General features: G+C 70.4%; 53 protein-coding genes and 1 pseudogene (2 of these 54 only partly in view). 32 read left to right on the top strand and 22 right to left on the bottom strand.

The genetic code is table 11. The features are described 5' to 3' along the window. On the bottom strand, positions 1–571 hold the start of the coding sequence (locus EZH22_RS07230) for a hypothetical protein (RefSeq protein WP_203195026.1). The gene continues 809 nt to the left of window position 1, outside the view; only the first 571 of its 1,380 coding nucleotides appear in the window; the start codon lies at positions 569–571; its stop codon lies beyond the left edge, outside the window. Between the two features lie 36 nt (positions 572–607). Beyond that, positions 608–1,903, bottom strand: a complete 1,296-nt coding sequence (locus EZH22_RS07225) for an adenylosuccinate synthase (RefSeq protein ID WP_203195025.1) — start codon at positions 1,901–1,903, stop codon at positions 608–610. 180 nt (positions 1,904–2,083) lie between these two features. On the opposite strand from EZH22_RS07225, the gene rsmB reads away from it, so the two are divergent. Together rsmB and EZH22_RS07215 are read left to right on the top strand one after the other, a co-directional pair. Further along, positions 2,084–3,448, top strand: coding sequence for a 16S rRNA (cytosine(967)-C(5))-methyltransferase RsmB (gene rsmB / locus EZH22_RS07220; protein ID WP_203195024.1), 1,365 nt, complete (start codon positions 2,084–2,086; stop codon positions 3,446–3,448). Positions 3,449–3,542: 94 nt separating this feature from the next. After that, positions 3,543–5,318 (top strand): heparinase II/III family protein, encoded by a 1,776-nt coding sequence (locus EZH22_RS07215; RefSeq protein WP_203196432.1) that lies wholly within the window; start codon positions 3,543–3,545, stop codon positions 5,316–5,318. 79 nt (positions 5,319–5,397) lie between these two features. Here the strand turns inward: EZH22_RS07215 and aceB are convergent, their stop codons facing one another. The 5 genes from aceB to EZH22_RS07190 all read right to left on the bottom strand — a co-directional run bounded on the left by aceB (position 5,398) and on the right by EZH22_RS07190 (position 12,031). Further along, positions 5,398–7,020: a malate synthase A gene (aceB, locus tag EZH22_RS07210; protein WP_203195023.1), complete on the bottom strand. Its 1,623-nt coding sequence runs from the start codon at positions 7,018–7,020 to the stop codon at positions 5,398–5,400. Positions 7,021–7,102: 82 nt separating this feature from the next. After that, positions 7,103–7,738 (bottom strand): thiamine phosphate synthase, encoded by a 636-nt coding sequence (thiE, locus tag EZH22_RS07205; protein WP_203195022.1) that lies wholly within the window; start codon positions 7,736–7,738, stop codon positions 7,103–7,105. 154 nt (positions 7,739–7,892) lie between these two features. After that, complete coding sequence (gene glcF, locus EZH22_RS07200; RefSeq protein ID WP_203195021.1) at positions 7,893–9,212, bottom strand: glycolate oxidase subunit GlcF; 1,320 nt, start codon at positions 9,210–9,212, stop codon at positions 7,893–7,895. Positions 9,213–9,285: 73 nt separating this feature from the next. Continuing rightward, complete coding sequence (gene glcE / locus EZH22_RS07195) at positions 9,286–10,497, bottom strand: glycolate oxidase subunit GlcE (RefSeq protein ID WP_203195020.1); 1,212 nt, start codon at positions 10,495–10,497, stop codon at positions 9,286–9,288. Positions 10,498–10,522: 25 nt separating this feature from the next. Further along, the gene (locus tag EZH22_RS07190; RefSeq protein WP_203195019.1) at positions 10,523–12,031 is read right to left on the bottom strand and encodes an FAD-linked oxidase C-terminal domain-containing protein; all 1,509 of its coding nucleotides are present in this window, start codon (positions 12,029–12,031) and stop codon (positions 10,523–10,525) included. Between the two features lie 148 nt (positions 12,032–12,179). On the opposite strand from EZH22_RS07190, the gene EZH22_RS07185 reads away from it, so the two are divergent. From EZH22_RS07185 to EZH22_RS07175, 3 genes are all read left to right on the top strand, one after another. Further along, a complete protein-coding gene (locus EZH22_RS07185) occupies positions 12,180–13,124 on the top strand; it encodes a LysR family transcriptional regulator (RefSeq protein WP_203195018.1) in 945 nt (314 codons plus the stop codon). Positions 13,125–13,272: 148 nt separating this feature from the next. Beyond that, on the top strand, positions 13,273–13,983 hold the full coding sequence (locus tag EZH22_RS07180; protein ID WP_203195017.1) for an AzlC family ABC transporter permease: 711 nt from the start codon (positions 13,273–13,275) through the stop codon (positions 13,981–13,983). Then, the gene (locus EZH22_RS07175) at positions 13,973–14,281 is read left to right on the top strand and encodes an AzlD family protein (RefSeq protein WP_203195016.1); all 309 of its coding nucleotides are present in this window, start codon (positions 13,973–13,975) and stop codon (positions 14,279–14,281) included. Before EZH22_RS07180 ends, EZH22_RS07175 begins: the two co-directional genes overlap by 11 nt. Before the next feature lie 76 nt (positions 14,282–14,357). Here EZH22_RS07175 and EZH22_RS07170 read toward each other — a convergent pair whose 3' ends face one another. From EZH22_RS07170 to EZH22_RS07150, 5 genes are all read right to left on the bottom strand, one after another. After that, positions 14,358–15,038, bottom strand: a complete 681-nt coding sequence (locus EZH22_RS07170) for a thioesterase domain-containing protein (protein ID WP_203195015.1) — start codon at positions 15,036–15,038, stop codon at positions 14,358–14,360. Positions 15,039–15,227: 189 nt separating this feature from the next. Next, positions 15,228–15,911, bottom strand: a complete 684-nt coding sequence (locus EZH22_RS07165) for a LutC/YkgG family protein (protein WP_203195014.1) — start codon at positions 15,909–15,911, stop codon at positions 15,228–15,230. Beyond that, positions 15,908–17,368 carry a LutB/LldF family L-lactate oxidation iron-sulfur protein gene (locus tag EZH22_RS07160; RefSeq protein WP_203195013.1) on the bottom strand — a complete coding sequence of 487 codons (1,461 nt, stop codon included), beginning with the start codon at positions 17,366–17,368 and terminating at the stop codon, positions 15,908–15,910. The genes EZH22_RS07165 and EZH22_RS07160 overlap by 4 nt, the downstream gene beginning before the upstream one ends. Continuing rightward, on the bottom strand, positions 17,365–18,189 hold the full coding sequence (locus tag EZH22_RS07155; protein WP_203195012.1) for a (Fe-S)-binding protein: 825 nt from the start codon (positions 18,187–18,189) through the stop codon (positions 17,365–17,367). The genes EZH22_RS07160 and EZH22_RS07155 overlap by 4 nt, the downstream gene beginning before the upstream one ends. A 172-nt stretch (positions 18,190–18,361) precedes the next feature. After that, complete coding sequence (locus EZH22_RS07150) at positions 18,362–18,661, bottom strand: hypothetical protein (protein WP_203195011.1); 300 nt, start codon at positions 18,659–18,661, stop codon at positions 18,362–18,364. Positions 18,662–18,881: 220 nt separating this feature from the next. Here EZH22_RS07150 and EZH22_RS07145 point away from each other — a divergent pair, with 220 nt between their 5' ends. From EZH22_RS07145 to EZH22_RS07110, 8 genes are all read left to right on the top strand, one after another. Further along, positions 18,882–19,325, top strand: a complete 444-nt coding sequence (locus tag EZH22_RS07145) for a host attachment protein (protein WP_203195010.1) — start codon at positions 18,882–18,884, stop codon at positions 19,323–19,325. Between the two features lie 100 nt (positions 19,326–19,425). Beyond that, positions 19,426–19,932 carry a TspO/MBR family protein gene (locus EZH22_RS07140; RefSeq protein ID WP_203196431.1) on the top strand — a complete coding sequence of 169 codons (507 nt, stop codon included), beginning with the start codon at positions 19,426–19,428 and terminating at the stop codon, positions 19,930–19,932. A 68-nt stretch (positions 19,933–20,000) separates the two neighbouring features. After that, complete coding sequence (locus tag EZH22_RS07135; RefSeq protein WP_203196430.1) at positions 20,001–20,201, top strand: twin transmembrane helix small protein; 201 nt, start codon at positions 20,001–20,003, stop codon at positions 20,199–20,201. Between the two features lie 24 nt (positions 20,202–20,225). Next, the gene (locus EZH22_RS07130) at positions 20,226–20,804 is read left to right on the top strand and encodes a cob(I)yrinic acid a,c-diamide adenosyltransferase (RefSeq protein WP_203195009.1); all 579 of its coding nucleotides are present in this window, start codon (positions 20,226–20,228) and stop codon (positions 20,802–20,804) included. Positions 20,805–20,960: 156 nt separating this feature from the next. Beyond that, entirely contained in the window at positions 20,961–21,692 is a 732-nt protein-coding gene (locus tag EZH22_RS07125) for a rhomboid family intramembrane serine protease (RefSeq protein WP_203195008.1), read from the top strand. A gap of 133 nt (positions 21,693–21,825) precedes the next feature. Next, positions 21,826–22,575 (top strand): electron transfer flavoprotein subunit beta/FixA family protein, encoded by a 750-nt coding sequence (locus EZH22_RS07120; RefSeq protein WP_203195007.1) that lies wholly within the window; start codon positions 21,826–21,828, stop codon positions 22,573–22,575. Then, complete coding sequence (locus EZH22_RS07115) at positions 22,575–23,519, top strand: electron transfer flavoprotein subunit alpha/FixB family protein (protein WP_203195006.1); 945 nt, start codon at positions 22,575–22,577, stop codon at positions 23,517–23,519. The genes EZH22_RS07120 and EZH22_RS07115 overlap by 1 nt, the downstream gene beginning before the upstream one ends. A gap of 89 nt (positions 23,520–23,608) precedes the next feature. Then, the gene (locus EZH22_RS07110) at positions 23,609–24,490 is read left to right on the top strand and encodes a 3-hydroxybutyryl-CoA dehydrogenase (RefSeq protein WP_203195005.1); all 882 of its coding nucleotides are present in this window, start codon (positions 23,609–23,611) and stop codon (positions 24,488–24,490) included. A 49-nt stretch (positions 24,491–24,539) separates the two neighbouring features. Here the strand turns inward: EZH22_RS07110 and EZH22_RS32360 are convergent, their stop codons facing one another. Genes EZH22_RS32360 through EZH22_RS07095 form a run of 3 tightly spaced genes read right to left on the bottom strand, consistent with a single transcriptional unit; the run spans position 24,540 to position 26,538 of the window. Then, positions 24,540–25,535 carry an ATP-binding protein gene (locus EZH22_RS32360; RefSeq protein WP_203195004.1) on the bottom strand — a complete coding sequence of 332 codons (996 nt, stop codon included), beginning with the start codon at positions 25,533–25,535 and terminating at the stop codon, positions 24,540–24,542. Then, positions 25,496–25,822: a hypothetical protein gene (locus EZH22_RS07100; RefSeq protein WP_203195003.1), complete on the bottom strand. Its 327-nt coding sequence runs from the start codon at positions 25,820–25,822 to the stop codon at positions 25,496–25,498. Before EZH22_RS07100 ends, EZH22_RS32360 begins: the two co-directional genes overlap by 40 nt. Then, entirely contained in the window at positions 25,819–26,538 is a 720-nt protein-coding gene (locus EZH22_RS07095; RefSeq protein ID WP_203195002.1) for a response regulator, read from the bottom strand. Before EZH22_RS07095 ends, EZH22_RS07100 begins: the two co-directional genes overlap by 4 nt. Before the next feature lie 323 nt (positions 26,539–26,861). Between EZH22_RS07095 and EZH22_RS07090 the strand changes: the two genes are divergently transcribed. From EZH22_RS07090 to EZH22_RS07060, 7 genes are all read left to right on the top strand, one after another. After that, positions 26,862–27,443 carry a hypothetical protein gene (locus tag EZH22_RS07090; protein ID WP_203195001.1) on the top strand — a complete coding sequence of 194 codons (582 nt, stop codon included), beginning with the start codon at positions 26,862–26,864 and terminating at the stop codon, positions 27,441–27,443. Between the two features lie 179 nt (positions 27,444–27,622). Further along, complete coding sequence (locus EZH22_RS07085) at positions 27,623–28,690, top strand: substrate-binding domain-containing protein (RefSeq protein WP_203195000.1); 1,068 nt, start codon at positions 27,623–27,625, stop codon at positions 28,688–28,690. Positions 28,691–28,694: 4 nt separating this feature from the next. Next, complete coding sequence (locus tag EZH22_RS07080; RefSeq protein WP_203194999.1) at positions 28,695–29,717, top strand: ABC transporter substrate-binding protein; 1,023 nt, start codon at positions 28,695–28,697, stop codon at positions 29,715–29,717. A gap of 252 nt (positions 29,718–29,969) precedes the next feature. Beyond that, positions 29,970–30,788 (top strand): ABC transporter permease subunit, encoded by an 819-nt coding sequence (locus EZH22_RS07075; protein WP_203194998.1) that lies wholly within the window; start codon positions 29,970–29,972, stop codon positions 30,786–30,788. A 4-nt stretch (positions 30,789–30,792) separates the two neighbouring features. Continuing rightward, positions 30,793–31,599 (top strand): ABC transporter permease, encoded by an 807-nt coding sequence (locus EZH22_RS07070; RefSeq protein WP_203194997.1) that lies wholly within the window; start codon positions 30,793–30,795, stop codon positions 31,597–31,599. Further along, the gene (locus EZH22_RS07065; RefSeq protein WP_203194996.1) at positions 31,596–32,636 is read left to right on the top strand and encodes an ABC transporter ATP-binding protein; all 1,041 of its coding nucleotides are present in this window, start codon (positions 31,596–31,598) and stop codon (positions 32,634–32,636) included. Before EZH22_RS07070 ends, EZH22_RS07065 begins: the two co-directional genes overlap by 4 nt. Positions 32,637–32,640: 4 nt before the next feature. Next, entirely contained in the window at positions 32,641–33,459 is an 819-nt protein-coding gene (locus EZH22_RS07060; RefSeq protein ID WP_203194995.1) for a phosphodiesterase, read from the top strand. Positions 33,460–33,492: 33 nt separating this feature from the next. Here the strand turns inward: EZH22_RS07060 and EZH22_RS07055 are convergent, their stop codons facing one another. Beyond that, positions 33,493–34,488, bottom strand: coding sequence for a LysR family transcriptional regulator (locus tag EZH22_RS07055; protein ID WP_203194994.1), 996 nt, complete (start codon positions 34,486–34,488; stop codon positions 33,493–33,495). Positions 34,489–34,583: 95 nt separating this feature from the next. Between EZH22_RS07055 and EZH22_RS07050 the strand changes: the two genes are divergently transcribed. The 8 genes and pseudogenes from EZH22_RS07050 (at position 34,584) to rpe (ending at position 44,080) form a co-directional block, all read left to right on the top strand. Continuing rightward, positions 34,584–36,050 carry a form I ribulose bisphosphate carboxylase large subunit gene (locus tag EZH22_RS07050; protein WP_203194993.1) on the top strand — a complete coding sequence of 489 codons (1,467 nt, stop codon included), beginning with the start codon at positions 34,584–34,586 and terminating at the stop codon, positions 36,048–36,050. 11 nt (positions 36,051–36,061) lie between these two features. After that, positions 36,062–36,463, top strand: a complete 402-nt coding sequence (locus tag EZH22_RS07045) for a ribulose bisphosphate carboxylase small subunit (protein WP_203194992.1) — start codon at positions 36,062–36,064, stop codon at positions 36,461–36,463. Positions 36,464–36,533: 70 nt separating this feature from the next. Next, the gene (cbbX, locus tag EZH22_RS07040; RefSeq protein ID WP_203194991.1) at positions 36,534–37,487 is read left to right on the top strand and encodes a CbbX protein; all 954 of its coding nucleotides are present in this window, start codon (positions 36,534–36,536) and stop codon (positions 37,485–37,487) included. 77 nt (positions 37,488–37,564) lie between these two features. Continuing rightward, positions 37,565–38,625: pseudogene (locus EZH22_RS07035) on the top strand (class 1 fructose-bisphosphatase). A 22-nt stretch (positions 38,626–38,647) separates the two neighbouring features. Next, positions 38,648–39,523 carry a phosphoribulokinase gene (locus EZH22_RS07030; protein WP_203194990.1) on the top strand — a complete coding sequence of 292 codons (876 nt, stop codon included), beginning with the start codon at positions 38,648–38,650 and terminating at the stop codon, positions 39,521–39,523. A 240-nt stretch (positions 39,524–39,763) separates the two neighbouring features. Next, entirely contained in the window at positions 39,764–41,833 is a 2,070-nt protein-coding gene (gene tkt / locus EZH22_RS07025; RefSeq protein WP_203194989.1) for a transketolase, read from the top strand. 218 nt (positions 41,834–42,051) lie between these two features. Further along, positions 42,052–43,116: a class II fructose-bisphosphate aldolase gene (fba, locus tag EZH22_RS07020; RefSeq protein WP_203194988.1), complete on the top strand. Its 1,065-nt coding sequence runs from the start codon at positions 42,052–42,054 to the stop codon at positions 43,114–43,116. A gap of 271 nt (positions 43,117–43,387) precedes the next feature. Then, the gene (gene rpe / locus EZH22_RS07015) at positions 43,388–44,080 is read left to right on the top strand and encodes a ribulose-phosphate 3-epimerase (RefSeq protein ID WP_203194987.1); all 693 of its coding nucleotides are present in this window, start codon (positions 43,388–43,390) and stop codon (positions 44,078–44,080) included. A gap of 34 nt (positions 44,081–44,114) precedes the next feature. Here the strand turns inward: rpe and EZH22_RS07010 are convergent, their stop codons facing one another. The 3 genes from EZH22_RS07010 to EZH22_RS31645 form a co-directional block, all read right to left on the bottom strand. Then, positions 44,115–45,641 carry an acetyl-CoA hydrolase/transferase family protein gene (locus tag EZH22_RS07010; RefSeq protein WP_203194986.1) on the bottom strand — a complete coding sequence of 509 codons (1,527 nt, stop codon included), beginning with the start codon at positions 45,639–45,641 and terminating at the stop codon, positions 44,115–44,117. Between the two features lie 86 nt (positions 45,642–45,727). Beyond that, a complete protein-coding gene (locus EZH22_RS07005) occupies positions 45,728–46,501 on the bottom strand; it encodes a DUF429 domain-containing protein (protein WP_203194985.1) in 774 nt (257 codons plus the stop codon). After that, positions 46,491–47,642 carry an extensin-like domain-containing protein gene (locus tag EZH22_RS31645; protein ID WP_231711354.1) on the bottom strand — a complete coding sequence of 384 codons (1,152 nt, stop codon included), beginning with the start codon at positions 47,640–47,642 and terminating at the stop codon, positions 46,491–46,493. Before EZH22_RS31645 ends, EZH22_RS07005 begins: the two co-directional genes overlap by 11 nt. 272 nt (positions 47,643–47,914) lie before the next feature. Here EZH22_RS31645 and EZH22_RS06995 point away from each other — a divergent pair, with 272 nt between their 5' ends. Beyond that, positions 47,915–50,428: an alpha/beta hydrolase gene (locus tag EZH22_RS06995; protein WP_408647678.1), complete on the top strand. Its 2,514-nt coding sequence runs from the start codon at positions 47,915–47,917 to the stop codon at positions 50,426–50,428. An 8-nt stretch (positions 50,429–50,436) separates the two neighbouring features. After that, entirely contained in the window at positions 50,437–51,297 is an 861-nt protein-coding gene (locus EZH22_RS06990) for an alpha/beta fold hydrolase (protein WP_203194984.1), read from the top strand. Between the two features lie 16 nt (positions 51,298–51,313). On the opposite strand, the gene EZH22_RS06985 is transcribed toward EZH22_RS06990, so the two are convergent. Then, positions 51,314–51,988: a TetR/AcrR family transcriptional regulator gene (locus EZH22_RS06985; RefSeq protein WP_203194983.1), complete on the bottom strand. Its 675-nt coding sequence runs from the start codon at positions 51,986–51,988 to the stop codon at positions 51,314–51,316. A 140-nt stretch (positions 51,989–52,128) separates the two neighbouring features. Between EZH22_RS06985 and EZH22_RS06980 the strand changes: the two genes are divergently transcribed. Both EZH22_RS06980 and EZH22_RS06975 read left to right on the top strand, forming a co-directional pair. Next, positions 52,129–53,325 (top strand): HlyD family secretion protein, encoded by a 1,197-nt coding sequence (locus EZH22_RS06980; RefSeq protein ID WP_231711353.1) that lies wholly within the window; start codon positions 52,129–52,131, stop codon positions 53,323–53,325. A gap of 27 nt (positions 53,326–53,352) precedes the next feature. Next, positions 53,353–54,936, top strand: coding sequence for a DHA2 family efflux MFS transporter permease subunit (locus EZH22_RS06975; protein WP_203194982.1), 1,584 nt, complete (start codon positions 53,353–53,355; stop codon positions 54,934–54,936). A 52-nt stretch (positions 54,937–54,988) separates the two neighbouring features. Here the strand turns inward: EZH22_RS06975 and EZH22_RS06970 are convergent, their stop codons facing one another. Both EZH22_RS06970 and EZH22_RS32560 read right to left on the bottom strand, forming a co-directional pair. Next, positions 54,989–55,552 carry a tetratricopeptide repeat protein gene (locus tag EZH22_RS06970; RefSeq protein WP_203194981.1) on the bottom strand — a complete coding sequence of 188 codons (564 nt, stop codon included), beginning with the start codon at positions 55,550–55,552 and terminating at the stop codon, positions 54,989–54,991. A gap of 8 nt (positions 55,553–55,560) precedes the next feature. After that, a protein-coding gene (locus EZH22_RS32560) for a type II secretion system protein GspD (protein ID WP_333473697.1) crosses the window boundary here: on the bottom strand, positions 55,561–56,143 show its 3' portion. 371 nt of this gene lie beyond the right edge of the window; 583 of the gene's 954 nt are visible here — the last part of the coding sequence; the start codon falls outside the window, past its right edge; the stop codon is at positions 55,561–55,563.

The raw sequence follows: 56,143 nt of genomic DNA, 5'->3' as shown, positions 1-56,143 counted from the left end.
AGGAGATGCCGCCTTCGCGGTGCGCGGGGCGGCGTGCCGTGCCGGCGGGGCCACGGCTGCGCACCTCGCCGCGCCGCATGGGCGGCCGGCGGTCGGAGGCGGCTTCCTCGTCGGCCTCCTCGCGGTTGCGCAGCGGCAGGCCCCGGCCCGAGCGCTGGGGCGCGGCGGGGCCTGGGGTGGCAGGGCCTGGCGCGGCAGAGGGGCCAGGCGCGGCGCGGGCCGGGTCGGTGGCCGGCGAAGGAGGGGGCAGGGGCGATTCGGGCGGAGCGGCGATCGGGCGCCGGGCCACGGGCGGAGCGGCCGGCGCGTCCTCCGGCTCGTCGTCGTCCGCCTCGGGAACGGCAGGGCTGGCATTGTCCTGCTGCGCGAACTCGGCCTCGAGGCGCCGGATCGCCTCCTCGAGGCCCATGCGCTCCCGGGTGATCTCGCCCTCGGGAAGCGGCGGGTCCACGCCGCGCAGCTGCCGCATCAATGCGGTGCGGGCACGGTCGTAGACGGCCTTGCGCCCCTCCGCCGTCTTCTGAGGCAGGCTCGATATCGCGCGGACCAGGAGCGGGTAGTAGTCAGCCATCGGAGCCTAGGTGTCGCCTTCGAGCGGTGTGCTCATTTATGCCTGAAAGGGATTATGCACGAGAATGGTGTCGTCGCGCTCGGGGCTGGTGGACAGAACCGCCACCGGGCAGCCGATCAGCTCCTCCACCCGCCGCACATATTTCACCGCCTCGGCGGGAAGGTCCGCCCACGAGCGGGCGCCGGCGGTGGAATCCTGCCAGCCTTCCATGGTCTCGTAGATGGGCACGGCCCGCGCCTGGGCGCCGCTCTCGGCCGGCAGGTAGTCCACCTCCTTGCCGTCCACCATGTAGCCGACGCAGACCTTCAGCTCGGTGAAGCCGTCCAGCACGTCGAGCTTGGTCAAGGCGATGCCGTGGATGCCGCAGGTGCGGACCGTCTGGCGCACCAGCACGGCGTCGAACCAGCCGCAGCGGCGCGGCCGGCCGGTGACGACGCCGAACTCGCGGCCCTTGCTGCCGAGGGTCTGGCCGACATCGTCGGTGAGCTCGGTGGGGAAGGGGCCCTCGCCGACGCGGGTGGTGTAGGCCTTGGTGATGCCGAGCACGTAATCGAGCGCGCCGGGGCCGATGCCGGTGCCGCTCGCCGCCGATCCCGCCACCGTGTTGGAGGAGGTCACATAGGGATAGGTGCCGTGGTCGATGTCGAGCAGCGCGCCCTGCGCCCCCTCGAACAGGATTTTCTTGCCCTCGCGCCGGGCCTTGTCGAGCAGCTCCCACACCCGGTCCATGAAGGGCAGGACCTTGGGGGCGATGGCGAGCAGCTCCGCGACCAGCACCGCGCCGTCCACCTCTTCCATGCCGAGGCCGCGGCGGATGAGATTGTGGTGGGTCAGCAGCCGATCCACCTTGGCCGGCAGGGTGGAGGGATCGGTGAGGTCCACGAGGCGGATGGCGCGGCGCCCCACCTTGTCCTCGTAGGCCGGGCCGATGCCGCGCTTGGTGGTGCCGATGCGGGAGCCGACCGTGGTCGCGCTCTCGCGCAGGGCGTCCAGCTCGCGGTGCAGCGGCAGGATGAGGGGGGTGGTCTCGGCGATGCGCAGCCGGTCGGGACCGATCTCGACCCCCTGCGCCGCAAGGCGGGAGAGCTCGTCCACCAGCGCCTGCGGGTCGAGGACCACGCCGTTGCCGATCACCGAGAGCTTGCCGGGACGCACCACGCCCGAGGGCAAAAGGGACAGCTTGTAGGTGACGCCGCCGACCACCAGCGTATGGCCGGCATTGTGGCCCCCCTGGAAGCGGACCACCACGTCCGCCTGCTCGGAGAGCCAATCGACGATCTTGCCCTTGCCTTCGTCGCCCCACTGGGAGCCGACCACGACCACATTGGCCACGCGGAGGTGCCTCCTCGACCGGCGCGGGCGTCCCCGAAATCGAGGCGTGAAGGCCCGCGCGCACAAAGGAAAGCCCCGGCTTTGGTCCGGGGCGTTACCCATGCGTCTTACGGGATCGGGGCTTGCGAGGCAAGGCAAAGGCGTTGGCGGCGGCGCGCCGTTCGTGCTCTACCTTGGGCGATGAAACAGCCGAACCGATCGTCCCGCCCGCCCCGCCGCCCCGGCGCCGCCCCATCCCCGGCTACCGCGGCGCCAGGCTTTGCCGCCCGCGCCCTCGCCGTGGAGGGCCTGGAGGCGGTGCTGCGCCACGGTGCCGCGCTGGAGGAGGCGCTGGAGGTTGCGCCGGCCGGGCTCGACCCGCGCGACCGCGCGCTCGCCTACCGCATCGTCGCCACCGCCCTGCGCCGCCTCGGCACCTTGCGGGGGCTGCTCGGCCGGCTGATGGAGCGCGGCCTGCCCAAGTCGGCGCCGCGCCTGGAATCCGTGCTGCTGGCCGGGGCGACGCAGATCCTGTTCATGGACGTTCCCAACCATGCGGCGGTCGGCCTCAGCGTCGATGTCGCGCGGGCCGAGCGCACCACCGCGGGCTTCGCCGGCCTGGTCAACGCCGTGCTGCGCCGCCTCATCCGCGAGCAGGAGGCGCAGGCCGGCGGGCTCGACACCGACTTCGCCGACACGCCGGACTGGATGCGCGAGCGCTGGATCGCCGCCTACGGGCGCGACACCGCCCGCGCCATCGCCGCCATGCACCGGGTGGAGCCGCCCCTCGACATCACGGTGAAGGCGGATCCCGCCCTCTGGGCCGAGCGCCTGTCCGGCGAGGTGCTGCCCACCGGCACCGTGCGCATCCTCCAGGCCGGGCCGGTGCGGGCGCTGCCCGGCTTCGCAGAAGGCGCCTGGTGGGTGCAGGATGCCGCAGCGGCCCTGCCGGCCCGCCTCCTCGGCGCGGTGAAAGACCGCGACGTGGCGGACCTGTGCGCGGCCCCGGGCGGCAAGACGGCCCAGCTGGCGGTGGCCGGGGCGCGGGTGACCGCGGTGGACCGTTCCGCCCACCGCCTCGCCCGGCTGAGGGAGAATCTGGACCGGCTCGGCCTGTCCGCCCAGGTGGTGGAGGCGGATGCCGCCGCGTTTTCCGGCGGTCCGTTCGACGCCGTGCTGCTGGACGCCCCGTGCTCGGCCACCGGCACCCTGCGCCGGCATCCGGACATCGCCGTCGCCAAGCGGCCGATCGACCTCGTCAGCCTCGCCGCCGTCCAGGCGCGCCTGCTCGACCATGCGGCCGGGCTGGTGAAGCCGGGCGGCACCCTCGTCTATTCCACCTGCTCGCTGGAGCCGGAGGAGGGGGAGGCGCAGGTGGAACGGCTCCTGGCCGCCCGCAGCGACATCGTCCGCGCGCCGCTGGCGCCGGGGGAGGTGGAAGGCCTCGATCCGTTCATAACTCCTCAAGGGGATGTGCGCACTCTACCCAGTCACTGGATGCGGGGGGAGGCGGAGCGGTCGGGTCTCGACGGCTTCTTCGCCGCCCGCCTGCGCCGCATCGCCTGACCCGGCGCGGCGCGGGCCATCCGCCGGAGGCCAACGGGGCGGTGAAGACACAGGCATGCGCATCTGGAATGGATCGGCGGGGCCCCTCGCGGCCATGGCGAAGGGGCTCGCGCGCAAACCGGGGAGATCCGTGAGCCGAGGCAGCCTTGCCGAGCGCACGCGCCTTGCGACCCTGCTCGCGGAGCTGTGGTCGGGCACCGTGCTCGCGCGCCTCGGCGGCCGCGCCATGGCCCTCGGCTATGTGCCGGTGCCGGTGCCCGAGCGCCTGCTCATCGCCCCCCAGGACCTGCGCACCGGCGACGCGACCCTGGCCGCGGAGATCTATTCCGGCCGCTTCGCCTTCGCCGGCAAGGTGATGATGCTGGACGGGCGCACCCCGTTCGAGCTGGTGCCGCCCTCGGTCGAATGGGCGGAGGCCCTGCACGGCTTCGGCTGGCTGCGTCACCTGAAGTCCGCCGGCACCACCATCGCCCGCGCCAATGCCCGCGCCCTGGTGGGCGACTTCATGCGCGACCCCGGCAAGGCCAAGGCGGTGGCGGCGCGCCCGGACGTGGCGGCGCGGCGCATCATTTCCTGGCTCACCCAGGCCACCTTCCTGCTGCAGGACGCCGAGCACGACTTCTACCGCCGTTTCATGCGCTCGCTGGCCCGCCAGGTGCGCCAGCTGCGCCGGGTGGCGAACGACGCGCCGGACGGCCATCCGCGCATGCTGGCGGTCACCGCCCTCGTCTTCGCCGGCCTGTGCATGTCCGACCAGGGGCGGCTCCTGAAGGCGGCGCAGAAGCGCCTGTCCGAGGAGCTCGACCGGCAGATCCTGCCGGACGGCGGCCCGCTCACCCGCAATCCCGGCATGCTCATCGAGCTGCTGCTCGATCTTTTGCCGCTCCGCCAGGCCTTCACCGCGCGCAACCAGCCGGCGCCGCCGGCGCTGATGAACGCGGTGGACCGGATGATGCCCATGCTGCGCTTCTTCCGGCACGGCGATGGCGCCTTCGCGCATTTCCACGGCATGGGGCACACGGCGGCGGACCAGCTCGCCACCATCCTCGCCTTCGACGACGCGCGCGGCGCGCCGGTGGCGAACGCGCCCTATTCCGGCTACCAGCGGCTCGATGCCCGCGCCCTCATGGTGATCGCCGACACCGGCCCGCCGCCGCCGGTGCGGGCGAGCTGGGAGGCGCATGCGAGCTGCCTCGCCTTCGAGTTCTCCTCGGCGCGCCACCGCATCGTGGTCAATTGCGGCGTGCCGGAGGTGCATCGCGAGATGTGGCGGCAGGTGGCCCGTTCCACCGCCGCCCATTCCACCGCGGTGATCGCCGATACCTCGTCCTGCCGCTTCCTCAACGGCGCGAAGATGACGCGCATCTTCGGCGCGCCCATCATGGCCGGGCCGAAGCATGTGGAGGTGCAGCGCGGCACCCGCAACAACGCCATCCTGCTGCGCACCAGCCACGACGGCTATGCCCAGGGGTTCGGCGTCATCCACCAGCGCTCCTGGCGCCTCGCGGCGGAGGGCAACCGGCTCGACGGCGAGGACGTGTTCAAGCCTGCCGAGGAGGGTGAGGCGCTGCCGTCCGAGGCCTTCGCCATCCGCTTCCACCTGCATCCGTCGGTCAGCGTGGAGCGCCTCGACGATCCGCACACGGCGCTTTTGAGCCTGCCCAACGGCGAGGCCTGGGCGTTCGCCGCGCCGCATGTGCCGCTCGGGGTGGAGGAGAGCGTGTATCTGGCGGCGGCGGGCGGGCCCCGGCGCACGGCCCAGCTGGTGCTGGCCGGCGAGGTGGCACGCACGCCGCGCGTCATCTGGACCTTCGTGCGCACCCGCGAGGCCCAGAGCGTGCCGCCGGCCCGGCCCGGCGGACGGGGGTGAAGGGGCGCCGTCAGGACGCGAGGCGCCGGGAGCGGGGCGCAGGGTACGAGGCGCGGGATTTGGCCCGCGCCTCGCGCGATCACGCGATCAGGCGGTAGGCCGGAAGCGTCAGGAACTCCTCGAAGGTGTCCGCCAGGGTCATGTCGGCGAACAGCTTGATCGCCTCCGGGAAGCGGCCGGAATCATAGACTTCCGGCCCCAGCACCGAGCGCAGGTTGGCCATCTCGTCCGCCAGCAGCGCCTTGAACAGCTCGCCCGTCACCGTGCGCCCGTCCTCCAGCGTCGCCCCGAGATAGATCCACTGCCACACCTGCGCGCGGCTGATCTCGGCGGTGGCCGCATCCTCCATGAGGTTGTAGAGCGGCACCGCCCCGCGCCCGCGCAGCCACGCCTCGATATACTGGACGCCGACGCGGATGTTCTCGCGCAGGCCGTTCTCGGTGCGGGTGCCCGTGTGCACCTCCAGCAGGTCGTCGCGGCTCACGCTCACGTCGGCGCGGGTCACCTCGCGCTGGTTGGCGGCGGGCATGAGGCGGTCGAACACCTCCAGCGCCACCGGCACCAGGTCCGGATGGGCGACCCAGGTGCCGTCGCAGCCGGAAGCGGCCTCGCGCTCCTTGTCCGCCTTCACCTTGGCGAAGGCGGCGGCGTTGGCTTCCGGATTGCCCTTCACCGGGATCTGCGCCGCCATGCCGCCCATGGCGAAGGCGTTGCGGCGGTGGCAGGTCTTCACCAGCAGCGCGCCATAGGCCTTCAGGAAAGCCTCGCTCATCACCATGCGGGCCCGGTCGGGGGTGAGGAAGCGGTCGTTCTTCCCCAGTCGCTTAATGAAGGAGAAGATGTAGTCCCAGCGGCCGATGTTCAGGCCCGCCATGTGATCCTTCAGCTCGTAGAGGATCTCGTCCATCTCGAAGACCGCGGGCAGGGTCTCGATCAGCACGGTGGCCTTGATGGTGCCGTGGGGGAGGCCGAGCGCGGTCTCGGTGGCGGTGAACACGTCGTTCCACAGCCGGGCTTCCAGGTGGCTCTCGGTCTTGGGCAGATAGAAATAGGGGCCGGAGCCCTGCGCCAGCGCCGCCTTGGCGTTGTGGAAGACGTAGAGGCCGAAGTCGAACAGGGCGCCGGAGACTTCCTCGCCGTCCACCAGCACGTGGGCTTCCGGCAGGTGCCAGCCGCGCGGGCGGATGATCAGCACGGCCGGGTTCGGCCCGAGCTTGTAGGCCTTGCCGTTGCCGGCATCGGTGAAATCGATGGCGCCGGCCCAGCGGTCCTTCAGGTTGAGCTGGCCCTCGATCATGTTGGCCCAGACCGGCGAGGAGGCGTCCTCGAAATCGGCCATGAACACCTTGGCGCCGGAGTTCAGCGCGTTGACGATCATCTTGCGGTCCACCGGGCCGGTGATCTCGACGCGCCGGTCGAGGAGGTCGGCGGGCAGGTCGGCGATGGTCCAGTCGGCGGCGCGGATCGGCGCGGTCTCGGGCAGGAAGTCGGGCAGCTCACCCTTGTCGAACGCCACCTGGCGCTCGGCGCGGCGGGCGAGCAGGGCCTTGCGGGTGGGGTTGAAGGCGCGATGCAGCGCGGCGACGAAGGCGAGCGCCTCGGGGGTGAGGATTTCCTCGAAGCGCGGCTCGAAGGCGCCGATGACCTCGATGCCGGACGTGGAGGCGGATTCGGGAGCGGTCGTGGGCGCGGGGGACGACATGATGTCGGTTCTCCTGTGTGAACGCGTGGCTTTACGCGGATACGTCGGCCGGGTGCCTGAAGCGCGCCGGCCGCTAAAGGGGTCAGCGGGCGGCCGTGACGGCCTGTTTCAGGGCCAGGGCGGCCGCCTGCGGATCGGGCGCGGCGCAGATGGCGGAGACCACCGCCACGCCGTCCGCCCCGGCGCGGATGACCTCGGGCGCGAGGGCCGCATGGATGCCGCCGATGCCGACGATGGGAAGCCGCGTCAGCGCCCGCACCGCGGCGACGCCGGCGGCGCCGATGGCGGCGCCGGCGTCGGCCTTGGTGCCGGTGGCGGTGACCGGGCCGACGCCGAGATAATCGACGCCCGACAGGTCGGACGCCGCATATTCCGCCGGGTTGCCCACCGACAGGCCGAGGATGCGATGCGGCCCGAGCAGGGCGCGGGCGTCGGCGGGGCCGAGGTCGTCCTGCCCGAGATGGACGCCGTCGGCGTCCGCCGCCACCGCCACGTCCACCCGGTCGTTGATGATGAGCGGGATGCCCAGCGGCGCGAGCAGGGCCTTGAGCGCCCGCGCCTGCTCCACCAGGGCCCGGCCGTGGGCCTGCGGATCGCGCAGCTGGACCAGGGTGGCGCCGCCCCTCACCGCCGCCTCGACCGTCGCCAGAAGCCCGCGCGCCGCGACGAGGCGCGGGTCGGTGACGAGGTAGAGGGTGAGATCGAAGGGGGCAGGCATCTTTATTTCCGTGTGGGTGGCCGCAGGCGGCACGCCGAAGTGCCTGCCCGGTGCCCGATCCTGTATCTCAATGCGGCTGGGCACGAAACGTCGCATGCGACGAAGGTCTATTGACCGGGTTCGCACATGGTCTTTGCCCATACGGCAACAATCCTCAGGCCGCCTGTGCCGGAGCGGTGATGCCGGCCGGCGCTGGGCCGCCCGTGGCCCAGTCGATCAGCTCCACCGTGTGCACCACGGGGATGCCCGTGCCGGAGCCGATCTGCGTCAGGCAGCCGATGTTGCCGGCGGCGATCATGTCGGGCTTCAGCGCCTCCAGCGTCTGCACCTTCTTGTCCCTGAGCTGGCCGGCGATCTCGCTCTGCAGCATGTTGTAGGTGCCGGCGGAGCCGCAGCACAGATGCGCGTCGAACGGCTCCACCACCTCGAAGCCCACGGCGCGCAGCAGCTCCACCGGCGGGGCCTTCACCTTCTGCCCGTGCTGGAGCGAGCAGGCCGAGTGGTAGGCGACCCGCCGGCCCAGCGGCGCCGTTGCCCTCGGCACGTCCAGCGTCACCAGGAACTCGCTGATGTCGCGGGTGATGGCGGAGACCCGCGCCGCCTTGCCGGCATAGGCCGGGTCGAGCCGCAGCATGTGCCCGTAGTCCTTGATGGGCGTGCCGCAGCCGGAGGTGGTGACGAGGATGGCGTCGAGGCCCTCGCCCTCCATCTCGCGGATCCACGCATCCACATTGGTGCGGGCGAAGGCGTGGGCCTCCGCCTCGCGCCCCATGTGGTGCACCAGCGCGCCGCAGCAGCCCTCGCCCTTCACCCGCACCACCTCCACCCCCAGGCGGGTGAGCAGGCGGATGGCGGCCGCGTCGATGCCGGGGTCGAGCACCGGCTGGGCGCAGCCGCGCAGCAGCGCGACGCGGGCACGCCGCGCGCCCTGCGCCTTGTGCACGCCGGGCGCATCGGCGGCGCTGCGGCCGTGGGGCATGCCGGGGGACAGGCGCAGCATGGCGGCCAGCGGCTTCAGCGCCGGCACCTTCGCCAGCAGCCCGGCGAACGGCTTGCCCGCCAGCGCCCCCATGAGGGCGAGGCGGAACCGGTCCGGATAGGGCAGCACCTTGGCCAGGAGGGTGCGGATGAGCCGGTCGGCGGCGGGGCGCGAATAGGTCTTCTCGATATGGACGCGGGCCTGGTCCACCAGGTGCATGTAGTTCACGCCCGAGGGGCAGGTGGTCATGCAGGACAGGCAGGAGAGGCAGCGGTCGATGTGCTTGACCTCCTCGGTCGTCGCCGGCCGGCCGTTCTCCAGCATGTCCTTGATGAGGTAGATGCGCCCGCGCGGTGAGTCGAGCTCGTCGCCCAGCAGCACGTAGGTGGGGCAGGTGGCGGTGCAGAAGCCGCAATGGACGCACGCGCGCAGGATCCTGTCCGCGTCCTGGATGTGCGGGTCGGCCAGCTGGGCGAGGGAGAAGTGGGTCTGCATGGACGCTCAGCCGTGAAAGCGGGACAGGGTGAAGGGCGGGAACGGGGGCGGGAAAAGGCACGAGCGCGCCATCTCACATCCCCGCATGCATGCGGCCGGGATTGAGCACCAGGCCGGGGTCGAAGCTTTCCTTTACCCGCTTGGTCAGCGCCGCGAGCGCGCCTTCGAGGGGCTGGAACACCGCCGTGCGGGCGCGCTCCGCCGCGCTGGCGCGGACCAGGGTGGCGTGTCCGCCCTGCGGCGCCAGCGCCGCGCGCACCGCCTCGGCGTGGGCAGCATCGCCGGGCAGGCACAGCCAGATGAGGCCGCCGGCCCAGTCGCAATAGGCCTCGCCGCCCAGGTCGGCCGCGAGCCGGGCGGCCAGAGCGGGGCCGGCGGTGGGACGGGTGGAGATCCGCCAGACCGAGCGCTCGCCGAGGCCGCAGAACGGCGCGACGTCCCGCACCGCCAGCCACAGGGCATGGGAGGCGTCCGCCTCGATCACGTCGGCCGCACCGAACGGCGCCAGCACGTCGCGCAGCATGATCCGCCGCGCGGCGATGGACGGTGCCACGCCCTCCAGCCGGAGCGTCACCACCGCGGGGGAGCCCGACAGGCCGGGAATGCGCCCGGCCACCCCTTCCGGCAGGAAGGCCGCGCCGGAGACCTCGCAGGACGAGCCCATGGCGGCGGAGAGCGCGGCCGCGGCAGCCTCGGGAGAGGCCACGCGCACCACCACCGTCTCCGCCATGGGCGGGCGGGGCAGCACCTTCAGCGTGACCTCGGTGGCGATGCACAGGGTACCGAAGGCGCCTGCCATCAGGCGCGGCAGGTCGTAGCCGGTGACGTTCTTCACCACCCGCCCGCCGGACTTGAACGGCTCGCCGCGGCCGGACACCGCCTTGATGCCCAGCGCATGGTCGCGCACCGCGCCGTGGCTGATGCGGCGGGGACCGGAGAAATTGACCGCGAACAGCCCGCCGAGGGTCCCGGCGCCGGCCGGGCCGCCCAGCAGGGGGCCGAGGTCCATGGGCTCGAAGGCGAGCATCTGCCCGCTCGCCGCCAGCATGTCCTCGATGTCGGCGCGGGCCGTGGCGGCGCGGGCGGAGAGCACCAGCTCCTCCGGCTCGTAGAGGGTGACGCCGGAAAGGGCGGACAGATCGAGGGTCAGGTCGGTCTGGCTCGGGCGGCCCAGGGCACGCTTGGAGCCATGGCCGCGGATCTCAAGGGTCTTGCCGGCGCCGAGGGTGGAGCGGACTGCGTCCGCGACCTCCGCCTCGTCGCGCGCTGCGATGATGTCGCTCATGAAATGGCCTCGGATGGGCGGCGCGCTAGAAGCGCGGCAGGTCCGGAAAAGGCAGGGCGCCGCCGCTCACGTGCATGCGGCCCATTTCGGCGCAGCGGTAGAGCGTCGGGAAGACCTTGCCGGGATTGAGCAGGCTCTTGTCGTCGAAGGCGCATTTCAGGCGCAGCTGCTGCGCCAGGTCCACCTCGTTGAACATGGTGGGCATGAGGTCGCGCTTCTCCACCCCCACCCCGTGCTCGCCGGTGAGCACGCCGCCCACCTCCACGCACAGGCGCAGGATGTCGGCGCCGAAGCTCTCCGCCGCGTGCAGCTCGCCCGGGGCGTTGGCGTCGTAGAGGATCAGCGGATGCAGGTTGCCGTCGCCGGCATGGAACACGTTGGCGACGCGCAGGCCGTACTGCGCCGACAGCTCGCGCATGCGGGCGAGCACGAACGGCAGCTGGCGGCGCGGGATGGTGCCGTCCATGCACAGGTAATCGGGCGACAGGCGCCCCACCGCCGGGAACGCCGCCTTGCGCCCGGCCCAGAAGCCGAGGCGCTCGGCCTCGCTGGTGGAGACGCGCAGGGTGACCGAGTTGCAGCCCTTGGCGAGGCGCGTCACCTCCTCCAGCAGGTGGGCGCATTCGGCCTCCGGCCCGTCCAGCTCGACGATGAGCAGGGCTTCCACGTCGAGGGGATAGCCCACGTTCACGAAGGCCTCGGCGGCGGCGATGGCGTCCCTGTCCATCATCTCGATGGCCGCCGGGATGATGCCGCCGGCGATGATCTTGGCCACGCACTCCCCGGCATCCTCCGAGGTGGGAAAGCCCACCAGCAAAGCGCGGGCGGTGTCCGGCTTCTTCAGCAGGCGCACCGTCACCTCGGTGACCACGCCCAGCAGTCCCTCGGAGCCGATGATCACCGACAGCAGGTCGAGCCCGCCGGCATCCAGGTGCTTGCCGCCGAGGCGCACGATCTCGCCGGTGATCAGCACCATCTCGACGCCGAGCACGTTGTTGGTGGTGAGCCCGTATTTCAGGCAGTGCACGCCGCCGGAATTCTCCCCCACGTTGCCACCGATGGAGCAGGCGATCTGCGAGGAGGGATCGGGCGCATAGTAGAAGCCGAGATGGTCCACCGCCTTGGAGATGCCGAGGTTGGTCACCCCCGGCTGCACCACGGCGCAGCGGTTGTCGGTGTCGATGTCGAGGATGCGGCTGAACTTGCCCATGCCGAGCAGCACCGCATCCTGAAGCGGCAGCGCCCCGCCGGACAACGACGTGCCGGAGCCGCGCGGCACCACGCGGATCTCGTTGTCGTGGCAATATTTGAGAACCGCCGCCACCTGCTCGACGGTGCTCGGCAGCACCACCACGAGGGGCAGTTGCCTGTAGGCCGTCAGCGCGTCCGATTCGTAGGGGCGCATCTCCCGCTCATGGGCGATGACGCCCTCGCCGGGCACGAGGGCCCGGAGGCTGGCGACGATCTCCTCCCGGCGGGCGAGGACCCGCGCGTCCGCTTCCGGAAGCCTGAGGCCCGGAGCTGTTCCCGTCATGTCGGCGTCCCTTGAGGCCGTTCTTGTTGGAGCAACTATAATCGGTTCAGCGGGAAAAAACGTCGCGGATTGTTTCCCCTGCGGATAAAGATGACGTCACGATCCAAAACAATCGGCCTCAAGACCGGTACGGGAGGCGGCCCGGCGGATGATCGGCAATCTCGGTGACCTTGAAATCTTCGCCCGCATCGTTACGGCCGGCAGCCTCTCGGCGGCCGGGCGGGAGATGGGCCTGTCGCCGCCGGTGGTGTCGAAGCGGGTGCAGCGGCTGGAGGAGCGGCTCGGCGCGCGGCTGTTCCAGCGCACCACCCGCAAGGTGACCCTCACCGAGGCGGGGCAGGGCTTCTACGAGCGGGTGGTGGCCATCCTCGCCTCCATCGAGGAGGCGGAGAGCCAGCTCGCCCGCAAGTCCACCGAGGCGCGCGGCCTGCTCCGGGTGTCGGCGCCCACCTCGTTCGGGCGGCTGCATATCGCGCCGCACCTACTGCCGCTGCTGGCCGCAAATCCCGGCCTCACCATCGATCTCGAGCTCTCCGATTCGTTCGTGGATATCGTCGGCGAGGGCTTCGACGTGGCCGTGCGCATCGCCGACCTCGACGATTCGAGCCTGGTGGCGCGCCGCCTCGCCCCGGTCCACCGGGTGCTGTGCGCGACGCCGGCCTATCTCGACCGCGCCGGGGAGCCGCAGCACATCGCCGACCTCTCCGACCACGTGCTGCTCGCCACCCACGGCCAGGACCCGTGGCGGCTGGAGGGGCCGGACGGGTCGGTGACGCTGCGCGTGCATTCCCAGCTGCGCACCAATTCCAACGAGGTGGTGCGCGAGGCGGTGCTCGCCTCCGTGGGCATCGCGCTGCGCTCCACCTGGGATGTGGGGCCGGAGCTGCGCTCGGGCGCGCTGAGGGTGGTGCTGCCGCGCTGGCACGCCTCGCGCCGGGTGGGCCTGTTCGCGGTCTATCCCTCGCGGCGCTTCCTGCCGCAGAAGGTGCGCGTCTTCATCGACCACCTGGCCGCCCTCTACGGCCAGGTGCATGGTGGCGTGCCGCCCTGGGACGAGGGCCTGTCCCACCTGCTCGATCCCGGGCACGGGTGAGCCGCAGGCCCGCTCGCGGACCCGCCCGCCGGCCCGACCCCTGCGCGCCGGGCCTGCCGAAAACGGGTGGGCCATCCTGTTCCGGCGGGAGAAAAGGCTGTATGCCGCGACGCACACCCCGCGATTCTTCTGCCCCCCGCCCCCGCACATGACCAAGCCCGCCCACGTCCCCATCACCTTCGCCGTCGCCCTCGAAGGCGCCCGCACCATGCTGCCGCTCATGCCGGGCATCGCCGCGTTCGGCATGGCCTTCGGCGCGGCGAGCGTCCAGAAGGGGTTTTCGCTGCTGGAGGCGACGCTTTCCAGCGGCCTCATCTTCGCCGGCCTCGCCCAGATGGTGGCGCTGGAGGGCTGGACCGAACATTGGACCCTGGGGACGCTGCTCGCCCTCGGCTTCCTGACCTTCACCGTGAACATGCGCCACGTGCTGATGGCGGCGTCCCTTCGCCCCTGGCTCGCGCCGCTGCCGGCGTGGCAGGTCTATCCGGCCCTGATGCTGCTGGCCGACAACAACTGGGCGGCGACGCTGCGCTATCACGCCGAGGGCGGGCGGGATGCGGGCTTCTTCGTCGGCTCCGGCCTGCTCACCTGGGTGGTCTGGGTGCTCGCCACCATGGTGGGGCACGTGATCGGCGGCGGCATTCCAGACCCGAAGGCGGTGGGCATCGATCTCGTGGTGCCGGCCTTCTTCGTCGCCATGCTGCTGCCCAACTGGAAGGGCCGGCGCGAGGCGGTGGGATGGGGGGTGGCGGCGATCGTGTCCGTCGCCGTCTCGTTCCTGCTGCCGGGCTGGTGGTTCATCGTCGTCGGCGCGCTGGCCGGCGCGCTCGCGGGTGGGTTTACCGAAGATGGACGCTGACGCCGGAACCATCGTCGCCATCTGCGTGATGGCCCTCGCCACCGCCTTCAACCGGTCGGTGGGCTACCTGGCCATGCGGCTGATCCCGGTGACGCCGCGGGTGCGGCGGGTGCTCGACTGCCTGCCGGGGGCGGTGCTGGTGGCGCTGCTGGCGCCGGGGGCGGTGCATGGTGACCGCGCCATGCTGGGCGGCCTCGCCGCCGCCTTCCTCGCCGCCAAGCTCACCGGCAGCGACTTCGCCGCGGTGCTGGCGGCCATGGCGACGGCTGCCGGAATACGCGCCCTGGGGCTGGCATAGTGGGGCTGGCATAGCCCGGCGCGAGATATTCACGACAGGGACGAGGCCCCTGGCGGCTCCGCGCGGGTGTGGCGCCTCAGCCCGGCGCGCCGGGCTTGGTGGCGGCCTGGGTGCCGGGAGCGGCGGGGGCCGCAGGCTCCGTGGGCGCCGCCGGCTTGGGTTTGGGCTTCGGCTTGACCGTCATCGACCGCACCTGGCTGATGACCTCCTCATGCAGCCGCGGCGACTTCTCGATGTTGAAGTGATCGATGTTGCCGAGGGCGTTGAGGTTGCGGTTGACGATGTTGCCGCGGAAGCCCGCGGCGGCGGTCAGCCGCTTTCCGTAGCCGTTGTTGGACTGGTAGTAGTTCACGAAATAGCCCAGCGACGGCCCGACCTGGGTGACGCCCACCGGATCGAAGGTCACCACCAGCTTGGGCGGGGTGCCCAGGGCGGTCAGCCGCTCGGCCATCTCCACGGCGGCATCGGCCCCGAGCGAGTGACCGATGATCATGATGGGGGCGTTGCCGTTGGCCCGGCTCTCTGCCGCGGCGGCGTCGGCGAGGGAGGCCCATTGGCCGTACTCGTGCACCGAGGCGCGGATGCCGCGGGCGTTCATCTTCGCGGCAAGGTCATCCATGCCCAGGGAGAACACGTTGGCGAGGCCGCGCAGCAAATAGACATGGCCCCGGGACTGCTGGGCCGAGGCCGGCTCCACCGCACAGAAAACGACGAGCGCTGCAAGCAACGCCAGAATCAAGCGCAAGCCGGACTTCATGTGTCACCGTCCTTGATGATGGCGGATTTCTGCCGCCAAAACCCGCCCCGGGCAACAACCGAATGGTTAACCGGCGCAGCATCCCGCGCCGGGGGGCCCATTTTTCGCGGCCGCGTGGCGTTGCTGCATCATGTCTCTGGCGTAACGGAAAGCATCCGAGGCCGGCGCCGGGCTCCGGCGCTCCCGGCGTCAGACCGGCTCGCCCACCAGCAGAACGTGCAGGCTGCGCGGGCCGTGGGCGCCCAGAAGCAGGGTCTGCTCGATGTCCGCCGAGCGGGAGGGGCCGGTGATCCAGTTGACCGTGCGCGGCATGATGCCCGCGCCGAAGCGCGCGCGGATGCGTCCCCACACGGTCTCGTAGTCGGCGGTCACGTCGGCCGCGTCCACCACCACCAGGTGATGGTCGGGCAGCAGGTTGAGCGTGCTCGGATTGTCCGGGCCGGACAGCATCACCAGCGTTCCCGATTCGGCGATGCCGGCGAAGGCGTGGGAGAGGCCGGCGAGCTGGCGCCCGTCGGACGGGCCGATCCACACGTCGAGATTGGGCTCCTGTCCCCACGGCAGGGCGGAGAGCCGGGGATCGGCGCCGCGCAGGATGGTCGGCGGCAGGTTGCGTCCGCGCAGGTAGGCGGCGACGGCGGCCGGCACCTGATTCGCCGACGGCAGGTGATCGATGCTGGCCGCCGCGGCCAGGACCATCTCCTTGAACAGGGCGATGCACTCGGCCGGCGGCACCTGCGCCCGGGCCGGGACGAGCCCGCGCGGGTGGCCGGCGATGCGGTCGCCCACCTCCTGCAGGCGCGGCGCCTCGCGGGAGGTGACGCCGAGCGCGCGGCGGACGGAAGCGAAGACGGTATCGCGCGAGGAGGTCATCGGGCCGCTCCCTTGGCGGCGCGCGCGTCGGCTTCCGCCGCCTTGCGGGCGCGCCACTGGGCCTGGAAGGTGCCGCCCTCCGGGGCGGGGAAGTCGCGGTGGCGGGTCCAGCCGCCGGCGAGGGGGAGGGAGGCGAAGCGCCCCTTGCGCCGCCCGGCGAGGGCCAGCATCCCCATGGCGAGGCGGGTCGCCGGCCGGTAGAGCCAGCCGCGCCGCGCGAAGAAGCCCCAGACCGCCAGGCCGAAGCGTTGCGGCGCCGGCGTGAGGTGGCGCTCGAACTCCTTTTCCCGCCAGTGCCGCATCAGCTTGGGCAGCGGGATGCGCACCGGGCACACCTCCTCGCAGCGGCCGCAGAAGGTGGAGGCGTTGGGCAGGTTGGCGGCCTTCTCGATGCCGATCAGGGACGGCGTGAGCACCGCGCCCATGGGGCCGGGATAGACCCAGCCGTAGGCGTGCCCGCCGACCGCGTGATAGACCGGGCAATGGTTCATGCAGGCGCCGCAGCGGATGCAGCGCAGCATCTCGCGCAATTGCCCGCCGAGCATGCCGGAGCGGCCGTTGTCGAGGATCACCACGTGGTATTCGCCCGGCCCGTCCACGTCGTCGGGGCGGCGCGGGCCGGTGGAGAAGGTGGTGTAGACGCTCATCTCCTGGCCCGTGGCCGAGCGGGCCAGCACGCGCAGCAGCTGGCTCACGTCCTCCAGGGTCGGCACCAGCTTCTCCAGCGAGGCGAGCACGATGTGCGCCTTGGGCAGGGTCTGGGTGAGGTCGCCGTTGCCCTCGTTGGTGACGATGATGGAGGTGCCGGTCTCCGCCACCAGGAAGTTGGCCCCGGTGATGCCCACGTCCGCCGCGAGGAAGCGCTGGCGCAGCTCGCCGCGCGCCTCGGCCAGCAGCGCGGTGGGCTCGGAGAGGTTGCGCGCGGGCGAGAGGTGCGTGTGCACCCGCCGGAAGTCGGCTTCCACCTGCTCCTTGTTGAGGTGGATGGCGGGGGCGATGATGTGCGAGGGCGCCTCGCCGCGGATCTGGATGAGATATTCGCCGAGGTCCGTCTCCACCGGCTCGATGCCGGCGGCTTCAAGGTGGTCGTTGAGGCCGATCTCCTCGGAGATCATGCTCTTGCCCTTGGTGACGGTCTTCGCGTCGAGGCTGCGGCAGATCCGGGTGATGATGTCGCGCGCCTCGGCCGCGTCCACGGCGAAGTGCACGTGGCCGCCGGCCTCCTTCACCTTGGCCTCGTAGCGTTCCAGATAGAGGTCGAGGTGCGCCAGCGTATGGTCCTTGATGTCCCGCGCGCTGTCGCGCAGGGCCTCGAACTCGGGCAGCTTCCCGGCGGCGGCGGCGCGCTTGCCGATGAAGCCGGGGCCGACCTTGGCGAGGGCCTGCTGCAGCGGCGCGTCGGCAAGGGCCTCGCGCGCGTTGGCCTTGAAGTGCGGGGAGGTGATCTCGACGCTCATCGTTTCGCCCTCGCCGTCTCCGCCCGCGCCTCCACCGTCGCCGGCATGCCGAGGGCGGGCTCGGCGCCCATTCCGGCGAGCACCTCGGCCACATGGCGCACCGCGACGGCGCGCCCCTCGCGCTGGAGCTTGCCCGCCATGTTCATGAGACAGCCGAGGTCGCCGGCGATCAGGGTGTCCGCCCCCGAGGCGACGATGTTGGTGGTCTTCTTCTCCACGATGGCGTTGGAGACGTCGGGATACTTCACGCAGAAGGTGCCGCCGAACCCGCAGCAGGTGTCCGCGTCCTGCATCTCGACCAGAGCGAGGCCGTCCACCGAGGCCAGCAGCCGGCGCGGCTGCCCCTTCACGCCCAGCTCGCGCAGGCCCGAGCAGCTGTCGTGATAGGTGGCGGTGCCAGGGTAAGCTGCGTCCACATGGGTCACGCCGCGCACGTCCACCAGGAAGGAGACGAGCTCGAACACCTTGGCGCAGAAGCGGTCCACCCGGCCGGTCCAGTCGGGCTCGCCGGTGAAGAGCTCCGGATAGTGGGCCTTGATCATGCCGGCGCAGGACCCGGAAGGGGCGACCACATAGTCGAAATTCTCGAAGGCCGAGATCACCTGCTCGGCCAGCGCGCGGGACGTGGCGCGGTCGCCGGAATTGAAGGCGGGCTGGCCGCAGCAGGTCTGGAGCGGGACCTCCACCTCGCAGCCGGCTTCCTCCAGCAGCTTTGCCGCCGCAAATCCCACCGAGGGACGGATGGTGTCCACGAGGCAGGTGCAGAACAGGCCGACGCGCGGCGGGGAGAGCGCCGCGTCGAGTGACGGTGGGACGGTCATGGCGATCCGGGCGTTGTGCGGGCGGTGGAAACCCGGCCCGCCGTCATTTTATTAGAACGTTCCTATATCACCGGACCGCTGCGGGTGAAATGGTGCCAGGCGCCCTCTCCGGCCCATCCCGGCCCGCCGCTTCCGGCTCCCGGCGCCGGGCGGCGCGCGCCCTGCCGGCTCTTCAGCGGCCGGCGGTCACGCGGGCGTGGCGCGGCACCAGCCGCGTCAGCCGGCTGCCCCGGCCGGACGGGGGCTCGTCGCGGGCGCCGAGGAGCATCACGGCAAAGCCCATCTGCACGCTCCCGAAGGTGAGGCCGAGGGCGAACGTGAGCACCCCAACCGCAAGCAGGCCGTCCGGCGAGGTGGCGAGGAGCGTGCCGAGGTGGGCCACGTCGAGGACGACGAGGAGCGCGACGAAGATCGCGGCCACGCCGACGCCGATCCCGGCGTGCCGCACCAGGAATCTGACGAGGAAAGGCATCGCGAACCCCTTTCCCGGCCGCTGCCGGCGGCCGGCCTTCACCGGGCGGATGCGCCGCCCGGAAAACGCTGAATTTCAATGCTCTCATGCCCCCTCCCGCAAGGCAACACAGGCCGGCGGCGCACTCCGTCGCAGGCGGGCGGCGTGGGTCGCTTGACCCCGGTCAAGGCGGGGCGCGCAGTCGGTGCAATGCTGAAACCAACAGAACAAGGAGGCTCGGATGACGAAGTACGACAAGGCGCACCGCCTCGTGGTGGTGTGTGACGGCGCCAAGGCCGTCGTGCTGGCCGACCTGGGCGTCGCGACGGCGCCGCGCCTCACGGTGCTGGAAAGCTTCGCTGAGCCTCACCCCAGCACTGCCGCGCTCGGCACCGACCGGCCCGGCCGGGTGCACGAATCCGCCACCGTCGCCCGCAGCGCGACCGAGGAGACCGACCTGCACCTGCAGGCCGAGGTGGCCTTTCTCGGGCGGGTCGCCGGGCGCCTGGGCGAGATGGTGAGCGCGGGGGAGGCGCCGCGCATCCTTCTCGTCGCCCCGCCCAGGGCCCTCGGCACCCTGCGCGAGGTGTTGAGCGCGAAGGTGAAGGCGTGCATAGACGGCGAGATCGCCAAGGACCTGGTGAAGCTGCCGGTGGACGAGATCAGCCGCCACATCGCCACCTAGCGCGGATCGAGATTCAGATCGAGCGGCGCCCTTCCTCCACCGCCGTCATGGCCGGGCTTGTCCGGGGCATCACGGTGGCGGAGCCAGCCATGTGCGTGCCATGTCCCTGATCCACACCCCCTCCCTCTCGCCCTGCGCCCGCGCGCGGCTGCGCCTGCTCGGCTGCCTGCTGCTGGTGGCGGCGGTGGCGCTGGTGGGCGGGGCGGTGACGGCGCCGGCCATACCGGGCTGGTACCAGGGTCTCGTGAAGCCGGCCTGGACGCCGCCCAACCCGGCCTTTCCCGTGGCCTGGAGCGTGCTTTATCTGCTGATGGGGCTGGCGCTGTTCCGGCTGTGGGACCGCGTGCCGCCGTCGCAGCAGCGGAGCACGGCCATCCGCCTCTTCCTGGCCCAGCTCGCGCTGAACGCCCTATGGTCGCCGGTGTTCTTCGGCCTGCACGCGCCGCGCGCCGGCCTCGCCGTCATCGCCGTCCTCATCGTCGTACTGGCGCTCGCGGTGCGCGCGGCGTTCCGGGTGGACCGGACCGCCGGCGGGCTGCTGGTGCCCTATCTCGCCTGGGTGTGCTACGCCTCGACGCTGAACGCGGCCATCGTCGTCCTCAACTGAGGCGGCGCACCGCGCCAATGCGCTGCGCGAAGGTCCGCATCAAGCGTCCGCACCAAGGGGTGGCCGACATGCTCCACTGGTCCATCTATCTCTTCATCCCGCTCGCTTTGCTGCTGGTGGCGGGCGTCCTGTTCCTCGGCCTGTTCAACTTCGCCTCGGGCGGCTCGCCGCAGCGCTCGCAGCGGCTCATGCAGCTGCGCGTGCTGTTCCAGTTCCTGGCGATCATCCTGGTGATGATCACCATCTTCGCCATGGGCATGGGCCGCTAAGTCAGGGCGCGGGGGACACAGGGCATGGTGAAGCTGAACAAGATCTACACGCGTACCGGTGACGACGGCACCACCGGCCTCGGCACCGGCGCCCGGGTACCCAAGTACGACCTGCGGGTGGAGGCCTATGGCGCGGTGGACGAGGCCAACGCCGCCATCGGCATCGCCCGGCTGCATCTGGCCGGGGAGGCGGCGCTGGATGCCATCCTCACCCGCGTGCAGAACGACCTGTTCGACCTCGGGGCGGACCTGTGCGTGCCGCCGGCGGCGGACGAGGCGCCCGGCGCATCGCTGCGCATGGTGCCGGCGCAGGTGGCGCGGCTCGAGCAGGACATCGACACGCTGAACGCCGAGCTGTCGCCGCTCACCTCCTTCGTCCTGCCGGCGGGGACCCCGGCCGCCGCGCACCTGCACCTCGCCCGCACCATCTGCCGGCGGGCCGAGCGAATCATGGTGGAGCTGTCCCACCAGGCGGAAGGCACGGTCGGCCGGCCGGCCATCAGTTACGTGAACCGCCTGTCCGACCTCCTGTTCGTCGCCGGCCGCTACGCCAATGCGCGGGGCGCCGCCGACGTGCTCTGGGTGCCGGGGGCGAACCGGTAGCCGGCGCCGGCGGCGCCCTGTGCCCCTGCTGCATGCGGCGTTTTCTTCGCGCGAACCGCTGCCCACCGCGTCGGAAAACCCTTTAAGCTGGGGGCGCGGGACGAGGGCCGGGCGCGCCGCGCCGGGCCGGCCCCGCTTTGCCGGGATGCCTGCGGGATGTTCGTTCCCATCGCCGACGCCAATCCGCTCGAGCACGTGGTGCGCCCTTATGTCACCTGGGCGCTGCTGGCGCTGAACGTCTTCGTCTTCGTGGTGCTCCAGCACGGGGCGTTCGGCGAGGTGAGCGAGGCCGGCGTCCTCGCCTTCGGCGCCATTCCCGCCGTGGTGACCGGGGAGGCGATGCTCCCGCCGGGCTATGAACGGCTGCCGCCGGCGTTGACCCTCGTCAGCTACATGTTCCTGCATGGCGGCTGGCTGCACCTCATCGGCAACATGGCTTTCCTGTGGGTGTTCGCCGACAATGTGGAGGATGCCATGGGCCATGCCCGCTTCCTCGCCTTCTACCTTCTGTGCGGCATGCTGGCCGGGGCGGCGCACATTCTCTCCAATCCCTCGTCCGAGACGCCCCTCGTGGGCGCGTCGGGGGCGGTGGCGGGGGTGATCGCGGCCTATCTGGTGCTCCACCCCAATATCCGCCTGTGGGCGCTGATCCTCCTGAAGATTCCGCTCAGGGTGCCGGCCTACTGGGTCATCGGCGCATGGTTCGCGCTCCAGGTGTGGCAAATCCTGGCCGCGCAGGACCAGGACACCGCCTGGTGGGCGCATCTCGGCGGCTTCCTCTGCGGCGCGCTGCTGGTGGCGGTGATGCGCCGGCCCGGCGTCGCGCTGTTCGATCGCGATCCCTCCGGCGTGCCGAGCCGGCCGGCGGGGCCAAAAGGCGAGCGTTGACACACTTTCGGCCCCCTCCTACGTTGCCGGCCCGCAAGAAATGCTGCATCGCAGGGAATAAGCGGAAGTCACGGCGACGGGGGCGATTTTTCGACCGCCGGTCGCAATTTCGGGGAACGGGGAGCACGCCTCTATGAAGATCCTGGTGCCCGTTAAGCGGGTGGTGGATTACAACGTGAAGGTCCGGGTGAAGTCGGACGGGTCGGGCGTGGAGCTCGCCAACGTGAAGATGTCCATGAACCCGTTCGACGAGATCGCGGTGGAAGAGGCGCTTCGCCTGAAGGAAGCCGGCAAGGCGAGCGAGGTGATCGCGGTGTCCATCGGGCCGGCGCAGGCCTCCGAGACCCTGCGCACGGCGCTGGCCATGGGCGCCGACCGCGGCATCCTGGTGAAGGTCGACGGCGTGGTGGAGCCGCTGGCGGTGGCCAAGATCCTCAAGGGCGTGGTGGGCGAGGAAGCCCCCGGCCTGGTCATCCTCGGCAAGCAGGCCATCGACGACGACTGCAACCAGACCGGCCAGATGCTGGCGGCCCTGCTCGGCTGGCCGCAGGGCACCTTCGCCTCCAAGGTCTCCATCGAGGACGGCGGCGTGGCGGTGACCCGCGAGATCGACGGCGGCCTGCAGACGGTGAAGCTCAACGGCCCGGCGATCGTCACCACCGACCTGCGGCTCAACGAGCCGCGCTACGCCTCGCTGCCCAACATCATGAAGGCGAAGAAGAAGCCCATCGCCGAGAAGACGCCCGCCGACTACGGCGTCGACGTGGCGCCGCGCCTCACCGTGCTCTCGACCGCCGAGCCGTCCGGCCGCAAGGCGGGGGTGAAGGTGGGCTCGGTGGCCGAGCTGGTGGCGAAGCTCAAGGACGAGGCGGGGGTGATCTGATGGCTGTCTTGCTGCTTGCCGAACACGACAATTCGGCTCTCAACGGCGTCACCGCCAAGGCCCTCACCGCGGCCGCCGCCCTCGGCGGACCGGTGCATGTCCTCGTCGCCGGCCAGGGCGCGCAAGGCGTGGCGGACGCCGCGGCGAAGCTCGCCGGCGTCGAGAAGGTGCTGCTGGCGGACGACGCGCTCTATGCGCACCGCCTGGCCGAGCCGCTCGCGGCGCTGATCGTGGCGCTGGCGCCGGGCTATGACGCGATCGTCGGCGCCTCCACCGCGGTGGCCAAGAACGTGCTGCCGCGCGTCGCGGCGCTCATCGACGTGATGCAGGTCTCCGACATCACCAAGGTTGTGGCGCCCGACACGTTCGAGCGGCCCATCTATGCGGGCAACGCCATCCAGACGGTGAAGTCCGGTGACGCCAAGAAGGTGATCACGGTGCGCACCGCCTCCTTCGCCGCCACCGGCGAGGGCGGCGCGGCGGCCATCGAGAGCATCCCGGCGGTGGCCGATCCCGGTATCTCCACTTTCGTGGAAGAGAGCATCGCCGCCTCCGACCGCCCGGAGCTGACCGCGGCGAAGATCATCGTCTCCGGCGGCCGCGCTTTGGGCTCGCGGGAGAAGTTCGCCGAGCTGATCGAGCCCCTGGCCGACGTGCTGGGCGCGGCGGTGGGCGCCTCGCGCGCCGCGGTGGACGCGGGCTATGCCCCGAACGACTGGCAGGTGGGCCAGACCGGCAAGGTGGTGGCCCCCGAGCTGTACATCGCCCTGGGCATCTCCGGAGCGATCCAGCACCTGGCCGGCATGAAGGATTCCAAGGTCATCGTCGCCGTCAACAAGGATGAGGAGGCCCCCATCTTCCAGGTGGCCGACTACGGCCTCGTCGGCGACATCAACACCGTCATCCCCGAGCTCAAGGCGGAAATCGCCAAGGCGAAGGGATAGGATCAGGAGCAGGCGGCCGGGCGCATCCCGGCCGCGGCCACCAGGGCGCCGGCTCTCCCCCCGGCTTACAGGCGAAAAACGAGAGAATCATGCCGCTCGAGATCAAGAAGGTCGGGGTCATCGGCGCTGGCCAGATGGGCAACGGCATCGCGCACGTCTGCGCCCTCGCCGGCTATGACGTGGCCCTCCACGACGCGGATCCCGACCGCATCCGCTCGGGCCTTGCCACCATCAACGGCAACATGGCCAAGCAGGTGTCCAGGGGCGTGGTGACCGAGGAGGCCCGGCACGAGGCGCTCGGCCGCATCGTTGCGGCGGAGAAGGTCGAGGGCCTGTCCGAGTGCGATCTCGTGATCGAATCCGCCACCGAGAAGGAGGAGGTGAAGCGCAAGATCTTCGCCGGCCTCTGCGCGGTGGTGAAGCCGGAGGCGATGCTCGCCTCCAACACCTCGTCCATCTCCATCACCCGGCTCGCCGCCTCCACCGACCGGCCGGAGCGCTTCATCGGCATTCACTTCATGAATCCGGTGCCGCTGATGGAGCTGGTGGAGCTGGTGCGCGGCATCGCCACCGACGACGACACCTTCGAGAGCTCCAAGCAGTTCGTCACCCGCCTGCACAAGACCTATGCGGTGGCCGAGGACTTCCCGGCCTTCATCGTCAACCGCATCCTGCTGCCCATGATCAACGAGGCCATCTACACCCTCTACGAGGGCGTCGGCAGCGTGGATTCCATCGACCGGGCCATGAAGCTCGGCGCCAACCATCCCATGGGCCCGCTGCAGCTCGCCGACTTCATCGGCCTCGACACCTGCCTCGCGGTCATGCAGGTGCTGCACGAGGGACTGGCGGATTCCAAGTACCGCCCCTGCCCGCTGCTGGTGAAGTATGTCGAGGCCGGCTGGCTCGGCCGCAAGACCCAGCGTGGCTTCTACGACTATCGCGGCGAGAAGCCGGTGCCGACCCGCTGAGCCTGAGCCTGAGCCGGCGGGCCCTGCCCGTGCGTCGCGGGCCGGGGCGTCAGCCGCCGGCCCCGTCCCGCGTCACCGCCGGCAGCTCCACCTGCTGAAGCAGGCCGCCCCCCGGCCGGTTGGCGAGCACGAGGCGCCCGCCATGCCGCGAGATGATCTCGTTGGCGATGGCAAGCCCGAGGCCCGCGCCGGGAATCTTCACGTGGCGCGCCGGGTCCACCCGGAAGAACGGCTCGAACACCTGCCCCATGAGGGCCTCGGGAATGCCCGGCCCGTCATCCTCGATGAGCAGCAGCGCGCGGCCGTTGTCCTGCCGCACCGCCACCCGGGCGCCGCCGCCGTGGGTCGCCGCGTTCACCACCAGGTTGCGCGTCGCGCGCCGCAGCGAGAGCGGGCGCCCGCGCACGCTTGCCGGTTCGGCGTCCACGAGGCGGACCGGGCAGCGGGCTTCCTCCACCTCGGCGACGACCCCCTCCACCAGCACATCGAGGCGCACCACCTCCTCCGGCCCGCCTTCCACCTCCTCGCGCACCAGGCGGATGGCGCTGTCGGCGATGCGGTCGAGCTCGGCGAGGTCGGCGAGCCACTGGACCCGTTCCTCGTCGTCGGGGATGAACTCGGCCCGCAGGCGCATGCGGGTCAGCGGCGTGCGCAGATCGTGCGCCGCGCCGGCCACGATGCGCATGCGGCTGTCCATGGCCGACTTGAGGCGGGCCGACAGGCGGTTGATGGCCGCGGCGGCGGCACGGACCTCCGCCGGGCCTTCCTCCGGCAGCACCGGCGGCTCGCCGTCCGGACCGATGCGGGTCACCGCCTCCTCGATCAGCGAGAGCGGCTTGGTCAGCCGCCGCACGACGAGGACAACCACGCCGGTCACGCCCGCCACCATGCAGGTGAGCCAGATGGCAAAGCCGAAGGGGCCTCCGGGCGGGCCGGGCGGCAGCGGCGGCAGGCCACCGGCATCCCGGATCACCAGCCAGCGTCCGTCCGGCAGGCCGGCCGCGGTCACCAGCGGGCCGCCGCCCTCGGGATGCACCACGCGCACCCGAAGGCTCCGGCCGTTCTGGGCGAGGGCCTCCGCGAGGCGGCGGGTGGGCTCCTCGGCGATCGCGCCGGCCGGGGGGCGGTCGAGAGGCCGGGAGCCGGCGTGCCGGCGGGCACGGCGGCGGCCAGGTCGGCGGTCTCGGCGACGTGGCGGGCGATCGCGCCGATGCCGCCGAAGGGCAGCTCGGGCGGCCGGGAGAGGAAGAAGGACGCGCTGTTGGCGAGGGCGATCACCACCAGGACCGCCACCACGAGGATGGCGGTGACCTGCGCGCGCAGGGTTCTCACACCGCGTCCTCCTGTTCCACCCGCACCGCGAGCTGGTAGCCGCCGTTGCGCAGGGTCTTCAGGATCTGGAACGTCCCCTGGTCACCGAGCTTGCGCCGCAGGCGACTGACCAGCACGTCCACCGAGCGGTCGAAGGGGCCGGCCTCGCGGCCCTTGGTGATGTCGAGCAGCTGGTCGCGGGACAGGATGCGCCCCGGCCGCTCCAGGAAGGCCATGAGCAGGTCGAACTCGGCGCCGGTGAGGGGTATCTCGCTGCCTGCCTCGTCGGTGACCCGGCGCAGTTCCGGCTCGGCGCGGAAGCGGGCGAAGCGGTAGGCCCGGGTATCGGCGGGCGTCGCCTCCGGCGGGCCGGAGCGGCGCAGCACGGCGCGGATGCGCGCCACCAGTTCGCGCGGGTTGAAGGGCTTGCCGAGATAGTCGTCGGCGCCGATCTCGAGGCCGATGATACGGTCCACGTCCTCCTTGAGGGCGGTCAGCAGGATCACCGGCGTGCGCGGGCCGGCCTGGAGGCCGCGGCACAGGTCGAGCCCGGAGGCGTCGGGCAGCATGAGGTCGAGCACCACCAGGTCGATGCGCTGGGTGGCGAGCTTCTCCTGCATCTCGCGCCCGTCGCCCGCCGTCGTCACCCGGAAGCCCTGCGCCGCCAGGTAGCGCCCGAGCAGCCGGCGGATTTCGAGATCGTCGTCGACGACGAGGATGTGCGCACCCGCCTCCACCCGCTTGCTCCTCCCGCTTCCTGGACCGGCGGCCGAAGCCGCAGCGCCTTCGAGAATAAAGGAGCCGGCCGACGCGGCGCGCTTGCCGTGCATCCGAATATTGCCCACCGCAGTCCAGCAACATTGCGTCACAAATCCGGGCGCTGCCGTGACTTTTGGACATATGGAGACCTTCGGCAGCAACCTGCGCCCGCCACAGTGCCCCCATCAACGGTTCTGAGGAGGCACTCGATGCCGCAGACACCACTCCGCAAGGCGATCCTCGCCGGGGCGCTCATCCTCCCCCTTCTGGGGCGGGCCTTCTCGCCGCGCCCGCGGCGCCCATGAGGAAGAGTCAGGACCGGCTGCCGCAGGCCTCGGGCGAGGAGCCCGTGCGCATGGCTGCGCTGGAGATGCAGGGAGCTTCGGCCGAGGCCCGCCCGCAAGAAGCGTCCCGCCCGCCGGGGCCGCGCGGCCCCCATGATGGACGCCGGCCGCCGCCGGGTCCGCTGGCCCTCGCCCGCAGCCTCGCCTCGGCGGAAACCGCGATCGGGATCCGCGCCGGACAGCTCGATGCGTGGCGCGACTTCACCGATGCGCTGCAGGCGGCGGTTCCGCCGCCGCCCGGTCCGCCCGCCGTGGCCCCGCCGCCGCCCGACCGGGTTGGCGCGGCTTCGCCGGCGGATGCCTTCGCCCTGACCTCGGCCTTTGCCGCGCGGGTGGCAGAGGCCGGCCAGGCCGGTGTCCGGCTGGCGCAGGCGGTGGAGGTTCTGAAAGCGCGGCTGACACCGGATCAGCTGGAGCGTCTGGCGCGCATCGAGCCGACGCTCCTGCCCCCGCCTCTCCTGCCCCCGCCTCTTCCCATGGGCCCGCCGCCGATGGGTCCGCCCCACGAACCGAAGGATGATCGCCTCCCGCCCCGGTGAGGCCACGCGAAGGAAGGGATGCTCGCCGCCCTTGATTGTCCCTTCCCCGCAGCGGGCGTGCCTCGGCACGCCCGCTGTTGCCTTTGGGCCCGCCGTCACACGCCCGTCGCGTGGGGTGGGTATCGATCCTGAAAACGGTTTCGCGTTGTCATCCGGCATCGCCCGCCGCAGGATCGATCATGGCCCGCATCGTCACCATCCGCACGGTTGCCGAACGCGCCGGCTGCTCCATCGCGACGGTGAGCCGCGTCATCAACCGCTCCGCCCCCACCAGCTCCGAGGTGGAAGCGCGGGTGCGGACGGCCGTCGCCGAGCTCGGCTTCCGCCCCAGCGAGATCGGCCGGGCGCTGAAGACCCTGCGCATGCGCACCCTGGGCGTGGTCATTCCCAGCCTCACCAACCCGGTCTTCGCGGCCTCCGTCGCCGGCATGGAGGGCGAGGCGCGGCGGCGCGGCCATACCCTGCTGCTTACCGCCACGGACTACGAGCCCGGCCGCGAGGCGGAGCTGGTGGAAACGCTGGTGGCGCAGAACGTGGCCGGGCTGCTCCTCACCGTCGCCGACGCCGATCACAATCCCACCCTCGACTTGCTCGACGCCGAGGGCATCGCCTACGTGCTCATCCACAATGAGCCGGCCGCGGACGCCCGCGCGGCGGTGTGCGTGGACAATGCGGCCGCAACCCATGCGCTGACCGGGGCGATGATCGCCGCCGGGCACCGCCGCATCGCCTATCTCGCCGGCCGCTTCTCCACCTCCGACCGCTCGCGGCGCCGCCATGAGGGCTACCGCGCCGCCATGGAAGCCGCCGGCCTCGCTCCCGAGGCGCCGGTGGAGCTCGATTATCTGGGCGACGCCCCGAGCCACGCCGCCGCCCTCGCCGGGCTGTTCGCCGGCGCCGGCCGGCCCACCGCGGCCCTGTGCTCCAACGACCTGCTGGCCCTCTCGGTGGCGGGCGCGCTGCGCGAGCTCGGCCTCGCGGTGCCGCGCGACGTGTCCCTCGCCGGCTTCGACGGCATCGCCCTGGGGCGGGCCATGAACCCCAGCCTCGCCACCGTGGACACCCCCACCCGGCGGATGGGCGAGCGCGCCGTGGAGATGCTCTTCGCCATGCTGGAGGAGGGCGAGGGACCGCGCGTCGAGCGCCTGCCCTTCACCCTGCGCCCCGGCGGCACGCTCGCCGCCGCGCCCAAGCGGGCCGTCCCGCGCAACCCGCCTTCACCCCCGACCCCCAACCCGCGAGGCTGACGCCATGCGCCGCATCCTGACCCGTGTTCTCGCCGCGAGTGCCCTTGCCGCCGTGTCCGTCGCCCTCGTGCCGGCGCGCCCGGCCGTGGCGGCGGACGCCATCTGCTACAATTGCCCGCCCGAATGGGCCGACTGGGGCGGCATGCTGAAGGCGATCAAGGCCGACCTCGGCATTGACGTGCCGCAGGACAACAAGAATTCCGGCCAGTCCCTGACCCAGATCATCGCGGAGAAGGCGAGCCCGGTGGCGGACGTGGCCTATCTGGGCGTCACCTTCGGCATCAAGGCGAAGGATGCGGGCGTCACCCAGCCCTACGAGCCGAAGGGTTTTGCCGACATCCCGGCGGGCCTGAAGGATCCGGACGGCAACTGGTTCACCATCCATTCGGGCACCCTCGGCCTGTTCGTGAACAAGGACGCGCTCGGCAAGACGCCGGTACCGGCCTGCTGGGCGGACCTCCTGAAGAGCGAATACAAGGGCCTCGTCGGCTACCTCGATCCCACCTCCGCCTTCGTCGGCTATGTGGGCGCGGTGGCGGTGAATGGCGCGCTGGGCGGCACCCTCGACGACTTCAGGCCGGGCATCGAATATTTCCGCAAGCTGCAGGCGAACCAGCCCATCGTGCCGAAGCAGACCTCCTACGCCCGCGTGGTCTCGGGCGAGATCCCGATCCTGTTCGACTACGATTTCAACGCCTACCGCGCCCGCTACTCGGACATGGGCAATTTCGTCTTCGTCATTCCGTGCGAGGGCACGGTGGTGGTGCCCTACGTCATGAGCATGGTGAAGGGCGCGCCGCATCCCGAGGCGGCGAAGAAGGTGTTGGACTACGTGCTCTCCGACAAGGGGCAGGGCATGTGGGCGAAGGCCTATCTGCGCCCGGCGCGCAACATCGAGCTGCCGAAGGACGTGGCCAGCCGCTTCCTCCCGGCCTCCGACTATGCCCGCGCCAAGCCGGTGGACTATGCCAAGATGGAAGCCGCCCAGAAGGCGTTCTCGGAAGCGTATCTGAACGCGGTGAAGTAAGAACAGAAACGCCCGCATGTCCCGGCCAAGCGCAGCCGAAGGCGGAGCGCCGAGCCGGGACCCAGCACACGAATCCTGCGGAGCAGACCGTATCCCCGGCAGCGGCGGGTTCGGCAGGCCTTCGGCGGTTCGTTGCGCTGGGTCCCGGCTCTCCCTCCGCTGACGCTCCGGTCGGCCGGGGCACGGGACGCGGCCCCGCTCGAACACCGCATGCCCTGACCCGCCGGGCATGGCATCCATCGAAAGACCGCCATGCATAGCGCCGACCGCCTCGCCCGCCTGTTCCTGCTGCCGCTGTTCCTGTTCGTGGCGGCCTTCTTCGTGCTGCCCCTGGTGCGGCTCGTGGGCGTCGCCGGCGCGGGGCCGAACGGCCTGGCGGAATACGTTGCCATCCTCACCAATCCACGGCACCTCGCGACCCTCGTCGCCACCCTGCTCCTGTCGGCGGCGGTGACGGCGGCGACGCTGGCCGCCGGCACGGTGGTGGCCCTGTTCCTGGCGCGCAACCGTTTCCCCGGTCGCGCGCTCCTCGTCTCCCTGCTCACCCTGCCCCTCGCCTTCCCCGGCGTGGTGGTGGGCTTCATGGTCATCCTGCTGGCGGGGCGGCAGGGGCTTTTGTCCAGCCTCTCCATGAGCCTTGGGCTCGGGCGCTGGGTGTTCGCCTATTCCATGGCGGGCCTCTTCGCCGGCTATGTCTATTTCTCCCTGCCGCGGGTGCTGGTGACCCTCATGGCGGCGGCGGAGAAGCTCGATCCGGCGCTGGAGGAAGCGGCGCGCTCGCTCGGCGCCGGCCGGCTGGAGGTGCTGCGCGACGTGACCCTGCCGGGGATCGCGCCGGCGCTCATGGCCTCCGGTGCCATCGCCTTCGCCACTGCCATGGGCGCCTTCGGCACCGCCTTCACCCTGGCCACGCGCATCGATGTGCTGGCCATGACCATCTATACGGAGTTCACCCTCAACGCGAACTTCGCCACCGCCGCCGCTCTGTCCCTCGCCCTCGGCGCCATCACCTGGGCGGTGCTGGCGCTGGCCCGCAACTTCGCCGGCTCCGGCGTCGCGGCGGCGGGGTGATGCCATGAGATCCGGCCTTCCGCCCCACCGCCTCACCTTCGCCTTCCAGCTGCTCGTCACCCTCCTGGCGTGCGCTTTCCTGATGGTGCCGGCGGGGGCGTCCATTCTCGCCGGATTCACGGTGAGCTATTTCCGCGGGCCCTCCTCCGGCCTGACGCTGAACTGGATCGGCGAGGTGCTGAATCTCTATTCCGGCACCATTGCGCTCTCCATCGCCATCGCCCTCGGGACGCTGGGGGTGACGCTGCTGCTCGGCGTGCCCGCCGCCTGGGCGCTGGCGCGGCGGCCCTCGCGCCTGTCGCGCCTGGTGGAGGAGGTGGTGACGCTGCCCGTCGCCATTCCGGGCCTCGCTTTGGCCCTCGCCTTGATCCTGGCCTATGGCGGCTTCCGCGACTTCCGCATGAGCCCGCTCTTCATCCTCACCGGCCACGTGCTCTACACGCTGCCCTTCATGCTGCGGGCGGTGATGGCGGTGCTCGCCGCCGTCGACGTGCGCACGCTGGAGGAGGGGGCGGCCTCGCTCGGCGCCTCGCCGTTGCAGCGCTTCTTCCATGTGGTGGTGCCCAATGCGCGGGGCGGCATCCTTGCCGGGGCGCTGATGGTGGTGACGCTCTCCATCGGCGAGTTCAACCTCACCTGGATGCTGCACACGCCGCTCACCAAGACGCTGCCGGTGGGCCTTGCCGACAGCTATGCCTCCATGCGCCTCGAGATCGCGAGCGCCTATACCCTGGTCTTCTTCGTCATGATCGTTCCCCTCCTCGTCGCCCTCCAGGTGTTCGGCCGCGCAACCTCGGGAGGGACGAAATGACCGCCGCATCCGGCGCCGCCATCACCGTTTCGGGATGCGGCAAGACCTTCGCCGACGGCACCCGCGCGCTCACCCCCCTCGACCTCAAGGTGAGGGCGGGGGAGACGCTGGTGCTGCTCGGCCCGTCCGGCTGCGGGAAGACGACGCTGCTGCGCCTCATCGCCGGGCTGGAGACGCCCGATGCCGGTGGGCGCATTCTGTTCGACGGGGTGGACGTCACCGCTCTGCCCATCGAGAAGCGCAACGTGGGCATGGTGTTCCAGTCCTATGCCCTGTTTCCCAACATGAGCGTCGTCGACAACGTGGCCTATGGGCTGAGGGTGCGCGGCGTCGGCCCGGCGGAGCGGCGGGCGCAGGCGGCCGGCGTGCTGGAGATGATGCGCATCGGCCAGCTTTCCGAGCGGCGCATCGACCAGCTCTCCGGCGGCCAGCGCCAGCGGGTGGCGCTGGCCCGCGCGCTGGCGGTGCGGCCGCGGGCGATCCTGCTCGACGAGCCGCTCACCGCGCTCGACGCGGCCTTGCGCGAGCATTTGCGCGGCGAGATCGACGCCTTGCTCCGGCGCCTCGCCATCACCGCCGTCTACGTCACCCACGACCAGGCGGAGGCGCTGGCGCTGGGGGATCGCATCGTGGTCATGCGCAACGGCGCCATCGCCCAGGTGGGCACGCCGCGGGAGGTCTATTTCCAGCCGGCCGATGATTTCGTCGCCGATTTCGTCGGCATCACCAACCGGCTCGACGGGGCGGTGAAGGGCGGCCGGTTCGCGACGGAGGCGGGCATCGTCCCGGTCGCGGGGCCGGACCGGCCCGTCGCCCGCCTGCTGTTCCGCCCGGAAGCCGCGCGGCTGTGCCCGCCGCCTGAAGCCGGGCTGGTGTTCGAGGTCCGGCAGGTGGAGTTCCAGGGCGCGCGCCAGCGTGTGATCCTCGCCGGCACGGGCGGCGTCCGCATCGTCGCCGAGGCGCCCGCCGACATGCTCCTCGCCCCCGGGGCGGCGGTGGGTCTTATCCTTGATCCCGCCCGCATAGCGCTGGTCTGACCCCATGCTCATCGCCCAGCTCACCGACACCCACATCCGCCGCCCCGGCAGCCTGGCTTATGGCGTGGTGGACACCGCCATTTTCCTCGAAGCCGCCGTGGCGCACCTGCTGGCGCTCGATCCGCGGCCGGATGCGGTCATCGTCACCGGCGACCTCACCGATTTCGACGACCCGCAGGAGCATGCCCGCTTCCGGCAGATCACGGCGGCGCTGCCCATGCCGGTCTTCCCCATTCCCGGCAACCACGACAGCTCGGCCGGCCTCCTCGCCGCCTTTCCCGAGATCGCCGGCCGCTGCGCGGGCGGCCGGGTGAACTATGTGGTCGAGGATCTTCCGCTCCGCATCGTGATGCTGGATTCCACCGTCCATGGCCGTCCGCACGGCACGCTCGGGGCGGAGGGGCTCGACTTCCTCGACCGGGCGCTGGGCGCGGCGCCGGGCACGCCTGCGCTGGTGTGCGCCCATCATCCGCCCTTCCTCACCGGCATCCGCCACATGGATGTGCAGAACCTCTTCGACGCGGCGGCGCTGGAGGCGGTGCTGCGACGCCATCCGCAGGTGCTGGCCTACACCTGCGGCCATGTGCACCGGGCGGTGACGACCACCTTCGCCGGGCTTGCGGCCACCATCGCGCCGGCGCCCGCCCATTCCGTGAGCCTCGCCCTCGATCCCGCAGCCCCGCCCACCTTCCACATGGAGCCGCCGAGCCTGTCGCTGCACCGGTTCGCGGAGGGGCGGCTGGTGACGCACAGGAGCTTCATCGGCGCATTTCCAGGGCCTTTTCCCTTCTTCGGGCCGGATGGCCGCGCCATCGCCGGCTGACGCGGCGCAGCGGACGGCGCGGGAACGCGCGCCCTACCGCCGGCGCTTCGGCCCGGCGGATCCCCCGGACGAGGCCGGCGACGGCGGGGGCAGGAAGCACCTTCCGCCTTCGCCGGCCGGCATCTTCGGCAGGAAGCTGCCGCCCTCCCGCGCCAGGAAATCCTGGAGGGCGAGCCCCGCCGGCAGCAGGCGCTTGTCCCGCGCCCGCACCACGAGCCATTGCCGCACCGCCGGCAGCCCGGCCACGTCCAGCACCTCCAGCCGCCCGTCCGCCACCTCGGCGGCCACCGTGTGGGCGGAGATGAAGCTCAGCCCGAGGCCGGCCATCACCGCCTGCTTGATGGTCTCGTTGGAGCCGATCTCCATGGCGATGGGGGGCTGCGGCACGCCGGCCTCCCCGAATACCCGTTCCATCAGGATGCGCGTACCCGAGCCCGGCTCGCGCACCAGGAAGGGCTCCTTCGCCAGGTCCGCCGGATCGAGGCGGCAGCCGATGAGGCGGTGCGCCGGCGGGGCGATGATCACGTGCGGGTGGTCGCCGATCACCTGGGTCTGCGCCTCCAGGTCCGGCGGCGGGCGGCCCATGACGGCGAGGTCGAGATCGAGGCTGACGAGGCCGCCGATGATGTCCTCGCGGTTGCCGATCATCAGCTTCAGCTCGATCTCGGGCCGGCGCTTGCGGAAGGCGGCGAGGGCCATGGGCGCGAAATACTTCGCCGTGGAGACGACCCCCACGACCACCGAGCCGGCCTCCGGGCTTTTCAGGGCCGCGATGGCCCGCTCCGCCTCCACGAGGGCATTGGCGATGCGCTGCTGGGCGGCGAGCAGCTCCTTGCCAGCGGCGGTCGGTCGCAGGCGGCCGTCGGCCCGCTCGAACACCGGGACCCCCAGATCTTCCTCCAGCGCCTTCATCTGCGCGGTCACCGCGGGCGGGCTCAAACCCATGTCCTGCGCGGCTTTGGCGTAGGAGCCGGAGGCGGCGGCGAGGGCCACGAGCCGCAGCTGCTTGAGGGTCCAGTGGTGAGCCACTTCAGGTTTCCTGAATATTGAGTTCACATCATTCAAATTTACCTAAATCGCGACGCGAGGCAAGGTCCCTTCAACAAGCAAGGAGGGCCGCCATCATGGGTGCCGACGCCGCCATCGGGCAGATCAAGGACGCCAAGAAGAGGTACGCCGCCGGCGTGCTGAAATATGCCCAGATGGGCTATTGGGACGGCGACTACCAACCCAAGGACACCGATGTCCTGGCCCTGTTCCGTGTCACCCCCCAGGAGGGCGTGGACCCGGTGGAGGCCGCCGCCGCCGTCGCCGGCGAAAGCTCGACCGCCACCTGGACGGTGGTGTGGACCGACCGCCTGACCGCCGCCGACATGTACCGCGCCAAGGCCTACAAGGTGGAGCCGGTGCCGGGCCAGCCCGGACAGTATTTCTGCTGGGTCGCCTACGACCTCGATTTGTTCGAGGAAGGCTCCATCGCCAACCTCACCGCCTCGATCATCGGCAACGTCTTCTCGTTCAAGCCGCTGAAGGCCTGCCGGCTGGAGGACATGCGCCTCCCGGTGGCCTATGTGAAGACCTTCCGCGGCCCGCCCACCGGCATCGTGGTGGAACGCGAGCGCCTCGACAAGTTCGGCCGCCCGCTGCTGGGCGCCACCACCAAGCCGAAGCTCGGCCTCTCCGGCAAGAATTACGGCCGCGTGGTCTACGAGGCGCTCAAGGGCGGCCTCGACTTCGTGAAGGACGACGAGAACATCAACTCGCAGCCCTTCATGCACTGGCGCGACCGCTTCCTCTACTGCATGGAGGCGGTGAACAAGGCGCAGGCCGAGACCGGCGAGGTGAAGGGGCACTACCTCAACATCACCGCCGGCACCATGGAAGAGATGTACCGCCGCGCCGAGTTCGCCAAGGAGCTGGGCTCCTGCATCGTGATGGTGGACCTGATCATCGGCTGGACCGCCATCCAGTCCATCTCCAACTGGTGCCGCGAGAACGACATGGTCCTGCACATGCACCGTGCGGGGCATGGCACCTACACGCGCCAGAAGGGACACGGCATCTCCTTCCGCGTCATCGCCAAGTGGCTGCGCCTCGCCGGCGTCGACCACCTGCATGCGGGCACCGCCGTGGGCAAGCTGGAAGGCGACCCCATGACCGTGCAGGGCTACTACAACGTCTGCCGCGAGATGACGACGAAGACCGACTACACCCGCGGCCTCTTCTTCGACCAGGAATGGGCCGGCCTGCGCAAGGTGATGCCGGTGGCCTCCGGCGGCATCCATGCCGGGCAGATGCACCAGCTCATCGACCTGTTCGGCGAGGACGTGGTGCTGCAGTTCGGCGGCGGCACCATCGGCCACCCGGACGGCATCCAGGCCGGCGCCATCGCCAACCGCGTCGCGCTGGAGGTCATGATCCTCGCCCGCAACGAGGGCCGGGACATCAGGAACGAGGGTCCCGAGATCCTCGTCGAGGCCGCCAAGTGGTGCCGTCCCCTGCGGGCCGCCCTCGATACCTGGGGCGAGGTGACCTTCAACTACGCTTCCACCGACACGTCCGATTTCGTGCCCACCGCTTCCGTCGCCTGAAGGAGGACACCATGCGCATCACCCAGGGCACCTTCTCCTTTCTGCCGGACCTCACCCCGACCCAGGTCAAGGCCCAGATCCAGTATGCGTTGGATCAGGGCTGGGCGGTCTCGGTGGAATACACGGACGACCCGCACCCCCGGAACACCTACTGGGAAATGTGGGGCCCGCCCATGTTCGACCTGCGCGACTCCGCCGGCGTCTACGGCGAGGTCGAAGCCTGCCGGAGCGCCAATCCCGGGCTCTATGTGCGGGTGAACGCCTTCGATTCCACCCGCGGCTGGGAGACCGTACGCCTGTCCTTCATCGTCCAGCGACCGGCCGTCGAGGACGGCTTCCGCCTGGAGCGCACCGAAGGCCCCGGCCGCACCCAGCGCTACGCCCTCCAGCACCGGCAGTACGCCGCCGGCTGACCGGCCCCCTTGCCCAAGCTTCACCAGCGCGGACGTTCCCACCGCGCCACTTAACGCCGAGGTTCGAGTCATGCTCGATGTCGCCTTTTCCGCACCGTCCGCCGCGTTGCCGGCAAAGGCAGCAGCGGGCGGACTCGACCTCGGCGCTCTCTTCACCGAGAGCGAAGTCCCTGAATTCCTGGCCGAGCTGGAGGCCGACCTCATCGGCCTGAAGCCGGTCAAGCGCCGCATCCGCGAGATCGCCGCGCACCTGGTCATCGGCCGCGCCCGCGAGAGCCTGGGCCTGACCTCCGGCGCGCCGACCCTGCATATGGCGTTCACCGGCAATCCCGGCACCGGCAAGACCACCGTCGCCCTCAAGATGGCGCAGATCCTCCACCGGCTGGGATATGTGCGCCGGGGTCATCTTGTCTCGGTGACGCGGGATGACCTGGTGGGGCAGTATATCGGCCACACGGCACCGAAGACCAAAGAGATTCTCAAGAAGGCCATGGGCGGGGTCCTTTTCATAGACGAGGCTTATTATCTGTACCGGCCCGAGAACGAGCGGGATTACGGACAGGAAGCCATCGAGATCCTGCTCCAGGTGATGGAGAACCAGCGGGACGATCTCGTCGTGATCCTGGCCGGCTACAAGGACCGCATGGACCGCTTCTTCGAGAGCAATCCCGGCTTCCGCTCGCGCATCGCTCACCACATCGACTTCCCCGACTACGAGGACGCCGAGCTGGTGCAGATCGCCAGGACCATGGCGCAGGCGGCGGATTACACCTTCAGTCCCGAGGCCGAGGTGGCGCTGGAGGAATATGTCACCAAGCGCCGCGCGCAGCCCAATTTCGCCAATGCGCGGTCCATCCGCAACGCCCTCGACCGCATGCGCCTGCGCCTGTCGCTGCGCCTGTTCGAGCAAGGGGGCCTTGCCGACCGCGCCGCGCTTTCGACCATCACCGAAGGCGACGTGCGCGCCAGCCGTGTGTTCTCCGGGGGCATCGACGCCCCCGACTACAAGCCCCGCAACGCGTAGAGGCGGCGGGACCAAAAACGCCGATGACGACCCGCCGAACGGGTCGCGCGGAGAAGACCCTCAGGGAGACGACCGCCATGCCCACCGCCGATCATCGCGCCGCACCGGGAATCACACTTGCCTGCGCCCTCGAGGAATGGGCGGGGGAGGACGCGCGCCGCCGCGATGTCGCCACGACCCTCGCGGCTCTTGCCGTCGGCGCGACCCAGCTCGCCCGGCGCATCGCCGAGGGTCCGCTCGCCGGCGATTTCGCCCGCACGCTGTCGTCGGGCGAGGCCGGGGAGGGGCAGAAGGCGCTCGACATCATCTCCAACGACATGGTCATCGACGCCCTGAGGCAGGCCCCGGTGGCCGCTGTGGCCTCGGAGGAGAACGACGCGCCGGTGCTGCTCGACGCGGACGCGCCGCTGCTGGTGGCCATCGATCCGCTGGACGGCTCGTCCAACATCGACACCTGCATCTCGGTGGGCACCATCTTCGCCGTCTTCCCGCGCCGGGACGGATCGGCCGCGGGCGAGGTGGCCGCCTTCCTGCAGAACGGGCGCGACATGCTCGCCGCCGGCTACGTGGTCTATGGTCCGCACACGGCGCTGATGCTCACCGTGGGTGCCGGCACCTGGCATTTCGCCCTCGATCGCACCGACACGTTCCGCCTCGTGAATGCCGACGTGAAGGTGAAGGAAGGGGCGGCCGAGTTCGCCATCAACATGTCGAACTACCACCACTGGGACGACCCCGTCCGCGCCTATGTGGATGACTGCCTCGCCGGCCGGAAGGGCCCGCGCGAGCGCGACTTCAACATGCGCTGGGTGGCCTCCATGGTGGCCGACGCGCACCGCATCTTCCAGCGCGGCGGCATCTATCTTTATCCCGGCGACGGGCGGAAGGGCTACACCCACGGCCGCCTGCGCCTGCTCTACGAGGCTTTCCGGTGGCCTTCCTGATGGAGCAGGCCCAGGGCACGGCCATCGACGGGCGGGGGGCCATCCTCGACCTCTGCGCCACCAGCCTGCATCAGCGCGTGCCGTTCGTCTTCGGCTCGCGCGACGAGGTGGCGCGGGTCGCCCGCTATCACCTCGAGCCCGCCGGCCACGGCGAGCGCTCGCCGCTGTTCGCGCGGCGCGGCCTGTTCATCTGACCCCGACCGAAGGCCAACGCCTATGTCCATCAAGCATCCCATCATCGTCGTCACCGGGTCGTCGGGGGCCGGGACCACGTCCGTGAAGCGCACCTTCGACCAGATCTTCCGCCGCGAGGGGGTGAAGGCCGCCTATGTGGAGGGCGACGCCTTCCACCGCTACGACCGCTACGAGATGCGCGAGCTGATGGCCGCCGAGGGCGCCAAGGGCAACCGCCATTTCAGCCATTTCTCGCCGGACACCAACCTCCTGGGCGAGCTGGAAAGCCTGTTCAAGGACTATGGCTCGACCGGTTCCGGCCGCTTCCGCCACTATGTCCATGATGCCGACGAGGCCAAGTGCTACGGCACCGAGCCCGGCCGCTTCACCGGCTGGGAAGACGTGGAAGGCGGCACCGACCTGCTCTTCTACGAGGGCCTGCACGGCGCGGTGGTGGCGGACGACCTCAACCTCGCCCGCTATGCCGACCTGAAGATCGGCGTGGTGCCGGTGATCAACCTCGAATGGATCCAGAAGATCCATCGCGACAAGTCCACCCGCGGCTATTCCACGGAAGACGTGACCGACACGATCCTGCGGCGCATGCCCGATTACGTGCGCTACATCTGCCCGCAATTCACCGAGACCGACATCAACTTCCAGCGCGTGCCGACGGTGGACACCTCCAACCCGTTCGCCGCCCGCTGGATCCCGACGCCGGACGAGTCGATGGTGGTGATCCGCTTCCGCGACCCGCACGGCATCGATTTTCCCTACCTGCTGTCGATGATCCACAACAGCTTCATGTCGCGGGCGAATTCCATCGTCATCCCGGGCAACAAGCAGGACCTCGCCATGCAGCTCCTGCTGACGCCGCTCATCATGAAGCTGATGGACAGGAAGCGCCGCGCCGGCTGAGGCACGAGGTCTCCCGTTGCGGCGGGCACAAGAGGTTCCCTCCCCCGCGCCGGGGGAGGGGCAAGGGGGGAGGGCGGCACGTCCTTGGGCGCCTCAGCCCGGGCCCTTCGGACGCGTGGCTGCCGCCCTCCCCCCGCCTGTGCCTGCGGGGGCCCCGGGGCGGGCAGGACGACCGGGAATGAACCGATGGCGAGAGCCGCCCCGACCGGGCGGAAACTCTGCCGAGAAGGGAGAAGTGCCATGACCGCGCACGCGATGACCGCCGCCGCCAGTCCCGTCGACGCCGCCCCCGCTTTCGACCGGTCGCCGGGTTCGCTCGCCTGGCCGGTGACGGCGGCGCTCCGGGCCCTCGCCATGGATGGCGTCGAGCAGGCCAGATCCGGCCATCCGGGCGCGCCCATGGGCATGGCGGAAATCGCCGCGGTGCTGTGGCGCGAGGTGCTGCGGCACAATCCGGCCGATCCCGCCTGGCCCGACCGCGACCGCTTCGTGCTCTCCAACGGGCACGGCTCCATGCTGGTCTACGCGCTGCTGCACCTCACCGGCTACGACCTGCCGGTGGCCGAGCTGAAGCGCTTCCGCCAGCTGCATTCGCGCACCCCCGGCCATCCCGAATACGGGATGACCCCGGGCGTGGAGACCACCACCGGCCCGCTGGGCCAGGGCCTCGCCAATGCGGTGGGCATGGCCATCGCGGAGAAGACGCTGGCCGCCCAGTTCAACCGGCCGGGGCTGGCAATCGTCGATCACCGCACCTTCGTCTTCCTCGGCGACGGCTGCCTGATGGAGGGGGTGAGCCACGAGGCCTGCTCGCTGGCTGGCCGCCTCGGCCTCGGCAAGCTGGTGGCCTTCTACGACGACAACGGCATCTCCATCGACGGCAGGGTGGAGGAGTGGTTCCCGGACGACACGCCGGCCCGCTTCGAGGCCTATGGCTGGCACGTGGTGCGCGACGTGGACGGCCACGACCCCGCCGCGCTGCGCGCCGCCACCGAGGCGGCGCTGGCCCAGACGGGCAAGCCCTCGCTGATCTGCTGCAAGACCGTCATCGGCCGCGGCGCGCCCACCAAGCAGGGCCACCAGGACACCCACGGTGCACCGCTCGGCGCCGACGAGATCGCCCGCACCCGCGCCGCCATGGGCTGGGACCACGCGCCGTTCGAAGTGCCGGCCGAGATCCAGGCGCAATGGGACGCGCGCAAGGCCGGCGCGGCGCGCCAGGACGCGTGGGAGGCCCGCATGGCCGCCTATGCGCGCGCCTATCCGAAGGAGGCGGCCGAGTTCCGCCGCCGCCTCGCCGGTGATCTTTCCCCCGCCTTCGCCGATACCTACAAGGCGGCGCTGAAGGCCACGCTGGAAAAGGCGGAGACGGTCGCCACCCGCAAGGCCAGCCAGCAGGCTCTCGCGGCGCTGGCCCCCGCCGTCCCCGAGTTTCTCGGCGGCTCGGCGGACCTCGCCCATTCCAACCTCACCACCTTCCCCGGCGCCGTGCCGATCACGCGCGATCCGGCGGGCAACCAGATTTTCTATGGCGTGCGCGAGTTCGGCATGTCGGCGATCGCCAACGGCATCGCCTTGCACGGCGGGTTCGTCCCCTTCGTCGCCACCTTCCTGGTGTTCTCGGACTATGCCCGCAACGCCATGCGCATGAGCGCGCTGATGGGCCAGCGCGTCATCTACATCCTCACCCACGATTCCATCGGCCTCGGCGAGGACGGCCCCACCCACCAGCCGGTGGAGCATGTGGAGAGCCTGCGCCTGATCCCGAACCTCCATGTCTGGCGGCCGTGCGACACGGTGGAGACGCTGACCGCCTGGCACGCCGCGCTGACCCGCGCCGACGGGCCGAGCGCGCTCATCCTCTCCCGTCAGAACCTGCCCTGCTGGCCGCGCACGCCGGCGCAGGTGGAGGCCACAGAAGACGGGGCCTACGTGCTGCGGGAGAGCGAGGGGATGGCGCGCGCGGTGCTCGTCGCCACGGGGTCCGAGGTGAAGCTGGCGGTGGCCGCCGCCGAGGCGCTGGACCTCGCCGGCATTCCCACCCGCATCGTCTCCATGCCTTGCCGCGAGCGGTTCGAGGCGCTGACCGAGACCGAGCGGGCGGCGCTGTTCCCGAAGGGCGTCCCGGTGGTGGCGGTGGAGGCCGGCGTGACCCGCGGCTGGCGCGGCCTGTGCGGCACGCGGGGCGACGGCATCACCGTCATCGGCATCGACCGTTTCGGCGAATCCGCTCCCGAGAAGGACCTGTGGCCCCTGTTCGGCTTCACCGCCGAGAAGGTGGCGGAGGCGGTGCGCCGGGCGGTGGGGTGAAGGTTTGCATCCCGGCCGACTGAAACGGAGCGCAAGCGACGTGGAAGGAGAGCCGGGATCCAGCGCAAAGGTACGCCGAAGGCGGCATCCGCGGTTTCCGCCGCCGGTCATGACTGCAGCGCAGACGCTTTGCGCTGGGCCCCGGCCCGGCGCTCCGGCTCCGCCGTCGCCGGGCCGGGGAACACAGACATCAGGATTTGACCCACAAGGAGAGGACGATGGCCCTCGTTTCCATGCGCCAGCTGCTCGACCACGCGGCGGAGCTTTCCTACGGCCTGCCGGCCTTCAACGTGAACAACATGGAGCAGGTGAAGGCGATCATGGACGCGGCCCGCGCCACGTCCTCGCCGGTGATCCTCCAGGGGTCGGCCGGCGCGCGCAAATATGCCGGCGAGCCGTTCCTGCGCCACCTCATCGCCGCGGCGGTGGAGGCCTATCCGGAAATCCCGGTGGTGATGCACCAGGACCACGGCGCCTCGCCCGCCGTGTGCATGGGCGCCATCAAGTCCGGCTTTTCCTCGGTGATGATGGACGGCTCCCTGAAGGAGGACGGCAAGACGCCGGCCGACTATGATTACAACACCGCCGTCACCGCCAGGGTGGTGGAGCTGGCGCACGCGGTGGGCGTCTCGGTGGAAGGCGAGCTCGGCTGCCTCGGCTCGCTGGAGACCGGCAAGGGGGAGGCCGAGGACGGCCACGGCGCCGAAGGGGCCCTCGACCACGACAAGCTGCTCACCGATCCGGACGAGGCGGCTGAGTTCGTGAAGGCGACCCAGTGCGACGCGCTGGCCATCGCCATCGGCACCTCGCACGGCGCCTACAAGTTCACCCGCAAGCCCACCGGCGACATCCTCGCCATCGACCGCATCAAGGCCATCCACCAGCGCATCCCCACCACCCACCTGGTGATGCACGGCTCCTCCTCGGTGCCGCAGGAGCTGCTGGAGGAGATCCGCACCTATGGGGGCGACATCAAGGAGACCTACGGCGTGCCGGTGGAGGAGATCCAGGAAGGCATCCGCTATGGCGTGCGCAAGGTGAACATCGATACCGACATCCGCCTCGCCATGACCGCCGCCTTCCGCCGGGTGGGGGCGAAGAACCGGTCGGAGTTCGACCCGCGCAAGTTCCTCACCGCCGCCATGGAAGAGGCCAAGAAAGTGTGCATCAATCGCTTCGAGGCCTTCGGCTCCGCCGGCAAGGCCGAGAAGATCCGCCCCATCGAGCTGGACGACATGGCGAAGCGCTATGCGAGCGGGGAGCTCAAGCAGGTGGTGCATTGAGGACGTCCGCTGGTGCCAACGCGGCGCCGTGACGTATAGAAGTGCGCGAGGCGGCTCGGCCGCCTTCTTCCCCGGACCAGCGACAGCGCTGCTGGAGCGCCGATCCGGGGGCCAGGGAAAGGTCCTGCGCAGCAGGCTCTTTCTGCGACGGTCATGAAGGGAGCCGCCTGCGGCGCACGCTTGCGCTGGGCCCCGGCTCTCCTTCCGCTGACGCTCCAGTCGGCCGGGGCAAGACACCGCCCCGTCCCATCCAGACGTTGAGGAGATCCCCATGGCCCGCGCCCATCCCATCATCGCCCCGTCGATCCTGTCGGCCGATTTCACCCGGCTCGGCGCCGAGGTGGAGGCGGTGCTTTCGGGCGGGGCCGAGTGGATCCATTTCGACGTGATGGACAACCATTACGTCCCCAACCTCACCATCGGCCCGCTGGTGCTCCAGTCCCTGCGCAAGGTCACCCAGGCCTTCGTGGACGTGCACCTGATGGTGAAGCCGGTGGACGGGATGATCGAGGCCTTCTCGGGCGCCGGCGCCGATCTCATCTCCTTCCATCCGGAGGCGAGCGAGCACGTGGACCGCTCGCTCCAGCTCATCCGCTCCAAGGGGGTGAAGGCGGGCCTGGTGCTCAACCCGGCGACGCCGCTCTCGGTGCTCGACTACACGCTGGAGCACCTGGACCTGGTGCTGGTCATGTCGGTGAACCCCGGTTTCGGCGGGCAGGCCTTCATTCCCGGCGCCCTCGACAAGCTCAAGGCCATCCGCACCCGCATCGAGGCCTCTGGCCGCGACATCCGCCTGGAGGTGGACGGGGGGGTGAAGGTGGACAATATCGGCGCCATCGCGGCGGCGGGGGCGGACACGTTCGTCGCCGGCAGCGCCATTTTCGGTGCCAGGGACTATGCCGCGACCATCGCCGCCATGAAGCGCGAGATCGCGGCCGCCACCGGGGCCGCCGCGGCGGCGTGAGCCTGCCGGCGCATCCGCTCGGTGACAGCCGCGTTCAGGCGCTCTTCAGTTCCGCCTCGGCCCGCATCGAGCCGGTCTCCCGCGCACGGACATGCCAGGAGAGCGCCTCCTCGATGAGATGCGGCGTGTGGCCGCCGCGCGCGCTCGCCCGATCGAAATAATCCTCCAGCGCATCGCGGTAGAGCGGGTGGACGCAGTTGGCGATGATCACCCGCGCCCGCTCACGGGGGGCGAGCTCGCGCAGGTCGGCGAGGCCCACCTCGGTCACCAGGATGTCCACGTCATGCTCGGTATGGTCCACATGGCTCACCATGGGCACCACCGAGGAGATGGCGCCCCCCTTGGCGATGGACTTGGTGACGAAGACCGACAGGTACGCATTGCGCGCGAAGTCGCCCGAGCCGCCGATGCCGTTCATCATGTGGGTGCCGCCCACATGGGTTGAATTGACGTTGCCGTAGATGTCGAATTCCAGCGCCGTGTTGATGCCGATGATGCCGAGCCGGCGGATGATCTCGGGATGGTTGGAGATCTCCTGCGGCCGCAGGATCAGCCTGGATTTGTAGTCGCCGATGCGCGGCATCACGTCGTGGTATTTCGCCTGTGACAGGGTGATGGACGAGCCGGAGGCGAAATTGAGCTTGCCGGCGTCGAACAGGTCGAAGGTGGAATCCTGCAGCACCTCCGAATACATGGTGAGATCGCCGAACGGGCTGTCGATGAAGCCGTGCATGACCGCGTTGGCGATGGTGCCGATGCCGGCCTGGAGCGGCTGGAGGCGGTTGGTCAGCCGGCCGATCTTCACCTCGTGCTTCAGGAACTCCATGAGGTGGGAGGCGATGGCCGCCGTCTCCGCGTCCGGCGGCAGGACGGTGGAGGCGGAATCCAGCTTCTCCGTCACCACGATGGCGGTGATCTTCTCCGGCGGGATCGGGATGAAGGGCAGCCCCGCCCGGCTCTCCGGCGCCACCACCGGAATGGGCTCGCGGAACGGCCGGCGGGTGGGGATGTAGATGTCGTGCAGCCCCTCCAGCTCCGCCGGCTGGGTGAGGTTGATCTCGACGATCACCTTTTTGGCGAGGATGGCGAAGGTGGCCGAATTGCCCACCGAAGTGGTGGGGATGATGCCGCCCTGGGCGGTGATGCCCACCGCCTCGATGACCGCCACGTCCACCGGTCCGAGCTGGTTGGTGCGCAGGTGCTCCACCGTCTCGCTGAGGTGCTGGTCCACGAACATGACCTCCCCCGCATTGATGGCCTTGCGCAAGGCGGGGTCGGACTGGAACGGGATGCGGCGCGACAGGAGGTGCGCCTCGGCCATCTGCTTGTCGAGGTCGTTGCCCAGCGAGGCGCCGGTGATCAGGGTGATCTTCAGCTCTTCGCCGGCCTCGTGCGCCTTCTTGGCCCGGGCGGCGAGGGCGAGCGGCACCGCCTTCGCCTCGCCGGCGCGGGTAAAGCCGCTCATGCCGACGATCATGCCGTTCTGGATGTGCCCGGCCGCTTCTTCCGCGGAGACGATCTTGTCGCACAGGGAAGACAGTCGAATACGCGCGTGAGGCATGATGGGCCGTCCGTTTCTTGGGCACATCCCCCGCGCATAGCCAGAGGGCGTGTCGGGCTGAAATTCGACTTAAGAGAAAAACCTGATCAGGCGACGATGGCGATCGGCAGGCCGAAGGCATCGCGTTCCGCCGGGTCGGGAAAGCACAAGGCCTTGCCGCAAGCCACTCTTTTCGCCGTCACGACGCAGGCGCAGGCATCGATCAGGTCGTCCAGCCCTGCGCCGAGCGCACGGGCGTTCTGCTCGTCAAGCAGATCCAGCGGCACGCCCCATGCGCCCAGCAGCCGGCGGCGCAGGTCGAGGCCGGGCGGGAAGGGGCGGTTCTTCACCTTCTTCGGCAGGTCGAGCGGCTGCTGGCCATTCATCGCCCAGAAGGCGACCTCGGGGTGACATTCCAGCAGCCGTCCGGACAAATCCGGCCGGCGGCGCAGGAGGGCGTCGACCTCGCCGATCTTGGGGAAGAGGTGGAAGCACTGCTTGGCCACCGCCCGCGGCGGATCGGACGTGGCGCGGGCGGCGGCGCAGGCGGCGCGGTAGCGCTGCGGCTCGGGTCCGTCGCCGAGGCCCGCCATCACCGCGGCCCGCGCCGGCACGGAAAAGACCGAGGATTGCCGGAGCCCGAGCAGTGGCCGCACCAGCCGTTCGGGGGCCCGCCCGCGGGGGCCGACCCGGTCCGGCAGCCCGATGGGCATGTCGATGGCGGCGATGTCCGGCGCATCCGGGCCCTCGAACAGGCCGGCGACCGAGGGGAGGCGCGCGAGATGCAACTGCCCGGCGCCGTCCCATTGCGCCAGGATCCAGCCGCCGCGGCAGCCGTCGAGCCCGGCGAAGCGCCGGCGGGGGGCGCCGTCAGTCCTCACCGGGCTTGGCGGATGGCAGGGGGATGGTGGACGGCTGCGGCATGGGCGCCGAGTAGTATTTGCGCTTCACCGAACCGGTCTCGATGTTTCCGGCCGGCCCATAGGACATGGGCACGCCCTGGGGGCCCACCTGCCAGCCGGGCGGAAGGCCCTGCGGCGGCGGCTGGTGGCCGGCTGGGGTCGGGGCCGGCGCGCGGCTCGACGGCGGCGGAGGCGGCGCCGGCGAGGCGATGATGGGCGCCGCCGGCCTTGGCAGGGCGGCGGACGACGGCGGCTCGGCTTCCGGCAGGGGCGGCTGGGCCTGGGTCGGCTGGGCCTGGGCCGGCGCCGGCCGCGGGGCGAAGAGGGTGGACAGGAAGGACGGGGGCGCCTGCGGGGGCGGCGCCGCGGCCGGCTCCGGCGCCGGCTCGGGCAGGGACACCGCCATGGGCGGGGCCTTCTCCACCATGGGCGGGGCGAACGGCGCGGGCATGGGCCGGGGCGCGGGCTTGCAGATGGTGCGGCCCTTCTCGTGCCGCATCAGGTCCACGTGGATGTGGTCGTAGTGGAACACGTTGGAGCCGGGCGCCAGCACGGTGGTGAAGCGCTCGCAGGCGCCCGCCTGCACCTGCAGCAGGAAGCCGCGATCGTTGGGCGGGCCCTTCCAGCCGGTCTTGACGGTGATCCAGCGGCCGTCCGCGGTGCGGAAGGCGCCCACGTCGAGGGCGTTGCCGAAGGCGTGCTCGGAGATCTTGGCGTTCGGATTGCCGTTCATGCCGCGGCAGGAATAGGACGACATCTGGCTGATGGCGACGATGGGCTCGCCGAGCCAGGCCATGGCCGCCGGCTGCACCACCTCCTGCATCCAGCGCTCGGTTTCATAGATCACCGGACAGGCGAGCTTGGCCGCCGGCTCCACCACCACGTTGCCCTGGGCCAGGGCGCTGACCCGGAACGGATGCTCCATGCCGCACATGCCCGGCCCGTCGATGGCGGGAAGCGGTTCCACGAACGGCGAGGGCACCACGCCCTTGGCCGAAAGGCACTTCTCCTCCTCCTCGGCACGCCAGGGGTCCCGCGTTTCGAAGCCGAAACGACAGCCGGAAAGGAGCCCCGCAAGCAGCAGCGGAGCGATGAGGAGCCAATAGGAGCCGCGCGCCATGGCCGGCACCTTGGCGGACACCGCGTTGCGAAGCGGTTAAGGCGCCGCCATGTCCGCACCGCCATGTCCGCATCGGCATGTGCCGGGCCCGCGGGGGGATGCCGCGCTTTTCAGCCGGGGCCGCGGCCAGCGCCGACGCGGTATCGGCGGGCGTGGGCTTGCGGATCGCCCGCGCCCACGGGGATCGAGCCGGGGCCGCATCCCCCTTCCGTCCGTGGCATCCGCGTGCTGTTCTCACCGGCGGCGAACCAACCCGCCGGGAGGAAACAAGAATGATGCGTGCCTTCGTGCTCGGGCTTGCCTTGCTGCTCCCTCTCTCCGCCGCGCAAGCCCAGACCCTGCCCCCGGCCCCCGTTCCGATGCAGCCGCTGAAGATCACCGGCGCCTGCTCGCAGGAACGCCTGTGCCAGCTGAAGCGCTTCTATGAGGTGCCCAATTTCCGCATCGGCGGCACCTATGAGCTGTCCGCGCCCGACAAGTGGGCCCAAGGCGGGGAGGGCGGAACCACGCTCGAATCGCTGGGCGCCGGCCCGCTGAAGACCGCCTACATCGCGCTCGGCACCCCAGTGCGGAACGCGGCCGGGGAAATCACCAATGCGGTGATCGTCAACGCCTTCTATTCCGGTGACGCCACCGACATGTACGCCCAGTGGGTGGAGGGCACCCCGCTCTCCGGCGGTGCGGTGATCGGCCCGGGCAAGGCCATCGACACCAACCAATATTATGTGGTGATCCTCGACGCCCTCGGCCTGTGGGGCACCAGCAAGCCCTCGGACGGGCTCGGGCAGAAGTTCCCGCAATATAGCTACCAGGACATGGTGCAGGCCAATTACCGCATGCTGCGGGACCACCTGAAGGTCGCCCGGCTCGCCCTCGTCACCGGCGCGTCCATGGGTGCGACGCAGACCTATGTCTGGGGCGTCATGCATCCCGATTTCATGAACGGCCTCATGCCCGTGGGCGGCACCAGCCAGTCGGATGGCGGCGACCCGGTGGGCAACTGGACGTTCCAGCTCATGTCGGCCGCCATCGAATCCGATCCCCAGTGGCGGGCGACCGGGGGCAATTACTACGCCCTGCCCAAGGACAAGCACCCCAATCAGGGGGTGGCCTTCGGCTGGTCGGTGCTGCTGCTCACCGGTTTCGACTTCGATTTCCGCTCGCAGCAGGACTGGGCCAAGGTCCAGCCCGACATCTTCTACTGGAACCCGCCCACCCCGCAGGCGGGCGCGTCGGTCAACAAGCGCGCGCTGTTGTTCGATGCGGTGGACCTCCTGTGGCGCAACCGCGCCGGCGAGCAGTACAACATCAATGACGAGCTGAAGCGCATCAGGGCGCGCACGCTGGTCATGCACATCGAGAACGACCAGTGGCTCACCTTCGACCGCGCCAAGCGGACGGTGGAGCGGGTGCCGGGCGCGGACTTCGTCCATGAGACGAGCCCCGTCGCCCATTACGGCGTCTTCTCCATCCTGAAGAACCGGGAGTTCGATCCCACCGTCGCCGCCTTCCTCGGCGACGTCTCGCGGCTCACCCGGAACCAGGAACTGACGGCGAAGAGCTACCGCACGCCGTCCGTCGCCGCCGACATCACGCCGGACAAGTCGTTCTGGAACAGCTTCGTCACCTATCCCTTCCCGGTGAAGAAGACGACGGCGAAGGACTCCCGTGGCATCGCCTGGGACATCGGCTACATGGACGAATATGCCGGCACGGCGAAGGACCCCGACGTGCTGGTGATCATCCATGGCAAGGGCGCGTTCGGCGGGCACTACGGCAACATCATGCGCATCGCGCTGGAGCGGGGCCTGCGGGTGATCGCGGTGGACCTGCCGCATTACGGCATGTCCGGCCCCGGCAATCTCGACAAGAGCCCCGCCCGCACCATGCAGGAGATGCGTGAGGTGGTGCACGAGGTGGTGGTCAACCAGCTCAAGGTGCAAAAAGCCGCCTATCTCGGCCATTCCATGGGTGGGCAGATCGTGCTCGGCTATGCCCTCACCTGGCCCGAGGCGGTGACCAGGCTGATCCTCGAAGCCCCCGCCGGCCTGGAGGAATATCCGCGCGAGGTCACGGTGGCGCCGGGCAAGAAGCTGGACCTGTTCGATCCGGCCTTCGCCCATGACTTCGACAAGTGGAAGGCCACCTGGGACCAGACCGGCCTGCGTGAGCGGGAGAAGAGCCTCACCGCCCAGCAGGTGGACGACTTCTTCCATTTCCGCCGTCGCGATCCGGTGACCGGCGCGGTCACGCCCCAGCGCTCGGGCTACTTCGTGCGCGACAGCGAGTATGCCCGCCTCCACACCGCCCAGCGCATCGGCATGATCAAGGGGGATCCGCGCGAGTTCCAGCAATGGGTGGACGTCTTCATCTTCGACATCTACGCCATGGTCTCTGAATTGCAGGAGAAGGATCCGCAGAGCCTCTACAAAAGGCTCACCGACATCAAGATCCCGATCTTCCTCGCCTTCGGCGACAAGGAGCCGTTCATCCCCGGAACGGCCTTCAACGGTTTGAACGACCTCTCCCGCCAGCTCATCCTGCCGTTCATGCGGCGTATGAATGCGGCCGGACGGGACGTGCAGCTCAAGATCTATCCCGGCACCGCCCATTTCATCCACACCGACGAGCCGGTGGCGTTCGCGCAGGACGTGGTGGATTTCGTGGAGACGGGGCGGGTCGCCACCGGCGCGCCGGCGAGCGTCGACAGGCTGATCCACGGCGCGCCGGCCGAGGGGCCGGCGCCGGCGGCCACCGCCGCCGCGCCCACCGGCCTCAACAAGTAGGAGCGGCCATGCGGAAGCTGCGGGTCGGCGAGCTGGAGCTCGCCTTTCGCGAATGGGGGGAGGGCGACACCGTCGTCCTCTTCATCCACGGCAACCTCGCCAGCAAGGAGTGGATCGAGCTCGCCGCGCCGCACTTCCCGCGCGGCGTGCGCACCATCGCCATCGACTGGCGCGGGTGCGGGGACAGCGACAAGCCGGACCCGCTGCCCGATTTCTCCAATTATTCCATCGCCCGGCATGCGGACGACATGCTGGCGGCGCTGGACGTGCTGGGGGTGGATTTCTGCCATCTCGCCACCCATTCCACGGGCGGCATCATCTCCACCCGGATGATCCTGAAGCAGCCGGGCCGGTTCGGCCGGGTCTTCTCCCTGTCGCCGGTGGGGCCGCAGGGCATCGATTTCCCGCCGGAGAAGACGGCCTTCTTCGGCGAGATGAAGAAGAGCCGGGACCTGACCCGGCAGATCATGGCCTATACCGCCCCGAGCCTGTTCGTGCCGGAAAGCCTCGTCGAGGGGCCGGCCCGTTTCCGGCCCGACGCGGGCGCCCGCGGGCCGCTGTTCGAGCGCATCATCGACCAGGTGTTCGCGGTCTCCGACGGCATCTGGTTCGGCACGCCGGACACGCTGACGAAGGAGGCGAGGAGCGGGGCGCTGGCGGCGCAGATGGGCAGCATCATCCATCCCCATCTGGTGGTCTGGGGCATGCTGGACGGCGTGATCGCGGAGCGCGACCTGAAGGAGATGGCGGAGCGGATGCCGGACTGCCGCTTCATCGCGGTGCCGGGCATCGGCCATTCCATGAATCTCGAGGCGCCGGAGCTTTACGCCGGCTTCTTCGGGGCGTGGTTCGGCGGGCTCCCGTTCTGAGGCCCTTCGCGCGGCGTCAGTCCCGCTTCACCCCGTAGGCGGCGAGGAACACGCGGATCGCGCCAAAGACGGTGGCCTGGATCTGCTCCGGCGTCGGCTGCTCGTCGAGGCCGAACAGCAGCCCCTTGGCGAGGTTGCCCTGGCACAGGTTGAAGAACTGGAAGGCGGCGGCCTCGCAATCCTCCACGGCGAGGTGGCCGAGCTGCGTCTGCCGGGCGAACAGCGCGGCAAGGCGCCGCCCGCCGTGGCAGGGGCCGGTCTCGAAGAAAGTGCGGCCCACGGCGGGGAATTTCTCGGCGGCGCCGATCACCATGCGAACCAGCCGGATATGGTCCGGCTGCACCATCATGGTCATGAAGGAGACGCCGATGCGGCGCAGCAGGGCCTCGGTATCGGGGTCGTTGTCGTCGAACTCGAACAGGCGCTCGGCGGACTTCCGGCGGTCGGTTTCCACCAGCGCCTGGAACAAGCCTTCCTTGCTGTCGAAATAGACGTAGATGGTTGCCTTCGAGACGCTGCTGGCGCGGGCGATCTCGTCCATGCTGGCGCCGTCGAAGCCCTTGTCGAAGAACACGCGGCGCGCGCCGTCGATGATCTCGCGGCGTTTCCTGGCCTCGGGCTCGCGCATCTCCGGCGCGTCCGCCACCGGTCCGGAATCCGGTGCCGCGCTGCTCATGCTGGAATGGCTCATGTCTACCGTCCTGATCCCTTTGCATAGGGACCTCAGCCCCCGCTGTCAAAGAATTTGACTAAACCGTTCAGTTCAATCTATGGTCGCCCAGCATAGAACTGAACCGTTCAGTTTCAAGCGGTGCACATGTGGAGGGTGCCGTGGCACAGGCAGAGCAGATTCCTGCGGGACCGAAGGAGCCGCAGAAGGCGGATTCCGCGCCCGCGCCCATCACCGTTCTCAAGAGCCGGCACGTCGAGGGCATGCCCCCGGAGGCCCCGCCGGCCGCGCCCGCAGCGCCGGAGAAGAAGCGCTCACGGCGGTCGCTGGTGCTCGGCGCCATCGCGGTGCTGCTGCTCGCCGGCGGCGGCTGGTACGGCCTCGACTGGTGGCGCTTCGGCCGGTTCAACATCTCCACCGACGACGCCTATGTGAGCGCCGATACCTCGGTGCTCGCCGCCAAGGTGGGCGGCTATGTGCGCAGCGTGGAGGTGGCCGCGAACCAGTGGGTGAAGGCGGGCGACGTCATCGCGCGCATCGACGACGGGGACTATGTGCTGGCCCTGCGCGGCGCCGAGAACAAGATCGCCACCCAGGAAGCCGCTCTCTCCCGCTTCGACGAGCAGGAGAAAGCCGCCGAGGCAGCGGTAGACCAGGCGGAGGCGCAGCTTTCCGCCTCCAGGGCGGATCTGCTGCGGGCGGGCCTCGAGTTCGAGCGCCAGGACAAGCTCGCCAGCTCCAATTATGCCAGCCGCGCCACCCTCGACAACGCCCGCGCCGACCGCGACAAGACGCAGGCGAGCGTGGAGGCCGGGAAGGCGCAGGTCGCCTCCGCCAAAGCGGCCATCGCGGTGCTGAAGGCCCAGCGGATCGAGGCGGCGCACGTGCTCGACGAGTACCGCACCGCCCGCGACCAGGCCCGGCGCGACCTCGACTTCACCATCGTGCGCGCGCCCATCGACGGGGTGGTGGGCAACCGCGCGGTCCAGGTCGGCCAGCTGGTCCAGCCGGGCACGCGCCTTGCGGCCATCGTGCCGCTGGAAGGCGTCTATGTGGATGCCAACTTCAAGGAGACCCAGCTCGGCCGCCTGCATCCGGGCCAGAAGGTGCGCGTCTTCGTGGATGCCTATCCGGACCACGACTTCGCAGGCACCGTGCTCAGCGTGTCCCCGGCCTCGGGCTCGGTGTTCAGCCTTTTGCCGCCGGAGAACGCCACCGGCAACTTCACCAAGATCGTCCAGCGCATCCCGGTGCGCATCGTCCTCGATCGGGGGGCGCTCGCCGCCCGCGAGCTGCGGCCGGGCATGTCGGTGACCGCCGTGGTCGACACGCGGGCCGACATGCGGGCCGACACCTGAACGTCGGGCCTTGTCGGAGGGGTGTCCATGTCAGCCAGCATCACGTCGACCAGCGCGACCCATGCATCCGCCGCCCCGGGGGTGGAGGGGCGGCGCATGTTCGCCTTCCTGTGCATGGTGTTCGGCATGTTCATGGCGATCCTGGACATCCAGATCGTCTCCGCCTCCCTCGCCGAGATCCAGGCGGGCCTTGCCGCCTCGTCCGACGAGATCTCCTGGGTGCAGACCAGCTACCTCATCGCCGAGGTGGTGATGATCCCGCTCTCGGGCTTCCTGTCGCGGGCGCTGTCTACCCGCTGGCTGTTCGCGGCCTCGGCGGCGGGGTTCACGCTCATGAGCTTCATGTGTGCCACCGCCACCTCCATCGAGCAGATGATCGCCTACCGCGCGCTCCAGGGCTTCCTCGGCGGCGGCATGATCCCCACCGTGTTCGCCTCCGCCTATGCGGTGTTCCCGAAGGAGAAGCAGCCCATCGTCGCGCCGATGATCGGCCTCGTGGCGACGCTCGCCCCCACCATCGGCCCCACGGTGGGGGGCTATCTCACCGACCTGTTCTCCTGGCACTGGCTGTTCCTGATCAACGTCATCCCCGGCATCTTCGTGGTGCTCGCCGCCGTGACCCTGATCGACTTCGACGAGCCGGACTTCGGCCTGCTCGACCGCTTCGACTGGTGGGGCCTTTTGTTCATGGCCGGCTTCCTCGGCAGCCTCGAGTTCGTGCTGGAGGAAGGCCCGACCAACGACTGGTTCGAGGACCGGTACATCATCGCCTTCGCCGTGCTCTGCGGCGTTTCGGCCATCGCCTTCTTCGCCCGGGTGCTGATGGCGAAGGAGCCGGTGGTGGACATCCGCGCCTTCGAGAACCGCAACTTCGCCATCGGCTCGGCCTTCAGCTTCATCATGGGCATCGGGCTCTACGGGCTGACCTATCTCTATCCCATCTATCTCGGCCGGGTGCGGGGCTATTCGGCGCTGCAGATCGGCGAGACCATGTTCGTCACCGGCATCGCCATGTTCCTCACCGCCCCCATCGCCGGGCGGCTGATGACGAAGCTCGACCCGCGGGTGATGATCGGCCTGGGCTTCGTCGGCTTCGGGCTCGGCACCTGGTGGGTCACCGACATCACCAAGGACTGGGACTTCTGGGAGCTGTTCATTCCGCAGATCCTGCGCGGCGTCTCGCTGATGATGGCGATGATCCCCATCAACAACCTGTCGCTGGGCACCCTGCCCCCGGCGCACCTGAAGAACGCCTCCGGCCTGTTCAACCTCACGCGCAACCTCGGCGGCGCGGTGGGGCTCGCCGTCATCAACACCGTGCTCAACAATCGCTGGGACCTGCATCTCGCCCGGCTGCACGAGCATGTGCAGTGGGGCAGCGCGGCGGCGCTGGAGCGGATCGATTCCATGACCGCCGCCTTCTCCGGCCTCGGCTCGCAGGCGGCGTCCGCCGGCCTGAAGCAGATGTCGCTGCTGGTGCGGCGCGAGGCGCTGGTGATGTCGTTCGCCGACGTGTTCTACCTGCTCACCTTCCTGTTCCTGGCCCTGGTGGTGGCGACCCCGCTCATGCGCCGCCCGGCGCGCGGCGGGGGAGGCGGCGGCGGTCACTGAGCGGGGCTGCACCGAGCGCGGCCACGGCTGAACCCGGCCTCGGCGGACGCCTTCAGGGCATCGGCAGGGGCGGCGCCGGGACCCATCGGATGGCGAGCTCCTGGGCGACGGCGCGCTGCGCCGGGCTCATCTTGGTGGCCACCGCGTCGCGCAGGCGCGTGAAGACGTCGCGCTCGTGCCGGTCGGCCCGGGCGGCGGCGAGGATCAGCCATTTCTGCGACAGCACCACGTCGCGCGGCACGCCGTGCCCCTTGTCGTACAGGAGGCCGAGCAGGTACTGCGCCGTTGCTTCGCCCTGCTCGGCCGCGCACATGTACCATTGGGCGGCGAGCCCGTAATTCTGCGGCACGCCCTTGCCGTATTCATAGAGGAAGCCGAGGAGCCCCTGGGCGCGGGCCTCGCCGGCGAAGGCCAGCGGGGTCAGGAGCGTCGCCGCGGCGCGATAGTCGCCACGGGCATAGAGCGCGAAGGCCCGGGCCGCCGAGCCGGCCTGCGCGGCCGGCGCCGCCGGGAGAGCCAGCGCCACGGCCAGCACCGCCGTCAGCACCGTTGCGCGCGCCGGAAGCCGCCGGCGCCCCTCGCGCCGCTTCGGGCCGGGGCCGGGAGGAATGTCCATTCCGGCGCTCATCGGTTCAGCAAGGGCGGCTGCGGCCCGCCCGGCAGGGTGCCGATGGTGCCGCGCAGCTTGGCGCGCAGCTCCTCCGCCACCGTGTGGGCGTCGGTGTTGTCGCGGATGATCTGCGGGCGGATGAAGATGATGAGCTCGGTGCGCTTCACCGTGCCGGTGGTATGGGCGAAGGCGTCGCCGACGCCGGGGATCTGGTCGAGGATGGGCACGCCCTGGCGCACGCCATCGCGGCGCTCGCTGATGAGGCCGGCCAGCAGCACCGTCTGGCCGCTGGCCACGGCGATGGTGCTCTTTACCTTGCGCTGGGACACGGTGGGGGTGAGCGTCGAGCTGCTGGAGCTCGACGAGCCGGTGGCCTGGGTCTGGGTGACGTTGGAGATCTCCTGCTCGATGTCGAGGCGCACCTGGCCGTTCACGTTCACCCGCGGCATCACGTGCAGGATGATGCCGGTGTTCTTGTACTCGATGGTGTTGACCACCGTGTTGGACGAGGTCAGCACGGTGGCGCTGCCGGTGGAGACCGGGACCTCGTCGCCCACCTGCAGCGTCGCCTTCTGGTTGTCCACCACGACCACCGAG

Source organism: Xanthobacter dioxanivorans, assembly GCF_016807805.1.
GTDB classification, from domain to species: Bacteria; Pseudomonadota; Alphaproteobacteria; order Rhizobiales; family Xanthobacteraceae; genus Xanthobacter; species Xanthobacter dioxanivorans.
The sequence above is the reverse complement of the archived record's forward strand: the minus strand, read 5'-3'. Positions and strand labels throughout refer to the sequence as shown.

Coding starts and splice junctions, on each gene's coding strand:
- rsmB (WP_203195024.1), top strand. CDS start 2,084: ATGAAACAGCCGAACCGATCGTCCCGCCCGCCCCGCCGCCCCGGCGCC.
- EZH22_RS07215 (WP_203196432.1), top strand. CDS start 3,543: ATGGCGAAGGGGCTCGCGCGCAAACCGGGGAGATCCGTGAGCCGAGGC.
- aceB (WP_203195023.1), bottom strand. CDS start 7,020: ATGTCGTCCCCCGCGCCCACGACCGCTCCCGAATCCGCCTCCACGTCC.
- thiE (WP_203195022.1), bottom strand. CDS start 7,738: ATGCCTGCCCCCTTCGATCTCACCCTCTACCTCGTCACCGACCCGCGC.
- glcF (WP_203195021.1), bottom strand. CDS start 9,212: ATGCAGACCCACTTCTCCCTCGCCCAGCTGGCCGACCCGCACATCCAG.
- glcE (WP_203195020.1), bottom strand. CDS start 10,497: ATGAGCGACATCATCGCAGCGCGCGACGAGGCGGAGGTCGCGGACGCA.
- EZH22_RS07190 (WP_203195019.1), bottom strand. CDS start 12,031: ATGACGGGAACAGCTCCGGGCCTCAGGCTTCCGGAAGCGGACGCGCGG.
- EZH22_RS07185 (WP_203195018.1), top strand. CDS start 12,180: ATGATCGGCAATCTCGGTGACCTTGAAATCTTCGCCCGCATCGTTACG.
- EZH22_RS07180 (WP_203195017.1), top strand. CDS start 13,273: ATGACCAAGCCCGCCCACGTCCCCATCACCTTCGCCGTCGCCCTCGAA.
- EZH22_RS07175 (WP_203195016.1), top strand. CDS start 13,973: ATGGACGCTGACGCCGGAACCATCGTCGCCATCTGCGTGATGGCCCTC.
- EZH22_RS07170 (WP_203195015.1), bottom strand. CDS start 15,038: ATGAAGTCCGGCTTGCGCTTGATTCTGGCGTTGCTTGCAGCGCTCGTC.
- EZH22_RS07165 (WP_203195014.1), bottom strand. CDS start 15,911: ATGACCTCCTCGCGCGATACCGTCTTCGCTTCCGTCCGCCGCGCGCTC.
- EZH22_RS07160 (WP_203195013.1), bottom strand. CDS start 17,368: ATGAGCGTCGAGATCACCTCCCCGCACTTCAAGGCCAACGCGCGCGAG.
- EZH22_RS07155 (WP_203195012.1), bottom strand. CDS start 18,189: ATGACCGTCCCACCGTCACTCGACGCGGCGCTCTCCCCGCCGCGCGTC.
- EZH22_RS07150 (WP_203195011.1), bottom strand. CDS start 18,661: ATGCCTTTCCTCGTCAGATTCCTGGTGCGGCACGCCGGGATCGGCGTC.
- EZH22_RS07145 (WP_203195010.1), top strand. CDS start 18,882: ATGACGAAGTACGACAAGGCGCACCGCCTCGTGGTGGTGTGTGACGGC.
- EZH22_RS07140 (WP_203196431.1), top strand. CDS start 19,426: ATGTCCCTGATCCACACCCCCTCCCTCTCGCCCTGCGCCCGCGCGCGG.
- EZH22_RS07135 (WP_203196430.1), top strand. CDS start 20,001: ATGCTCCACTGGTCCATCTATCTCTTCATCCCGCTCGCTTTGCTGCTG.
- EZH22_RS07130 (WP_203195009.1), top strand. CDS start 20,226: ATGGTGAAGCTGAACAAGATCTACACGCGTACCGGTGACGACGGCACC.
- EZH22_RS07125 (WP_203195008.1), top strand. CDS start 20,961: ATGTTCGTTCCCATCGCCGACGCCAATCCGCTCGAGCACGTGGTGCGC.
- EZH22_RS07120 (WP_203195007.1), top strand. CDS start 21,826: ATGAAGATCCTGGTGCCCGTTAAGCGGGTGGTGGATTACAACGTGAAG.
- EZH22_RS07115 (WP_203195006.1), top strand. CDS start 22,575: ATGGCTGTCTTGCTGCTTGCCGAACACGACAATTCGGCTCTCAACGGC.
- EZH22_RS07110 (WP_203195005.1), top strand. CDS start 23,609: ATGCCGCTCGAGATCAAGAAGGTCGGGGTCATCGGCGCTGGCCAGATG.
- EZH22_RS07090 (WP_203195001.1), top strand. CDS start 26,862: ATGAGGAAGAGTCAGGACCGGCTGCCGCAGGCCTCGGGCGAGGAGCCC.
- EZH22_RS07085 (WP_203195000.1), top strand. CDS start 27,623: ATGGCCCGCATCGTCACCATCCGCACGGTTGCCGAACGCGCCGGCTGC.
- EZH22_RS07080 (WP_203194999.1), top strand. CDS start 28,695: ATGCGCCGCATCCTGACCCGTGTTCTCGCCGCGAGTGCCCTTGCCGCC.
- EZH22_RS07075 (WP_203194998.1), top strand. CDS start 29,970: ATGCATAGCGCCGACCGCCTCGCCCGCCTGTTCCTGCTGCCGCTGTTC.
- EZH22_RS07070 (WP_203194997.1), top strand. CDS start 30,793: ATGAGATCCGGCCTTCCGCCCCACCGCCTCACCTTCGCCTTCCAGCTG.
- EZH22_RS07065 (WP_203194996.1), top strand. CDS start 31,596: ATGACCGCCGCATCCGGCGCCGCCATCACCGTTTCGGGATGCGGCAAG.
- EZH22_RS07060 (WP_203194995.1), top strand. CDS start 32,641: ATGCTCATCGCCCAGCTCACCGACACCCACATCCGCCGCCCCGGCAGC.
- EZH22_RS07050 (WP_203194993.1), top strand. CDS start 34,584: ATGGGTGCCGACGCCGCCATCGGGCAGATCAAGGACGCCAAGAAGAGG.
- EZH22_RS07045 (WP_203194992.1), top strand. CDS start 36,062: ATGCGCATCACCCAGGGCACCTTCTCCTTTCTGCCGGACCTCACCCCG.
- cbbX (WP_203194991.1), top strand. CDS start 36,534: ATGCTCGATGTCGCCTTTTCCGCACCGTCCGCCGCGTTGCCGGCAAAG.
- EZH22_RS07030 (WP_203194990.1), top strand. CDS start 38,648: ATGTCCATCAAGCATCCCATCATCGTCGTCACCGGGTCGTCGGGGGCC.
- tkt (WP_203194989.1), top strand. CDS start 39,764: ATGACCGCGCACGCGATGACCGCCGCCGCCAGTCCCGTCGACGCCGCC.
- fba (WP_203194988.1), top strand. CDS start 42,052: ATGGCCCTCGTTTCCATGCGCCAGCTGCTCGACCACGCGGCGGAGCTT.
- rpe (WP_203194987.1), top strand. CDS start 43,388: ATGGCCCGCGCCCATCCCATCATCGCCCCGTCGATCCTGTCGGCCGAT.
- EZH22_RS07010 (WP_203194986.1), bottom strand. CDS start 45,641: ATGCCTCACGCGCGTATTCGACTGTCTTCCCTGTGCGACAAGATCGTC.
- EZH22_RS31645 (WP_231711354.1), bottom strand. CDS start 47,642: ATGGCGCGCGGCTCCTATTGGCTCCTCATCGCTCCGCTGCTGCTTGCG.
- EZH22_RS06995 (WP_408647678.1), top strand. CDS start 47,915: ATGATGCGTGCCTTCGTGCTCGGGCTTGCCTTGCTGCTCCCTCTCTCC.
- EZH22_RS06990 (WP_203194984.1), top strand. CDS start 50,437: ATGCGGAAGCTGCGGGTCGGCGAGCTGGAGCTCGCCTTTCGCGAATGG.
- EZH22_RS06985 (WP_203194983.1), bottom strand. CDS start 51,988: ATGAGCCATTCCAGCATGAGCAGCGCGGCACCGGATTCCGGACCGGTG.
- EZH22_RS06975 (WP_203194982.1), top strand. CDS start 53,353: ATGTCAGCCAGCATCACGTCGACCAGCGCGACCCATGCATCCGCCGCC.
- EZH22_RS06970 (WP_203194981.1), bottom strand. CDS start 55,552: ATGGACATTCCTCCCGGCCCCGGCCCGAAGCGGCGCGAGGGGCGCCGG.